Here is a 57,671-nt window from a genome sequence, read left to right as displayed (position 1 = left end):
CCGACCTCTCGATCAAGATGATCGCCGAGGAGATCGAGCGCCTCGCCTCCTCCTTGCGCGATACCACGATGGGTGCGCGCATGGTGCCGATCGGATCGCTGTTCGGCCGTTTCCGCCGCCTCGTGCATGATCTGTCGCGGGATCTGTCCAAGCCGGTGGAATTCGTCACCACGGGTGAGGACACCGAACTCGACAAGACCATGATCGAGTGCCTGGCCGATCCCCTGGTGCACCTCATCCGCAACGCGATCGACCACGGCATCGAAGACACCGCCACGCGCGCTGCCAATGGCAAGACCGAGCAGGGCCGCATCGAGCTCGCCGCGGTCCATTCCGGCGCGCAGGTGCTCGTCACCGTGAAGGACAATGGCGGCGGCCTCAACACCGCGCGCATTCGCGCGAAAGCGGAAGAGCAGGGGCTGATCGCGGCCGGAGCCGTGCTCACCGATCATGAAATCCATCAGTTCCTGTTCCATCCCGGCTTCTCAACCGCGCAGACCATCTCGGCGCTGTCAGGCCGCGGCGTCGGCATGGACGTGGTCAAGCGAACCATCGAGAACATGCGGGGCACGATCGACCTGTCGACCAGGCCGAGCCAGGGCACCACGGTGACGCTGCGCCTGCCGCTGACGCTGGCGATCATCGAAGGCCTGCTGATCCGCGTCGGCGAAGGCCGTTACATCATTCCGCTGTCGGCGGTCGAGGAATGCATCGAGCTGACCGCCGAGGACGAGCGCTCCCGCGGCCGCAATTTCCTCAACGTGCGCGGCAATCTCGTGCCCTTCCTCCGGCTGCGCGAGATCATGACCGCATCGGGCACGCCCGACCGGCACCAGAAGACGATCATCATCTCGACCGGCGAGACTCACGTCGGTCTCGTAGCCGACCAGATCATCGGCAACCACCAGACCGTGATCAAGTCGCTCTCAAAGCTGCATTCGGACGTCACGATGTTCTCCGGCGCGACCATCCTTGGCGATGGCACGGCGGCATTGATCCTCGACGTCGCGCAGCTCGTCGCGTTGGCGCAGTCGAAGGTCGAGAAGCAGCATATCAGCGAGGCGGCGTGATGAACGAGGGTTTGGCTGGCGAACGGCAGGCTGACGCGATGCAGGTCGTGATGATCGGCCTTGGCGAGGAGAAGTTCGCGCTCGACGCCGGCCTCGTGCGCGAGATCATCGATCCCGTCCCCGTGACCAAGGTGGCAGGCGCGCGCGCCTTCGTTCCCAGCGTGATCAACGTGCGCGGCAATGTCATTCCGCTCGCCGACCTGCGCATCCGCTTCGGCATGCCGCAGCTCGATGATTCCGCCGATACGCGCATCGTGGTCATCGAGCTCGAGCTCGACGGCGAGCCGGTCCTGGTCGGCGTCACCGCCGACAAGGTCTACGAGGTCACGGAGATTTCCCAGACCGACGTGCAGCAGACGCCGCGCGTCGGCATGCACTGGAAGCCGGAGTTCATTCGCTTCATCGCGAAATGGCGTGAAGAGTTCGTCATCGTTCCGAACATGGAACGCATTTTAAATTGAGATGAGGTCTCGGGCGAGACCTGGGTGGGGGCTGGAAATGAGATTTACGGTCAAGGCAAAGCTTGCCAGCGCGTTCGGCGTGATCATCGTCCTGTCCGGGATCGCGGGCGGCGTGGCTTACATGAAGCTCGGCGACATGATGGCGACCGCCGACAGCATGGTTCTGCGCGCAAACCGCATGGAAAAGGCGACGCAGATCGAAAAGGACATCCTGCTTCAGCTGCGCGCCGAGAAGAACTCGGTGCTCGGCACGGAGGCTCAGGCCGACCAGTTTGCCGCCGAGGCCGCCAGGCTTCGCGAGGAGGCGACGAAGACCAGGGATGAAGTCTACGCGCTGGCGAGCGAGGGAGGCAGGAAGCTGCTCGACAGCTTCGCAGCCGTTTACGCCAAGATGAATGCCTACCAGGAAGAGACGATCCGGCTGGCGAAGACCGACAAGACGAAGGCCATGGAGCGCTCGATGGGTGACGGCCGCAAGGTCGTCGCGGACGCGATGGAATCCATGGGCGCCTATGTCGCCAATACGAAGAAGCAGATGGCCGAGCAGGCCGTCCAGTCCAAGGCAGAGGGGCACCAGGCCCAGTTCCTGCTGATGACGCTGATCGGCATCTCGCTGGCGGTTGCGATCGGGGCTGCGCTCTGGATTTCCATCTCGATCAGCCGTGCGCTCGGAAGGGCCGTTGGCCTTGCAGGTGCGGTCGCGGAGGGCGATCTCAGCCAGACCATTCCCTCGGCGAGCAACGACGAGATCGGAGATCTCGTCAGGTCGCTGAATGGGATGGTCGAAAAGCTCCGGCAGATCGTCGCCGAGGCGATCACGGCGGCGCAGAACGTCTCCGCCGGAAGCCAGGAGTTGTCCGCGAGCGCCGAGCAGCTCTCGCAAGGCGCGACCGAGCAGGCTTCGTCCGCCGAGGAAGCCTCCTCCTCGATGGAGGAAATGGCCTCGAACGTGAAACAGAATGCCGACAACGCCAACCAGACCGAGAAGATCGCGGGGCAGTCGGCCAAGGACGCCGAAGCCAGCGGTGTCGCGGTGGGCCGTGCCGTCGAGGCGATGCAGACAATCGCCGAGAAGATCACGATCGTGCAGGAGATCGCACGCCAGACCGACCTGCTCGCGCTCAACGCCGCGGTGGAAGCCGCGCGCGCAGGTGAGCACGGCAAGGGCTTTGCGGTGGTCGCCTCCGAGGTGCGCAAGCTTGCCGAGCGCAGCCAGGCCGCCGCGGCCGACATCGGGACGCTGTCCACGGAGAGCGTAAAGGTCGCTCAGGAAGCCGGCCAGATGCTGTCCAAGCTCGTGCCCGACATCAAGAAGACCGCCGAGCTGGTGCAGGAGATCACCGCGGCCTGCCGCGAGCAGGACGTCGGATCGGCTCAGATCAACCAGGCGATTCAGCAGCTCGACAAGGTCGGCCAGCAGAACGCCAGTGCCTCCGAGCAGGTGTCGTCGACCTCGGAAGAGCTCGCCTCGCAAGCCGAGCAGCTGCAGTCCACCATCTCGTTCTTCCGGATCGAGGAGGCTGCGCGCAGAGAGAAGGCGGCAGCCGAGCCGATCGACCGCGCCGTCGGTCAGCTCCGGGCCAAGGCTGCGCACATGGCGGCCGCCGATCGCGGCATGAAGAAGCCGGTGCCTGCCCGCAAGCCGGCACGCGCGATGAAAGTCGCCGGTGGCGGTGGCTTCGCCTTCGACATGAATGACGGCGAAGACGATCGCGACGCCGAGTTCCAACGCTGATCAACCGGTCCGGCCTTGTGCCGGACCGTGCCCATTTCCAATCTGGAATCCTGGACTGCATCATGGCCGCAACCTCGCAATATCTGACGCTCGGGCTCGCCGGCGAGACGTTCGGTATCAGCATCCGCAACGTCCGGGAGATTCTCGACATGCGGCCGATCTCGCGGCTTCCGCACGCGCCGAACTTTCTGCTCGGCATGATCGACGTGCGCGGCAGCGGCTATCCGATCGTCGATCTCAGGAACAAGCTCGGCCTGCCCAGCGTGGCCGCCACCGAAGCGACCCGCATCATCATCCTCGACGTGCCGATGAAGGGCCGCCTGGTCGGCGTCGGCTTCGTCGCCGACTGCGTGTTCGAGGTCACCGACATCGACGAGCAGGCGATCGAGCCCGTGCCCGAGGTCGGCGGGAAATGGCAATCGGACTATGCCGCCGGCATCGGCCGCAAGGGCGAGAAGTTCGTCGTGATCTTCGATCTCGCCAAGCTGATGGCCAATGACGAAGTTCCGGAAGGCCGCGACACGGCAACAGATGCGCCTCGCGCCGCCTGAGTTTGCAAGAGTGAAGCGTGGTCACGCGTAAGCACCCCAATCCGAACCAACGAGACTGAAAATGAGATTCACCGTCAAAGCCAAGCTCGCCAGCGCGTTTGGCGTCGTCATTCTTCTGTTCATGGTAGCAGGCGCCGTGAGCTACATGAAGTTGTCCGACATGGCCGCGACCGCAGATTCCATGGTGCTTCGCGCCAAGCGGATGGAGAAAGCAGCCGAGGTCGAAAAGATCATCTGGCAGCAGGTCAGGGCGGAAAAGAACGCAATTCTGGGAACGGCAGGCGAGGCCGAGGAATTCGCGGCGAACGCGGCCAAGCTCCGCGATGAGGCCATGAAGATCAGGGACGAGGTCCATGCCCTCGCCAGCGAAGGCGGCAGGAAGCTGCTCGACAACTTCGCCAGCGCCTACGCCAGAATGAACGTCTATCAGGAAGAGACGATCAGGCTGGCAAAGACCGATAAGACCAAGGCAACCGAGCGCTCGATGGGTGACGGGCGCAAGGTGGTTGCAGATGCGACGGAGGCGATGGGAGCCTATGTCGCCAATACGAAGAGGCAGATGGCCGAGCAGGCCGTGCAGTCCAACGAAGACAGCCGTCGCGCCCAGTTGATTCTGATCGTCCTCGTCATCGTCTCGCTCATCGTTGCCGCGATTGGCGCAGTCTGGATCTCGCTCAATATCGGCCGGTCCCTCGCCAAGGCCGTCGGGCTGGCGGATGCCGTCGCGATCGGCGATCTCAGCCACAAGATCGATACGTCCAGCAACGACGAGATCGGCGATCTCGTGAAATCCCTGAACGCGATGACCGCCAATCTGAACGCCACCGCGGCCGTCGCCAACGAGATCGCGCAGGGCAACCTCACGATCGAAGCCAAGCCGCTGTCGGACAAGGACACGCTGGGCCTTGCGCTCGAGCGCATGGTGGAGAAGCTTCGCCAGATCGTGTCTGAAGCCCTGACCGCGGCGCAGAACGTCTCCGCCGGCAGCCAGGAGCTCTCGGCGAGCGCCGAGCAGCTGTCGCAGGGCGCGACCGAGCAGGCCTCGTCCGCCGAGGAAGCCTCCTCCTCGATGGAGGAGATGGCCTCCAACGTGAAGCAGAACGCCGACAACGCCAACCAGACCGAGAAGATCGCCGCGCAGTCGGCCAAGGACGCCGAGGCCAGCGGTGCCGCGGTCGGCCGCGCCGTCAATGCGATGCAGACCATTGCCGAGAAGATCACGATCGTGCAGGAGATCGCGCGCCAGACCGATCTGCTCGCGCTCAACGCCGCGGTCGAGGCCGCGCGCGCAGGCGAGCACGGCAAGGGCTTTGCGGTGGTCGCCTCCGAGGTGCGCAAGCTCGCCGAGCGCAGCCAGGCCGCCGCGGCCGAGATCGGCACGCTCTCGACCGACACCGTCAAGGTGGCCCAGGAGGCCGGCGCGATGCTGTCCAAGCTCGTCCCGGACATCAAGAGGACCGCCGAGCTGGTCGAGGAGATCACCGCGGCCTGCCGCGAGCAGGACGTCGGCTCGGCCCAGATCAACCAGGCGATCCAGCAGCTCGACAAGGTCGGCCAGCAGAACGCCAGCGCGTCCGAGCAGGTGTCCTCGACCTCTGAGGAGCTCGCTTCGCAGGCCGAACAGCTTCAGTCCACCATCGCCTATTTCCGCATCGAGCAGGGCGCGAAGAGCCAGGCGCCGGCGCCGATTGATCGGGCGGTGAGCCAGTTGCGCGCCAAGGCGGCCACCATGGCGGCTGCCGAGCGTCCGGCGAAAAAGATCGTGCAGGCCCGGCCGGCGCGCGCCGTGAAGGTTGCCGGTGGCGGCGGCTTTGCGTTCGACATGCATGACGGCGAGGACGATCGGGACGCCGATTTCCAGCGCTAGGATTTCTGCGGGCCGGTCTGCCCTGGGACGGTGGACCGGTCTTCTTTCAGCGGTTGTTTAAACGCGTAGGATTCGAGATGGCCCGTACGGCCCGACATTCAGTGCAGGTCGCCGTCGCGGACCGGGGACGGCGGCCATGATGCCCGCCGTACAGGATACCGCCGTGCATCTGTCGGACCGCCACTTCCGGACCATCGCCGAATTGATCGAGGGACAGGTCGGCATCAAGCTGCCGCAGGGCAAGCGGCTGATGCTGGAGGGGCGGCTGCACAAGCGCGTGCGCGCGCTCAACTTCTCCGGTCTCAACGAATATGTCGAGAACCTGTTCGAGGCGGATCATTTCGATACCGAGCTCACCCATCTCATCGACGTGGTGACGACCAACAAGACCGACTTCTTCCGCGAGCCGCAGCACTTCACCTTCATGCGCGACGTCGCGATTCCCGGCCTGCTCAAGTCGCATGGACGCAAGAACGCGAACCTGAAGATCTGGAGCTCGGCGAGCTCCACCGGCATGGAGGCCTACACCACCGCGATGGTGCTGGACGACATGACGCGGAGCGGCTCGCGCTTCCAGTACCGCATTCTCGGGACCGACATCTCGACCGCGGTGCTGCGTCTCGCCAAGACGGCGATCTACACGCGCGACGTGCTCGGCCCGGTGCCGGAGCAATTCGTGAAACGATATTTTTCGACGTCGCGGGACAAGTCGCGCGGTGAGGTGCGGGTCGTACCCGAGCTGCGGCGCGCGACACACTTCATGAGGATGAACCTCATGGACAAGTCCTATCCGGTCGATCGCGACGTCGACATCATCTTCTGCCGCAACGTCCTGATCTATTTCGAGCGCGAAACCCAGCGCAAGGTGGTCGAGCAATTGTGCAGCCATTTGCGTCCGGGCGGCTATTTGCTGGTCGGACATTCGGAATCGATGATTCACAGTGCCGTGCCCGGGCTGAAGCAGGTTCAGCCAACCATTTTCCAGGTCTAGCCGGAGCGCAACCAAGATGCCGAGGGAGAAGGTTCGCGTCCTGATCGTGGACGATTCGGCGTCGGTGCGCCAAATCCTGCAGACGATCCTCAACGAAGACCCCGATATCGAGGTGATGGGGGCGGCCTCCGATCCGTTCGTGGCGGCGAAGCGTCTCCAGAACGAGATCCCCGACGTCATGATCCTCGACCTGGAAATGCCGCGCATGGACGGCATGACGTTCCTGCGCAAGATCATGGCGCAGCGCCCGATCCCGGTGATCATCTGCTCTTCGCTCACTGAAGAAGGCTCGAACGTGATGTTCGAGGCGTTCGAGGCGGGCGCGGTCGACATCGTGCCCAAGCCGAAGATCGACACACGCCAGGCGCTGCTCGAATGCTCGACGCGGCTGCGCGAGGCGGTGAAGTCGGCTGCGCGCGCGCGGGTGCGCCCGCGTGCCGAACGCCGGGCCATCGAGAAGAAGCTGACCGCCGACGCGATCATCCCGCCGCCGGTGCAGGGCAGGGTTCGGCCGACGACGGAGCGCATCGTCTGCATCGGTGCGTCGACCGGCGGGACCGAGGCGCTCAACGACGTCCTCGAGATGCTGCCGCCCCACTGTCCGCCGCTTCTCATCGTCCAGCACATGCCGGCAGGCTTCACCGCGGCCTTTGCCAAGCGCCTCGACGGCGTCTGCCAGATCAGGGTCAAGGAAGCCGAGGACGGTGAGCCGGTGCTGCCGGGCTGCGCCTATATCGCGCCCGGTGCCCGGCACATGCTGCTCCAGCGCATCGGTCTGCGCTACCAGATCGCGATCAAGGACGGCCCGCCGGTGTCGCGGCATCGCCCCTCAGTCGACGTGTTGTTCCGCTCGGCGGCCCAGCATGCCGGCGCCAATGCGCTCGGCGTCATCATGACCGGCATGGGCGACGACGGCGCGCGCGGGATGCTGGAGATGCGCAAGCTCGGCGCCTCGACGCGGGCGCAGGACGAGGAGAGCTGCGTGGTGTTCGGCATGCCCAAGGAAGCCATCGCCCATGGCGGCGTCGAGAAGGTCGTTTCGCTGCATCACATCCCGCGGGAGATCATGCTCTGGTATCAGGCCGGGCACGCCGCGGTGGCGGGTTGATGGCCATGTCGCCCGTTCCGGCCAACACGCTCACCGAGGCAACCACCGCGATCGAGGACGTCTCCTCGCGCATCGAGGACGTCTTTGCGCGCGTCGGTCAGGAACTCGGACGCGGCCACCTCATCTTCAAGGAGCTGAACCAGGGCTTAGCTACGCTCTCGGGCGAGCTCTCCGGCGCCGAGATCGAGGGTGCCGCAACGGCGCTGCAGGAGATCGCCGCGCGGCTGAGCGAGCTGGCGCAGGCGCTGCCGGCGGAGAGCGCCCTGCTGGAGACGATCGGCAAGAGCACGGCCGAGGCGTCCTCGCTGCTCAAGCCGCTGTTCAAGCACATCCAGATGATCACCATCATCGCGCGCAGCGCCCGGATCGAGGCGGCCTCGCTCGACGGCGACCGCGAGGGCTTTCTCGCCTTCACCCAGGAGGCCTATGATCTCGGCAGGGCCGTGCAGGGTTCGATTGAAGGCTGCGCGCGCGACCAGCAGCGCCTGTCCGAGGCGGTTGCCACCGCCTCCGGCCGGCAAAAGGAGTTCGAGAGCCGGTACCGGGCCCAACTGATGTCGGAGAGCGCCGAGCTCGGCGCGGCCTATTCCGGGTTACGCGACCAGCGCAGCAAGAGCAGCCACCTGGCCGACCGCGCCAGCTCCAGCACCAGGAAGATCGCCGAGGCGGTCGGCAGCGCGATCATCTCGCTGCAGGCGGGCGACAGCACGCGTCAGCGTCTCGAGCACGTGTCCCACGGTCTCGGCCTTGCGTCGGGACCGGCGCAGAGCCTCGTTCCCGCGCCTGTTACGAGCGATGACGGCGTGGGTGCGATTTGCCGGTTGCAGGCGGCCCAGCTCAGGGATGCCCAGCGCGAGTTCGGCGGCGACGTCGGCCAGATCGTCGGCGCGCTGACTGCGATCCTGCACGATGCGGGCAGCGTCGTCGGCCACGGCCGCACGCTGTTCGGCGGCGAGGAGGGCGGCTCGTCGTCGTTCCTGACGCGCATCAAGCAGACGCTGGCGCACGCATCGACCCTGATCGCCACCTGCGAAAGCGCGGGCCGCTCGGTCGACGAGGCGCTCGCGATCGTCGAGGACACGCTGACGAAATTTCGCCAGGCGATCGCCGGGCTTGCCGAGGCGACCGTCGACATCACGCTGATCGGAATGAATGCCGGCCTCAAGGCGAGCCATCTCGGCAGCCGCGGCAGTGCCTTCGTCGTCATCGCCAACGAGCTCAAGGCCACCGCCGACCAGGTCTCCGCGGGGGCCGGGCGCCTCCGGCCCGTGCTCGACGGGATCGAGAGCTCGGCCAATGAGCTGAAGGAGCTCCGCGTGCAGGGTGACCCCACCCAGCTTGCCAAGCTCGAGCCGCAGATCCTTCAGGCGCTACGCGAGGTCGAGGCCGGCAACGAACGGCTCGGCAAGCTGATGAGCCGGCTCGTCGACGAAGGCGCGGAATTCGAGAGGCTGATGAATTCGGCTCAGGGCCTGATGACCAGGCTCGGCGAAAGCTCCGCAGCCTTGCCTGCGGTCGCCACGCGGCTCGAGACTGCGAGCACGGGCGCGCAGCGGCTACAGCCGGAGCTGCAGGATCAGGCGATCCTCGACGATCTCTTCGCGCGCTACACGATGGAGCGTGAGCGGGACGTTCATCGTGAATTCCTGCAAGCGCTCGGACTGGCATCGACTGCCGCGACGCGCCGCCTCGAGGCGGTCGAGACCGCGGATGACGGCATAGAATTGTTCTGACGGCGTCGCCGCGTGCTGCGGTGGCAATTTGACGGGTTGGCTTTGCAGGGCGTTAACCGTCGCGGAATACTCGCCGTGTCGGTCATTGTCGCGCCCCAGAGTTGGTTGCAAATACCAGTGAATTCTACGGCGGATGTTTCCATGATGAGAGACGGCAAATATGCGGCCTGGTTCAGAACCCCGCGCGGCCAGGGTACGGGCATCGTGCATCTGGCGGACGGACGGATTTCCGGCAGCGACAGCTTCTTCACCTATGGCGGCTCCTATCAGTTCGGTGACGACCAGCGCTTCACGGCCGTCCTGACCACGCGGCGGTATGCCGAGGGGCCGCCGACCGTGTTCGGTCTGGACGAGGTCGAGGTCCGTCTCGCGGGCGTGTGCACCGGTGCGATGGCGACCTGCTCCGGAACGGCCAGGGAAGCGCCCGACGTGATGTTCGAGGTGACGCTGATCTACAGCCAGGAAGATGCGCCGGCGACGGAGGCTCGAGGCGCCGTCGTGAAGCTCAATGACAAATTGCCCAAGGGCCTCGACAGCCGTTCGCGGCCGCGCCAATTTCCTGCGCCTTCCAGGCCTTCCGTATCTTAGTCTTGCGTTGACGCTATCGCCGCGAAGCGGGCTGCGACCGCGGCGCGGCAACGGTGCATTTAGGCGCAGAGATCTAGGATGAGGCGGCAATCAAGGACGGACGAGAACATGCCTCAGATCTGGATGACATACGACGAACTGGCGACACTCAGCGGCTGTACGCCGGCAGAAGCCAGACTACGGGCCATCCATCTGTCGCTCGACCGTCGCAAGAGCCGCGACGGCGCAACGCGCGTCAAGCTTGACCTCGCGCTGACGGCCAGGTTCTTCGCGTCCGTTCGCGAGGCGGATTTCGATCTCGACGGCGCCATCGCCGCGCTCCAGAGCACGCACAGGCAGATGGCCGAACTCCTGGCCCCGACCGGGTTCCGCGAGCGCGGGGCAGCGTAGCCCGCTTCGCGCGATACCCTCGGACCGGCGGCGACAGCGACCCCGGTGGTATCTCCGATAGCCTTTGGCGAATCAGGCATAGACTCGTCTCCGGAATTTCAAGCCGGGGCCGGGGTTTCAACCGCAGCGGGCCACAGAGCCTGTAGGAGAATGCCATGAGGAAAGCCAGGTATCGGGTCGGCGTGACACTGTTGGGAACGGTGATGCTCGGCGGGCTGCTGATCGTCACAACCGCGCCGTCACGTGCGGAGGTCGTCAAGCTGCAGGCCGACCTCAAGGGCAGCAATGAAGTGCCTCCGAACGGCTCCTCCGGTTCAGGCAAGGCCGAGGCTGCGTTCGACACCCAGACCAAAGTCCTGACCTATGCGATTACGTTTGCCAATCTGACTGGTCCGGCGATGGGGGCTCATTTTCATGGTCCCAGTGAAGCGGGCAAGAACGCCGGCATCGCTTTGCCCTTCAAGACGGTCCAGAGTCCCATCCAAGGCAGCGCCACGCTCACGGATGCCCAGGCGGCGGACCTGTTGGCCGGCAAATGGTACGCGAACATTCATACGGCCGCGAACCCAGGCGGCGAATTGCGCGGGCAGATGATGAAGTAGGAGAGATGTCGCCCTAAAGCGCGATGCGATTAGGATGGATCGTCATCACGCTTTAGGTTGTTGCTTAAGCATGATCTTTTCGAAAACCGCTGCGCACTTTTCCGGATCATGCTTTGCGCTGAAGAAGTTGTCAGCGCCGTGGGCCTCAGGCTGGCGGCCGAGGTAAGAAGGCCAGGATCGTCTGGGCGAGGATGACGCCGACGGTGCCTCCTGCCGCCTTCTGCAGCACATCAAGGAAACCCGGATCACGATCGGGGGTCAACGTTTGCAGGACTTCCAGCCCCATTGCGACTGCGATGACGAGCGAGCAGGCCAAAGCGAGCCGGCCGGGCAACAGGAAGGCCAGCAGGAAGCCCAAGAGGCCATAGGCGCTGAAGCGCTCGATGACGACGATCCAGTAGGCCTCGTGATGCCCCATCAGCGCCGGCCGCCCCGCCAGCCTTGCCAAGGTGGCATAGGCGATGAGGGCAAGACAGATTCCCGCGGCTGCAATGAGGTGATTTCGACGCATGGCCCACCATAGCCGTTTGAGGGCCATTCCGCTTCGAAAGACGAGAACATCGTTAAAGCGCCTCGTCGTTCTTCCGGCGGCGCGGGCTGCCCAAAACCTGGCCGCCATCGCCGGCCCGGAGGCAGTCCGGCGAAGATGGTCAGGCGACGAGGACGTCGCCGGCCGGCGCTGCGGATGCGGAGTGGCGGCGTGAATCGACCAGCTCGCTGAATTTCGCAAAGGGCAGCGGTGCGGCGACGAGATAGCCCTGTCCTTCCTCGACGCCGGAGGCGATCAGGGCGCGGCGCTGCTCCTCCGTCTCGATTCCTTCCGCTACGACCGTCATGCGGAAGTCCCTGGCCAGCGCGACCAACATCTCGACGATCGTCGTGGTCGATGCATCCACGGTGATGGTGTCGACGAAGAACTTGTCGATCTTGATCGTGTTGGCGCCGAGTCCCTTCAGCCGCGACAGGCCGCTGTGACCAACGCCGACGTCGTCGATCGCGACGCGGAAGCCATGGTCGCGCAGCTCGGCCACGACGGCGGCGGCGTGCGCGAGATCGTCGAGCTCGTCGCGTTCGGTGACCTCGACCACGATCTGGCGTGCGGAGACACGAGCCGTCAGGACCGTGCGACGCAGCGTCTCGACGAAGCCGGCGCTCAGCAGGTGCTTGGGCACGACATTCAAGGACATCTTGAAGGTCTTGTCCGCCTTCAACACGCCCTGCAGGTCGGCGAGCGCTGATCTCAGGATCTGCCAGGTCATCACCTGGATGCGCCCGCTGGATTCGGCCAGCGGAATGAAGTTCATCGGCGGCACCACCGAGCCGTCCCGACGAACCCAGCGCGCCAGAATCTCGCAGCCCGTGATCCGGCCGGTCCTGAGGTCGAAGATGGGTTGGTAGTATGGCCTGAATTCGGCGGCCGCGAGGCCGCGATCGAGATCGGCGACCGGCCCTTCCATCCGGCGGCTGCGTGCCAGCAGGATGCCGAAGAGTGCACCAAGTCCAAGGGCCACCGCGAGCGCCGGCCAATAAGCCTCGCTGTTCCAGCTCGAAAGCACGGCATGCTCGAGCCGGATCGTGGCGTGAAGCGGCAAGCGCGTGGAATGCCTGTCGAAGCTGATCGGCCCTGGCAGGGACCTGTCGGCATCGAGCCGGAATTCGCCGAGCTTCTCGCCATTGCTCAAGGCGAGGATCACCTCGCTGTGCGCCCGCAACTCGGCGGGCATGAGATCGAACAGGCCGGCGTTGATGCCGACGATGGCGACCAGCGCGGAGCTGCGATTGACGTCCCTGAGCACGCCCAACGCGTCGCCGCCGAACTGCTCCACGCGGAACAGCGAGAGCTTCTTGTCGTGCGAGGGCAGCATGTCGCGGCGATCCGCCCATCCCTTGTCGAACTCGAGCGTCTCGGAATAGGCCGAGCAGATCACCGATCCGTCCGGGTTGACGAGACGGACGTCCTTGATCGCCGAGCGTTGGTAGACGTGGAGCCGGATGGCTTGCAGCGCTGCCGGCTTGCAGCTGGCAAGATCGCGCTTGGCAAGCTCGTCCAGGCTGGCCGCGGCAAAATCGACCGCAAGTTCGGAGCGGCGCAGAACGACCTCGGTCAGCTCGTTCAGTTGGTGCGCCTGCTGGTGGCGAATGACGCCGTCCGCCGCAAAATGGCCCGCCAGCCCGAACGCCATCATGCTCGCAACAACGAGCGCCGCAAATGGAAGGTTCGATCGCTGGAGTCTCATCCGGTCCGGGAGGAATTCAGGAGAGGCTGGGGACTGATCTTGCGAATGATCCTAGCCAGAGGGGGCTAAGATAGGGTTTAACGGCCAGACCGGCGCCCGAAGGCCCGATCCCAGCGGTTGCCTGACGAATGGTCTTGCGACCTCAAGCATGGAAAGTTGTGTAGTATGACCAGAACGGTAAGCCTATTCCTCCTCGCGTTGGCCCTCGGGAGCTCCGCGGCCTCGGCCCAGGGAACCAAGGATAGGCCGTCAGGCACTCAGCCCACCTCTGCGACCCGCAGCGGCACAGGCAGCAATTCCGGCTCGGACACCATGGGTGGGGCTTTCAAGGGAACGGGAACGCCGAGCTACGGAACCAGCCCAGGGATGGGCTCCCAGAAGAAGACGAACAACTAGGCTAAACGGGCCGGACGAAGTCCGCTCCAGGACGCTCGATCGAGGCTCACTGTCCGGGCCGGTGGCGAAGGGGAATCGCCTCCGGATAAGGCAGGCTGGACCCTTGGATGTGGGGCGTGGAGGGACGGCGGATGGCCCGCAACCGAAGCACCACGAAGGCGATGTTGATCGCCAGCCAAACCAAAACCGCGGAAATGGCAAAGTGGAGCACTGCCAGACCTCGCTGTGGGACTGGAATTAACACGCGAACGTGAGTTTGGTTCCGTCCCGGCGAGACAAAGCCATACCGGCTCTGAAGAACGTCTGCTCTGAAAGAATGTCTGCTTCGAAGAATGGCTGCTTCGAAAGCGTGGTGCGGCGCTGGCCGAGGGATCCGCCGAACGTCTTCAAGACCCCGCAAAGTTCGTCGGCTCGTTCGGTCAGGCGTTGACGAGCAGACTCGTTTGGGTGGGCTGACGCCTGCATCTGCGAAGGCGTGACCGCTGAGCCATTTGGAGTGACCTGCTGGCCTCGTCAGCGAGGTCGATCGTCATTCACCGCAGCGCGGGAGGTCGTCCTGCGAGGCTCAAGGCGAGCACCGTCGCATTTCCGAGCCTAGCTCTTTTTGCCCGCCTTCGGCTTCAGCGAAAGACCAAGCCGCAATGCCATGCGCTTGATCGCATCAGGCGAGCGTCCGAGAACCTTCGCCGCCTCTTCCAGCGAAGCCGAAGACTTGGCCAGCTCCATGAGCCGGCGGTCTTCTTTGAACGACCAGGGCTTGCGCGCCATAACCGAAATGATCCTCTTGTCGACACAACGACAAAGCCGCCAAGCGACCCATGTTCGCTCGACGGCTTTGCTTGGGTGGGGCCGGGCTTGGGGAAACCCGGTGCGAAGATGGATATGCGATCGGTGAGACTTCGCAACAAACAACGCGGATTAAGCTAACCGCTCAACCTTACCGCGATGAAATCGACGCGCGACGCTCCGTATAACCACGGTATTTCGCTGGTGAATCCGATGCGCGCCTTTCGACGGCCGTTCTCAGCCGCGCCGGTCAACGTTTGAAACGCCAGATGAACGAGGGTTCATGGTGTCGGCCTGCCGAGTTCTGGTAAAAAGAACTCGAGCCTCTTTCTCTGCGCTCTGTGCCCTCGCCGTGCCGACCAATCTTCATGCATCACGTTGCACAAACTTCATGTTCGTCTGACTAAATTTTCAGCGGTCACGATCTTGAAGTTGACGCAACGAAAAGACGAAAATGAGCGCGGGAGGAACGTTCCGGCAAACGTGGGAACATTCCAATGTTAGCTGCCTTGGTTTTGATATCGATTTTCGCAGCGGGCTTTGGCTGCGGCTATGGCGTACGGGCGTGGCGCTCGCGGAAGCGATCGGCACGATATCGTCTTTATGCACCTTATACTCCCGCCTCGATGGAAGCCGGTCGGCCCCAGCGGCCATCGTGACCGCAAAGCGCGCGCCGCCCAACGGAATGCCGGTCGTGGCGACGTCGAATAACCATGTGTGGTTAGGTTAATCTGTCGCCGCCCTTGAGCGCTCTGGAAAGGCAACCTAAGACGGATCAGTTCATGGTGAGCTTGGGCCTTCGATTTTGGAGGCCGCGCGGGTAGGCGTAAATGACGTGGCTGATTGCGTTGCTGGGCGCGACGACTTGCGCCCTCATTTTGATTGCGTTTGTTTCTAGCTATGGCCGGCATCTGGAAGATCTTCCTGGTCCTTGGATCATGAACGAGGGTCATTCGAATGATTGATCAACGGCACAACGCGCCGCGCAGGTATTTTGTTGACGCGCAGGGGCATCGTGTTCTGATAGGCCTTTCGCTGGACGAGACGGCGGAATTCGAGGCGCTGGATCTTGCACCGAAGGAGACGGTCCAAATCGTGGCCGAAACCCGCGCGGGCAAGGGAGCGGCCGCGGTTGACGACGTTCGGTGGCTCGAGCTCTATTCCAAGCACGAAGGAGCCTGGCGGGTGTGGATCGCACAAAGCCAGGCGGGGCGGATGCAGGATTTAGGCTTTGTTAACTATGCCTGACCGATGGTAGCGGCTTAGATCTCGAAAATGGGGATGGCCCACATGTTTCAGCTGTTCCTGAGAGCACGCGCGCACAACCTTCTCGGCTCCCGCCGTGAGGACAAGGGCTTCAAAGCCCGCTCCGCCGAGCGTGATGCGGAGACCGACCGCGCGAGGGTCGATGCTGTCATGGTCGCCATCGACACAGCGCTACGAGATGCGGAGAGGGAGCAGGTCGGGCTCAGTCGGCGTGTCGATGACGCGCTTGCGCGTGCTTCCGTCACCTTCGGAAACGGCACCGACGAGTATCTCGAGCGCGAGGCGCTCGACAACCATCACCAAGATCTCTTCGCGGCGGACATCTCCAACGGCCAGCGGCGGCTCAAGGAGTTGGCAAGCACCATTGCCCATTTGAAGTTCGTCAAGACCGCAATGCTCACGCGTTTTCCGGATTTCAAGCCGCCGCAGCTCAACAGCTAGTATTGGGGATCTCGCTACGCGCTCTGCGGCCATCCTTCGAGACGCACAGGCAGACCGCGTGACAATTCGGCGTCGCTTTGCCGTTTGGCGCTTCGATCCTTTTTGCTATGGTTCCGGCAAGCATTCACGGTTCGAGGGAGCAACAAGGTGCCGATCAGAAACATGCGAAGGTTGGTTGGATTGGCGTGCGTGTTGGCCCTGGCTGCGCCGGCAACGGCGTCGGCCATTACCGCCGAGGTGGCGCGGGCATGCGACGCGGCGGTGGCCAAGGCTTTTCCGCCCAAGCAAGTCGGCAACCCCGCGGCCGGAAGTCTCAAGGGAACGGCCAAGGACAAGCGCGAATACTTCCAAAAATGCGTCGCCAACAACGGCAAGGTCGACGACGCGCCGGCGGAGGCGTCCAAGGACAGCAAGCCGTCAAGATAGAAAATCGAAGCTCGGCTAACGCCGCGGCGGCGGGCAGGGAGAATAGAACGCGCCGTTCGCCGCATTGATGCGTTCGACGCATTGGTTGGGATCGGTGACGGTCCCGGCCACGGTGAAATCGTAGCCCATGCCCTTGACGACGACGACGTAGCGGCCCGGCGAAAGCGTGAAGCCGTCCTGCTCCGGTTGCAGCAGCAGCATCCTCGGCTGATCCTCGACCGGCCCTACCTTGTAGGGGAAGGACATGCTGCGAATGACCCAGGAATCGCCCGCGTTGACCATGGCGGCCTTGCCGGAGGCATCGATGCCCATCGACCGGGACACCTTTGCGACGACTCGAACTTCGGTCACGCTTGCCTCGATGCTTCCGTCCGGTCTGAACACGATGAAGCTGACATCGCCGCTTGTCAGGGTCGTTGCACTCGGCGTGTTGATGGCCGCCGAGATCGCAACGCGGCGGTCCGGAATCTTTCCGGGGACGGGTTTCAATTCCTGCAGTTGCCCCTCGTTCAGCGCGTAGACGCCGAAGGTCGTGGGCAAAGGCATGGAGGGGTGTGCAGGTGGTGCCGGCTCCTTTGCGCTGTCGGGCGCTCGTTCAACAGTCACGCTCTCCGGCTGGGGCGAGGCTGCGGTCGGCCGGGGCTCGGCGTTGCTCGGCGCGCGCTCGGATGGCAGCGCCAATTGTGACAGTGCGGACACGTGCGTCCTCAAACGCGGCCAATAGATCACCGCGGTGCTGGCGCCGGCCATGAGCAGGAGAATGCCGGTCAGTCGAACCAGAAAGGTGAAGGCGCCGCTCCGTTTGAGTTGATCCGGCGATCGCGGCGAAGCCGCGGGACGGCGCAGTGCTTCCGCGTCCTTTGCAGTAGGCGGCGAAGCCGAAACGGGTGACGACATCGGAATGGGCGGGGGAGTGGGGGTAGGGACCGGAGCGGCGGTTGCCGCGACAATTTTGTGCGGCTCGGACGCGGCGCTACGCTCGAAGGTGCGCTCGACCTCCTTGATGGCACGTTCGAGGACTTGCTGAAGCTCGCGAGATTCCCGCGCGTCGGCGTGGGTGAATTGCTCCAGAAGCTTGACGCGCGCCAGCTCATAGACGATCTCCCGTATCTGCTGGGGATCGTCGGACACGGCGCGGATTCGGCTCGACAGGAGACGGATAAACCCGGCTTTGATCTGTTGCGTCGAGGGAGCGTTGGCCGCAGTTTCACCGGAGTCGGTCATCAAGGCCGATCAAGTAGCCCGGATAGGGCTATTTCGCTAGGTTTTTCCGCGTGAGACCTCGCGATCGAGGAGCTCTCCCGCTGATGACCGGGTCTGCAGACGTCCCCTCTCGGTCCTTTGAAGGTGCTTGCTTTTAGGGGGAAACCTGTGACATTTCGCCAAGCCCCTCTTTCCGGTGTTCGACCATGCGCGGCGTTCTGACAGTCCTCTCGGTTTTGACCTTCCTGGCTTCGCCTGCCGTTGCGCAAGGGATCAAGGATCAGGCCAACACCACGAGTTCCAGCATCATCACGACGCCGACGAAGAAGGCGCAAACCACCCAAGCGGCGTCCCGGCCGACCGCGGTCCGGCATGTGACGGGGCTTCCGGCCGGAAAGTCGGCCCAAGGCGTCTGGCGCGATGGCAAGCTGGTTGCCGTCCCCCGCTAAGGTTCACCCAACGAACCGTGAAGGAACGGTGATCGCCTCCCTGACGTTCATGCTCGGGAGATATCGTATGAAACGACCAGTTCTGATCGCCATTGCGTTGCTTGTGCCCGCCGCTGCCTGGGCCCAGGGCGTCAACGATCCATCGACGCCCAACCGCAACGTGATCATTGTCAATCCGTCGCAGCCCGCGCCCCCCAACGCCACGCGTAATATACCAAGCCGGATCGAGCCCCCCGTGACGACCGGCGGCGGACGCGCGCGCCCTTACTACGGGAGCAGAACCCGGGGCAGCGGGTCGAGCCGTCGCTAGGCGTGCAGAGGCCCCGCAAATGTCGAGGGCAGCTATTGCGGGTTGACTTCGACCTCCAGGGTCGACGTCCCCGGCTCGCGCCGGTTCGTGCCAGAGATCAGCAGCGTGAACTTGTCGGTGCCGCGTATTCCGTTGTCCGCCGAATAGCGGAAGCCGGACCCGACCACCGCCAATTGTCCCCGTGTGGGTCCGCTCACGACCGATACGTTGAAGATCTGCATGTAGGACCAACGCAGTCCCTGGATACAAGCCGTCCCAGGCGCGATCGACATCGTCCATTTCACCGTGTCGTGCGACAACGCGAACGGCGTCCGTTCCTTGATGCAGAGTGGGCTCGCCTGCGCCGCGAGGCAGGACATGGCGACGGCAACACCTGACAGCAATACCGGCCTTGCACGCATTCTCGGCAACTCCACGAGGGGATGTCGAAAGCTAGCTGCAATGATCTAACGAGGCCTTAGGGCAGATCTGCGGCCCTCGAGTCGATCCTATGACGCCGATCTCGGGTCCACCAAATCATCCGTCTGACTTTCTCGGCACCATGCCATCCTGCGCCTGTTTTGCCCGACGCGTCAATTCGAGTTTCGGAAAAGGCGTAAGTCGTTGATTCCGCTGATGCCGGCTACTGTGCATGGGGTTGTTTTTCGATTTTTTGAGGAAGGGCTCCCGACGGCGCCAAGCCAGCTGTCCGATTATTGCCCGTTCGGTGCCATCCCGCCGCCGGCAGGGAAATTGCTGGCCTTGAGTGTCATTCCGCTGACGCGGAAGCGCACATTTCCGGCCAGGTACAGATAGTCCGAGGTGGTGCTGCCAACCGTGCGGACCTCAACGTAAGTCAACGTGATCGAGCCTACGCTCGGGGTGACCTGGGTGATATCGACGTAACGGGCGCCGGGAAAGAGCTTCTGGTCGAGGCCGTAGAAGATCTTCTCCCGCTCGGACCACAGGACGAAGTGACCGCCGGCCTTCTGATCGACCGCCTCATATTGCGTATGGATGACTTGCGGGTATTCGATCTGGCCGGCCGTCGCCGATTGCGTTGCGAAGCAGATGACCAGAGCCAAGGGGGCAATGCTGCGAACCACGTGCTGAAATCCTCGGAGCTAAAGTGGAAACTCTGCCCGCGAATTGGCTTTCTTGCAATCCGCAAAGGTATAGTCTGAACCTGAGATGAGGCTGGTGCGGCTAACGATGGTCCTCATGCCCTGGACTTGGAGTGACCCGCGTGCGCACCGCCCGAAGTAACCATTCGCTCGCCTGCGGAAGGCGGTTTGGGGCGCTGGCTCGTGCGGTCATGACCGTTGCCGGCGCGCTCGGCCTTGGCCTCGCAAGTCCGTCTTTGTGTCTCGCTCAGACCGAGCCGGAGCCCTCGCTCAACGACTATCTTCCACCAAGCGAGCCGGAAGTGACGCGCGACGAATGGCGGCAGCGGATCGAGGACGCACGGCGCCGAGCCAAGGAAGTCTCGCGCGAGCGGCGGGAGCATCCCGAGCTCTACAAGCCAATTCCGGAAGATCCGGACCTTGTCGCGACCGAACGCCTTCTCCGCGACGACAGCCTGCAGCGGGGCGACATCGTCACGACCAAGAAGGGCATGTTCGTCTATCAGGGGCGATCCGACCAACCGCGCCGCGAACAGGACTTTGTGCCGGTCAATCCGAAATCGGTGCGCTGAAGTTCAGTACCGCCGCAGGATCTCGTTGAATTTTGGATCGGTCACTTTCGTGGTGTCGAGCAGCAGCGCCTTGCCTTGCGGAGTTGCCTGCACGTAGGCCGCAATCAGCAACGGCTCGTAACGCGAGCGGTTGGCGAGCGCGGAGCGGATGTCGGATTGCGCCAGCAGCTTGATCTCCTCGTCCGTCGCAGCCGCGCTCGAGGTCACGGTCCGGACGCGAGCGAAGGCGACGTCGATCGGCACCGATCCGGTCAAGTAGGACATCTTCACCGCGGGCGTGGCCGCTTCGCCGGCCTGGGCCTGCAGCGTGCCGAGCGTGAGCCACAGTGCAGGCCTGATCGGTGAGACCTTCAAGGCCGCGACCACGGCGGCCTGGGCCGCCTTGTTTTCACTGGCCCGTCCGCCGGCATCGGACGAAGGGCGGTGAAGAACGTCAGCGGCCATTGCGGCCGCGTAATTCGCGAGCAGGTCCCCATCCAGCGAAACCGATGCCAAGACACCGCCGGCCGCCAGCTTGGCCTTCTCGGGCGGAATCTCGCCCGAGAACAGGTCGCTCGCGCGAAAGTTCGGTCGGATGAGATCGCCGTAGAATTCCATGCCGGCATGTAGCGCCAGCACGATGGCGCTGCAGATGCCGATGACGCGAAGCAGGAACATGCGGTTCATTGGAAATCGACGAGGCCTGTGAGGGCGAAGCGAGCACGGGATTGAAACGAGAGCAGGGCCCTTAAATCGCCATCAGACTATCACCTTGGATCGTCAGCAGCGTCAAGTTTCCGGTCGCATAGGCGCCGGTGTCGATGTTGATGCGGTTCGGACGAATATCGGGCACGCTGACCGGCGTATGGCCGTGGACGATATATTTGCCGAAGCGCTCCTCGGACGCGAGGAATTCCTCGCGGATCCAGAGCAGATCCTCATCTCTCTGGCGCTCGAGCGGGACGCCAGGCTTGACGCCGGCATGCACGAAGAAGAAGTCGCCGCAGGTAAAGGACGAGGGCAATTGCTGGAGGAAGGCGAGGTGCTCGGGCGGCAGCGCGCGCTTCAGTCCTTCGATCAGCTCGATCTGTTGCTCCGCGGACGGATTCATCGTCGGCGTGATGCCGTAGGAGACCAGCGTCAGGAGGCCACCATAGTGGCGCCACTCCTGCAGGCGGGCGGGGTCCTTGAGGACCTCGAGCAGGAAGATCTCGTGGTTGCCCTTCAGACAGACCGTCTCGTGCGATTTCGAGCGCTCGATCAAAAGATCAAGCACGGCGCGCGAGTCCGGGCCGCGGTCGACATAGTCGCCGAGAAAGACCTGGATGGCCCGCTCGGGAGCGGAGCGGGCCAGATCGACGTCGATGACGGTTAACAGCGATTGAAGCAGATCGGCGCGGCCGTGCACGTCGCCGATGGCATAGACGCGGACGCCGTCGGGAAGCCGAGGCTTGGTCTTCTTTCGAAAGCGTGAGGAAAGGCCCATCAGGTCGGTCGAATCGCTTCCAGCGTCACGAGCGGAACGTCTTGTCCGCTCTTAGCAGAACAAGTCACACATCGGTATTCTTAATTGTTTCCGACCAACGCGCCCGCATTTTGATTAAAGGATCGCGCGGCCTTTGAGCCGTATTTCAAGACGTCTCGCGTAGCGTCTTCCCAACAAGAACGGGGAGCGCGACATGCGCAAAGTTGTAAAGTTCCTGGCGGCCGTGGCCGCCATCGTCGTTGCTGCAGGGGTGCAGCAGCGTGCTGAAGCCGCGTTCGTCGGTGCGCCCTTGGGGCTGCGCGGCGCCATCCAGTACATCAAGTTCGATCAGCCGACGCTGGCGCCGATGGCGTTCACGCTGTTTTGCCTGAAGTACAAGGACGAGTGCAAGCCGCGGCCGCAGCACATCGTGTTCAGGGGCGGACGCCTGAAGCTTACGGCGGAGCGGCTGGTGCAAATGCAAGAGGTCAACCAGCAGGTCAATACCGCCATCCGCCCCGAGGCCAATCTGGAAGGGCTGCGCGGCGAGAAGTGGCTGCTGCATCCGACCAGCGGCGACTGCAACGATTACGCTGTGACAAAACGCCACGAGCTGATTGCCAAGGGCTTTCCGGCGCGCTCGGTGCTGCTCAGCGAGGTCGTGACCACCTGGGGCGAGCATCATCTCGTGGTCGTGGTGCGCACCTTCGCCGGCGATCTCGTGCTGGACAATCTCTCCGGCCACATCATGCCCTGGTCGAAGAAGCCCTATCGCTGGGTTCGCATTCAGTCGCCCAAGAACCCGAATTACTGGGCCTCCCTCGGCGATCGCGCGGTCTGATCACCCGCGCTCTATCGTGATCCGGATTGGCTGACGCTCTGCGACAGCCCCAGTCCGACGATCACTGTAAGACACAGAATTGCTGCCGGGCGCAGCAGCCCGGGCCCGGCGAAGCTCTGAACCAGCGCAAACAAGACACAGGCCGCGGCGGCCGCTGGGAAGAACGAGTCGCGTCCGCGCTGCAAGGCGCCGAAGAACAGGCGCGCCAGCGCGATCGAGCTCACCGCCAGCGCGGCAACCAGGCCAATCCATCCCATGCCGGCAAAGACGGCTGCGGCCGTCGACGGCGCCGTCAAAGCGGCTCCGGCATCGCTCTGATAGATCCGGCCCACCGCAGCAAAGGTCCCGGCGCCTGCGCCGAACCAGCGCGTATCGGACAACATGCGCTCCAGCGCGGCCCGCGTTTCAGCCCCCATATCCGGGACGAGCCGCAGCAGGACCGGTCCGGAGCCCTTCTCGAACAGGAAGGACAGGACGATCGCCGCTCCGATCAGGGCGGCGGCCGACAAGGCGCTCGCTGCCAATGGCGATAGGTCGAGCCTGCGAATGACGAGGATCAGCAGGATCAGCACAATGCCAAAGCCTGCTGCGATCGCGCTGTTCGTGCCTGACAGGCCGAACACCGCAAGCGCGCTTGCCAGCGCGCCCACGAGCCCGCCAAGGCCGATCGCCACCGAGCGAAGGACCGAGTGATGCGTCTCGGCCCGTTCGGCAGCAAGCTGCATCACCGCCAGGTTGAGCATGAGGCCGAAGCCGGCCAAAGTGGTCGTGAAGTCCGAGGGCGCGGCTCCAGCAAGTGCCGGCGAGAGCCGATGCAGGTCCAACATCAAGGCGGAGATCGCGGTTACTCCGCCCAGCACAAAGAGAACCAGCTCGGCACGGCTGCGGTTGCGGACCACCAGGATGGTGACGCCGAGCAACGAGATCGCTGCAAGCGCCAGCAGCAGCGCGCTTACGGTCAAGCCGATGTCGGCCGTGATCGGTCCGAACGGCAGGCCGCCTATGGCATCGCGCGTGCTGGCCCAGATCGGATGGGCAAAGCTCAGTGGAAGCGGGGCGAGTTGAGCCGCGATGAACAGCGGAATCGCGATCGGGATCCAGCGGCCCCAGGAGGTCGCGCGGACATAGTGGTCGTAATCGGCTTTTCGCGCGCTCGCGGTGGCTGCCAGCAGGCTTAGCGCGGCGGCCATCGTCCCGAGCTGTGCACCGAACTTGGCGCCGGCGATTTCGAGAGTGGAAGCGGAGACGATGGAAACGATGAGGGCAAAATAAGCGAGGGACAAACGGCGCGCTCGAAGGGAATCCTGAAACGGTCAGGTCACCATACAAGCGAGCGGGTGGTTTTCAAACAGAGGCCTGCGTCGGTCCAACGCTTAAACCTTGAACCCAGATCCTTGAACCCAGATCCTTGAACTTTGGGCCATTTGCGCGCGGGCTCGTCGCAGCGTTGATCGGCGCGATCAGCGGGTGGCCTTGATCGGACGGCCGAAGACGCGGGCGGCGCGTGCGGCGGCAAGGCCAAAGCGCGCGGCCGAGCCGAAGAGATAGCCGCCCTGGAGGGCGATGGCCGCGAGTGCCACGCCTTTCAGGCTATCGAGCACGGTGAGATCGAGCATCAAGCCGACCGGGATGGCCGCGAGCACCATGACGAAGGTCAACGGAAGCAGCACCAGGACGCGAAAGCGTTGGCCCAGCACTGCACCTACCAAAAAGCTGAAAATCAAAAGCGCGGTCATCCGAAACACTCTCCGTGCTTCGGACCCTAGGTTCCCCTCCCTAAAAAGACCCTTAAGCTGTATGGCTAAATTTGGCCTATTGGCTGCAATTTGCCAGCAGCGAATGATAGGCCTCCCGCAAGCCGTTCAGGGCCACCACGCCCTTGATCTCGCTGTCGCTTTCCCTGACCACCACTGACAGCGAGGCCGTTGTCTGCCACTTGCCGGCGGCAAAGGCCGAGACCTCGTCGGGCAGCAGCACCGCGGCGCCTGCGGCCGCCATGCTGGCGTCAAAGGTCAGGGTGCCGCCGCCGCTCGCGGCGATGGTGACCTTGGGATGGCTCCGCGGCGGAAAGGGCCGGATCAAGGCCACCAGCACGTCCATCTTGCCCTTTGGCGCACAGCGAACGATGAGGCCGGCAAAGTCCGGATCGGATTGGGTGGTATCCGCGGTCTTCGTGATAGCCGCGAAGCTTTCGCCGTCCTTGCCTCCCTGGGTGCGGCTGAACTTCCAGACGGAGGAGGGGGTGGGGGCGGCCACCTCAACGGCGGGTGCGCCCTGGCACGAGGACCGCGCGCTGCCAGCGCATGAGGTAGCAGAGCCCCATGGGCGATCAGCGGCGCCAACGAGGGAGCCTGCCAACAGCGGGACAAGAAGGAGGCCAGACAATCGGAGTTCCTATCCTTAGCGGCCCAGACTTAGCAGAGCGGAGAGAGGTCAAGAAGCCTCGCGCTCGACACACGGAGCCCTTGAGTTGGGCGGTTTGCTCGCCGACCGGGCACACGAAATACAACAAATGGTCACAAAGGGTTAAACCAAGCCCCAAAGAGTGACCCGCACGCAACAGTAGCCGACCGATCGCTCCGTTAACCACCGGGAACCCTTGTCGCACCACCCCCTAGGCCGTACCAATCAGGGCTAATTGGGGTCTCCTGGGGCGCGATTCATGCATTCCTTTGCCAAGTCTTATTTATTCAAGCCAGCGTTTCTGATGGCCGCTTTGGCGCTCGGAGCGTGCTCGACCAATCCCGGCTCGGGTCCGCTGACGGACGACGTTAACAACAAGATTCAGACTGAAAACGCTCCGGCCTACGAGCTGGTGCCGCTCAATCCGGCGACTGTGAAGATCCTGCACACCCACGAGCCCAAGGGGCTCGCCGGCGTGTTCACCGATCGCCGTCCGCCCGCCAGCATCGTATTCGGCATCGGCGACGTCGTCAGCGTCACCATCTTCGAAGCTGCGGCAGGCGGTCTGTTCATCCCGGCGGAAGCCGGCGTCCGTCCCGGTAACTATGTGACGATCCCGGATCAGTCGGTCGACAATGATGGCTTCATCACCGTGCCCTATGCCGGCCAGATCAAGGCTGCGGGCCGCACGGCCGTGGAAATCCAGCGCTCGATCATCGAGAAGATCGGCAACCGCGCCATCGAGCCGCAGGCGGTGGTTTCGATGTCCTCGCAGCGCACCCAGCTCATCAGTGTGCTCGGCGAAGTCAATTCGCCGGCGCGTTATCCCGCGAGCGCGGCAGGCGCGAAGGACAAGGTGCTCGACGCGATCACCCGGGCCGGCGGCATCAAGGGCCAGGGCTTCGAGACCTGGGTCATGCTGGAGCGTGGCGGCAAGCGGGCCACCGTGCCGTTCGAAAATCTCGTGATGGCGCCCGAGAACAACGTCTATGTTCGCCCCGACGACAGCATCTACGTCTATCGCGAGCAGCAGAAGTTCCTGGCGTTCGGCGCCAGCGGCCAGAGCGGCGAGTTCAACTTCGATGCATGGCGCATCAACCTCGGCGAAGCCGTGGGCAAGGCGGGCGGTCTTCTCGATGGCCAGGCCGATCCGGCTGCCGTGTACATGTATCGCCGCGAGCCGCGCGATGTCGCTGCCCAGCTCGGCATCGACGTCAGCAAGTACACCTCCGAGACCATCCCGGTCATCTTCAACGTGAACTTCCGCGATCCCGGCGGCTTCTTCCTCGCCACCAAGGTCATGATGAAGAATGGCGACGTGATCTATGTCTCGAACTCGCGCAACGTCGAAGTTGCCAAGTTCCTGAACTACATGCGGGTGATCATGGCGACCGGCGGCGATGCCGTGAACCTCTCCAACGATGCCCTGATCTTCCGCAACAACATCAAGCTGGCGCCGTAAGACGCCAACTTGGTCCACCGAAACCGATGGCACCGGGGCTTGGTCCCGGTGCCATTTTCGTTGTCCGATCGAAGCGGTTCTGCTGTGGCTACGAGTTCGGGAATTGGATCAAGGCGCCACTGAGCACGGCGCGCCGGTCATCGGTCACCCCGCGATGTTGCAAGGGGCTTCATGCGCTTTCGAACACTTTGCCGTCTTCTGGCTCTCGTCCCCGTCGCCCTCGGGTTTGCACCGCTCGGGCAGGCTCTCGGCGCTGCTGCAGAGCTAGGCGTTCGCCATCGGATCGACGTGGTGGTCTCCACTGAGCCTGATGCTCCGATCCTCTCGCGCCTCAAGGGAGCCAAGGGCGAGCTGTCATTGACGGTCCGGCTGTCGGCGAACTCCAAGGAGAGCAAGTTCTTCGGGATGCTGCGCCCGTCTTTCCCCGATATCGCCATTCCCGATGGTCCGGGCAAGCCGCTGGTCCAACAGACCAAGCTGTGGGAGGAGGATGTCTGCCATCAGCGCCGCGGCCTGCCCAAAGTCACGGTGACGCAGCTCGGCGGGCATTTCGGCGAGGGGGAGGGGCGGATCGAGATTTCGGCCATCAACCGGCACATCGGCGTCCTGGTCCCGCCTGACGAATTAACCCCTGGAATAAAACTCGATCCGGGCAGTGATAGCTTTGGAGTATTCTTGGCATTCCGGGCGCAGACCCGGAACAGCCGCCTCAACGTGGATCTGAAAATCTATCCGATCGATTGCTTCCTCTAAGCTCAAGCAGCTCGCAAGAACGACGATGCGCCTTTGGCCTCCCAATATGAGCTGGTTCAGGATTCGTTGGTCATGGAGCCTGCCCGCGACCTTCATCCTGTTCTTTGTGGTGGCCGGTGCGCCGTTTCCGTTCGGCTCGACCAATGATCTTTCGATCGCGTTCTGGTGCCTGTGTCTCGGGGTGGCGGTGATCTTCGCGCCGACGCGCGATCTGCGCCGGCCGCATCTGTGGCTGCTCGCCGGCATTGGCGTAATCGTTGTGGCCTACGCGTTCGTGCTGCACGAGCAGCTCTCCGACCATCCCTGGATTGCGCCATTCCAGCCGATCTGGAAGCAGGCCTCGGATCTCCTGGGCGTGCCGATCGCTCCTTCTGCTTCCATCGTGAAAAACGAGGCGTTCTTTGCGCTCGGCGCGCCGCTCGCCAACATCCTCGCGGTCGTCCTCGGCATGACCGTCGGCGCCGATCGCGACCGCGCACGCCGCATGCTGTGGGTGATCGCGATCTCCGGTGCGGCATACGCCCTCTACGGCGTGCTCTCGTTCCTGATCGAGCCCACCATGATCCTGTGGCGGGACAAGACGGCTTATCTCGGCAGCGTCACCGGCACGTTCATCAACCGCAACACGGCGGCCGCCTATTTCGGCTCCTGCGCGGTGATCTGGATGCTGCTGATCCTGGAGGATGGCCGCCGCCGGCTTCCTGAGCGGCACATTGAGTGGCGACGTCTGTCGCTCGATGTGCGCGCGATCCCCCCAAAAGAAATCCTGCCGCAGCTCGGCTGTCTGCTGATCTGCCTGATGGCGATGTTCATGACGACCTCGCGTGCCGGCGTCGGCCTGTCGCTGCTCGCGATGATCGTCTCGTTCACGCTCTTCCTCCGGAAGGATCTGCCGCCGCGCACCGGCATCTGGATCTCTCTGGGCTCTGGCCTCGCCGTCGCGCTCGGCCTCTTGCAGCTGCTCGGCGGCCGCGTCTCCAGCCGCTTCGACAGCCAGGGCCTGGTCGACGAAGGCCGCATCGAGGCCTGGAGATCGACGCTGCGGATCATCGGCGACAATCCCTGGTTCGGCACCGGCATGGGCACCTTCCAATGGGCCTTCCCGCCGTACCGCAGCCCCAACATCTCGATTCGCGGAGTTTGGGACGCCGCGCATTCGACGCCGCTGGAGCTTGCCTCCGAGGTGGGCATTCCCATGGCGCTGCTGGTGGCGCTCGCCTGGGCCATCATGCTGCTGGTCCTGGCCAGGGGCGTGTTTGGGCGGCGACGCGATGCCATCATCCCGCTGGCGGCGGTGGCGACCGCGACGCTGTCGCTGCTGCATTCGTGCCTCGACTTCACGCTGCAGGTCCCCGGTTACAGCATTCCATTCTTTGCGCTTTTCGGCGCGGGCCTGGCGCAGTCGTTCCGCACCAAGGAGGGCCGCCCGATGGCGGAGGCGGGTGCCACCAGGCGGCGAGGCGAGGGCCGTCCGACAACCGCTGACGCAGCCGCGAGCCGGATGCCTCAGCTTCATAAAAGTGTCTAGATTTGAAGCAGTTGCGTCGTTTACGAAGTCTTTAGAATAAGTGGACAGCTGTTTTCTCTTCGGTTAGGTTCCTGCACTGCACAGCCATTTGCCCGGGCCGAGGAAGCACATCGGGGCAGCTGATTTTTTGGAGGTTGATTTATGAGCGTTATCAAGATTGCGCTTCGCATGGCTGCCGCCGCGGCCCTCGCCGCGACGATCTCGTCGGCCGCCAGCGCCGCCGTCTACCCGCCGCAGCGCCAACTGCCGGCCACCGTCATTTCCGACTTCAAGGCTTCGCCCAATAGCCTGCTGCAGCAATATCCGACCGGCGGCCCGCAGCTGATCTCGCGCGTGCGCGACCTCGGCGCCTCCGATCCGACCACGCTTCCCGGCCTGATCGCGCTGTTGAAGGATCCCGCGACCACCAAGGACCAGATGCGCGCGATCGTCGGCGGCCTCGCTCAGGTCGCCCGCATGGCCGCACAGTCCGACCAGGCTTTCGCCAATGAGATCCAGGCCGCGATCGCCAACACCGGCAACGCCGACGTGATCGCCGCCTACCAGGCCGCGACCGGCGACGTCCAGATCGCCGCGACCGGCGGCGGCGCGGGCGGCGGTGGCACCGGTGCAGGTGGCCCGACCGGCACCAGTGGTTTTGCCACCGGCGGCAATGGCGGCGGCGGCACCACCTTCGGCAACAACACCACGGCCAACAACGGCACCGGCACGGGTAGCGGCGGCGTCGGCGGCACCACGAACAGCGTCAGCCCGCGCTGACCGGAACCGGCCCTCTCGGCCGATCCATGACACTTCACGGCAGCGGCGCCCGCGGGCGCCGCTTTGCTTTTGCGCCGTTAAGCTTCCTGCAAAATGTCGCGTAAGACGCGCTGTGCACTGCATCGACCGCGTTCAATTGCAGGCAGGATTGTGCTAGTGGTTCGCCCAGCGCGGGCTTTGGCATCAGATTTGCCCCGGACGCAGCTGGGCTGTTGGCGAACATTAATCCCAAGAACACACATCGATCCATTTTCAGGAATTGCTAGATGTTGCAGGTGAACAAGCCGACCTCGGAGATCAACCGTGATTTCGCCGAGGCCGACGGCTCCCCGTCGCAGACCCTGACCTCCTATCTCGACATTGTCAGGCGCCAGTTCCCGACCATCATCGCGATCGTCTCGGCCTGCGTGATCCTGGCGCTGCTCTATCTCTTCACCGCCGCGCCGCTGTTCACCTCCACGGCGTCGATGGTGATCGACACCCGCAAGGTGCAGCTGTTCCAGCAGCAGTCGGTGCTCGGCGATATCGCGATCGATTCCGCGACGGTGGAAACCCAGGTCGAGATCCTGAAATCCGAGAACATCAGCCTCGCCGTGATCCGTGATCTGCACCTCACCGAAGACCCTGAGTTCAGCGGCAGCGGCGGCGGCCTGCTCGGCGCCATCATGGGCTCGGTCACTGGCCTGTTCTCCTCCAGCCGTGCCCCGTCCGAATTCGAGCTGACGCGTAAAGCGCTTGGTGTCTTCGCGAGCAACCGCACCGTCAAGCGTCTCGGCCTCACCTATGTGATGGAGATCGGCTTCACCTCGCGCGATCCGCAGAAGGCCGCGCGCATCGCCAACGCCATTGCGGATGCCTACATCGTCGATCAGCTCGAGGCGAAGTATCAGGCCACGCGCCGCGCCAGCGTCTGGCTGCAGGACCGCATCAAGGAGCTTCGCACCCAGGCCTCCGCTGCGCAGAAGGCGGTGGTGGATTTCAAGATCGCCAACAACATCGTCGACAGCGGCGGCCGGCTGATGAACGAGCAGCAGCTCGCTGAGGTCAACAGCCAGCTGGTGATGGCGCATGCGGGGACCGCCGAAGCCAAGGCGCGGATGGACCGCATCAACGACATCCTCAAGCAGGAGATTCCGGATGCCAGCGTCGCGGACGCGCTGAAGAACGACACCATCGTCAAGCTGCGCGGCCAATATGTCGACATGGCCTCGAAGGAATCGATCTGGTCGGCCAAGTATGGCGCGGATCACCTCGCAGCGGTCAATCTCCGCCGGCAGATGGCCGAGATCAAGAAGAACATCATCGACGAGCTCAAGCGCATCCAGGAATCCTACAAGAGCGACTACGACATCGCCCAGACCCGCGAGGAGGCGATCAAGTCCAGCCTAGCCAACGCCGTCTCGGAATCGCAGCTCACCAACCAGGCGCAGATCCAGCTCCGCGAGCTCGAAAGCACCGCGCAGAGCTACCAGGCGATGTATGACAATTTCCTCCAGCGCTACATGGAGAGCGTGCAGCAGCAATCGTTCCCGATCACCGAGGCACGTGTCATTAGTGCGGCGACCACGCCGCTTATCAAGAGCGCGCCGAAGTCGCTGGTCATCCTCGGGGCCGCACTGTTAGGTGGTTTGATGCTGAGCTTTGGCGCCGCCATGGCGCGCGAGCTCTCTGACAAAGTGTTTCGCACCACCTCGCAGGTTGAGGAGCAACTGGGCGCTAATTGCGTCGCAATTCTGCCGGCGCTCGGCTCTCCGGCGGTTGGAGCGCTTTCCGGCAAGCTCGCCCGCAAGAAGAGCAACCCAGAACCGGATCTGCTGCGTTATGTCGTCGACAATCCGCTGTCGCGTTTCGCCGAGGCAGTGCGCTCGCTCAAAGTGGCAGTCGACCTCAATTCCATCGTACGCGAAAACCGAGTACTGGCGGTGACCTCGACCTTGCCCAACGAGGGGAAGAGCACGCTCTCGACCAACCTCGCTCAGCTCATTGCTCATGGCGGCGCGCGGGTGATCCTGGTTGACGCCGACCTGCGCAACCCCTCCTTGTCCCGAGCGCTGCTACCTGAGGCGAAAGTCGGCCTTGTCGACGTCGTGGCGCACAAGGCCCAATTGGAAGACGTCATTAGTATCGATCCGCAAACTGGGCTTGCGCTCCTGTCTGCGGGCACCACCTCCAAGCTACTGCATACCAATGAAGTGTTAGCGTCCAAGCCTATGCGCGATCTCGTCACTCTGTTGCGATCAAAATATGATTACGTCGTTATCGACATGCCACCCATGGCGCCCGTAGTGGACGTGCGCGTCACCTCACCATTCATCGATTCCTTCGTTTTTGTGGTGGAGTGGGGCAAGACCAAGATCGATGTCGTGCGTCACAATCTACGAGGGGCGCCCGAGATCCAAGACAAGCTTCTCGGCGTGGTGCTGAATAAGGCCGACACGAAGCTGCTAGCCCGCTACGAGTCCTACCACGGGCGCTATTACTATCAGAAGTATTATGCTCGCTATGGTTATGTGGAATGACCTTGAAGGATGAACGAGGAACGAAGGCCGTCGCTTCGCAAGGCTAAATGCTTCGCTCGAACTCTTCAGCTGACGTTCGGTCTTATTTGCGTGCTGTGGTCATCCGTAGCGATCCAGTCGTTCTGGGTTGTTGCGCCAGCACGCGAGATGACGGTGCGAATCTTGGCCAACGAGCGCTTCAAGAGAAGCGTGCTGGTCAGTGTCAGTGCCGAACTTGAGGCATGGCAAAGTTTGGCTGTCCACAATGCTTCGCTTGAACGTGCTAAGGCGTTAATGGGTCTGAGCCCCTTTGATATCGATAGCACTCGTCAGACCGAACACGAGTTCGACGCGTCGAGAGCGGGAGTCCGAGCGGCTCTGGGGCTGAATCCGATGGACTCGTATTTGTGGCTGCGTCTGTATTTCAGCGGGATGCTTCATAGTGGAGTCGACAACGTCAATATCCGCCTCTTGCGTCAATCCTATGGGACGGGTCCGCTAGAGAGCTGGATTGCCTTGGGTCGCAATCGAATGGCCTTGGCAGCCTTTCCGATGCTGGATGATAAAATGCAAGATTGCGTACTTTCGGAATTCGCTCACCTCGTCGACAGCGGCTTTATTGATGCTGCGGCGGCGAGTGTGACAGGTGCGGGATGGGCTTATCGGGCGCAACTGATGGATAGTCTTCGGAGAGTCGATCTCATCGAACGCGAAGCCCTTGCCAGACGATTGGCACGCGATGGCATACCGATAACTGTACCTGACATAGGTATCGATGAAAGGCCGTGGCGCCAATGAAACACGTTCTTGGTCTTGGTTTAGTTCTTTTGCTTTCGAGTAACTGCGCGGCGTATGCCCAGTTCAACAGAGCCGCGAGCAATTTCACGCTGCAAGGCCCTGCGGAGCAGGGAGGCAGCGTCGTGAAAGATGCAACGGGGAAGAATTGCTTAGATGTGGAGGCTGCAGCCCGTCCCCAGACGGTTAATCGAGAAATGCTCGATCACGTTGTTAGCCTTAAGAACAATTGCTCGCGGACGATTAAGGTCAAACTCTGCTACTACAATTCGGATAGGTGCAAGCAATTCGACGTCCAGGCCTACAAGCGGGTCGACACAATTTTAGGGACCATGCGAGGAGTGAGCTTGTTTCGCTACACTCTTAATCAGAAGTAAGTCTGGACAATCAATCTCCCGTTCGGGCCGGGTTGGTGACGATGTTTTGGCCGGGGGAGACCGCAAGAAGTGACTAGGCTCGTATATTCGTTGCTAACCACCGCGTTGGTTCAAGCAGCGAATTTAGGGTTTGGTGTCGCGGCCGCACGTCTGCTTGGACCCAATGACAGGGGAATATTCGCGTACCAAGTCACCCTATCGACTGTCGTCGCCACACTGTTTTCGTTTGGAATAGGTGAGGCAATTGCCTATGTAGCCTCTGCAAATAGAGCGGGGTTTCGGCATTCTACGTACATTGTAGCTTCAGTGCTTTATGGAGCGGCAGGCGCGTTGGCTTGGCTGTTTGTCTATCCAATGATAGCAACGATCTCCAATCATGATCAGTATCTTGCCTATGCTGTATTCATGGCATATCCAGTCCTCAACTACTTAACCCTTTGCTTAGTTGCTTGGTTTGCTGGCCGCGGACTGACGCGGGCCTGGAATATCCAGCGAGTTCTAGTTCAAATATCACAGCCGCTTACGTTGGTCTGTCTCCTCGTGATCGAAGGCGCATCGATTTCGGCCTTCGCATTCTCAGTCATCTTTGCTCATATTATTGCCGTTGCAGTGGGCGTTTGCCAGATTTCGGTTTCCTCGTTTCTCGCGAAACCTCGCTGGCTTGATATGAAAGAGGTGTTCCAGGTTGGAATGCAAAGCTTCGGAAGCCGACTGTCCGATCTCATCAGAGATAACGCCGACCGCCTCATAGTCGGAACGCTCCTTGCACCGGAAATTCTTGCTCAATACGTCGTAGCAGTCTCTGTCGCTCAGATTTTCAACGCCTATTCGCAAACAGTCATTCAACTCTACTTTCCACGAATTGGCGCTTTGGTGAACTCTGGCCATCACGCTCTCATCGAGCGTCAGGCGGCGTTTCTCGTGCTGGGAGGAGGGATTGCTGCTATCGCGGTTAGCTTTTTGGCGAGTGATTGGCTTGTCGTCGCGATCTTTGGTGGCAAATTCGCTATGGCGGGAGAGCTAGCCCCGGTACTAGTCGTTGGGATGGTCTTTGCCTCGATGAAAGCATTGATCTCGGCTCATGCACTTGCGATCCGTCAACCTTGGATCACGAGCAAAATTGATGTTTATGCAGTGCCGGTTACGATTGCGACGATATTTTTGGCAGTCCATCTTGTAGGTGCATGGGGAGCTGCCTGTGCATTTGTCTTCTCACAAGCGGGCGTCGCCTATGTTATGTTTCTAGCCTACCGGCAATTTCGAACAGCAAGGTAAGCCGAGTCGAAGGGCACACCCCGGCTGATGGCGATAGAAAGGATCGACGAATGAGCATTTTCAGCAAGATTTTGGGTGCCGAGCCAAACCGAAAATCTCGCTTGCGAGACGAGCAAGGTGAGTTGCTGCCCCTTTCGGACCTCCCTCTTATTCCTGTTAGGCTGAAGGAACGTCTGGCAAGGTTGTTCGACGTTTACCCGGAAAAGCCGTGGTGGCCAGAACAAGCAAAACGAAAAATTGCTGATATCCTACGCCCGAATTGGATGGTGGTTGAATTCGGATCGGGAATGTCAACTCTTTGGCTTGCTCCACGCGTTCGGCGAGTGGTAACAGTCGAGGCGAACAACGATTGGGCTAGTAAAATCTCGAATCAGCTTCAAGCGCGGGGACTGAACAACGTCGAGATGGAGATTTTTAGCGTTGCATCCTATAATCCCAATGATCTTGAGCTTGATGAGGCGCCAGACTTCGTCATCGTTGATGCTGAGCGACGACGTGATTGCATTGTTTGGGCATTTCGCTATCTGAAGCCGGGTGGCTACCTTTACCTCGACAATGCTGACCGGCCCGGAAACGATTCGGGGTCAGATGCGTATCAAGCGCGTTCGGAACTGCTTCGGTTAGCCTCAGAGCGAAACGCTCAGGTTGAATTCTTTCGAGGAATTCCCCCCGGACTCTTGAACCCGGCGCAAGGCGCGCTTGTACGGATTCCAAGCTAGCTCGCCTATCAAGATTAGCCACTTGGCATCAGCGCGACCTTTCCTTCAAAGTGTTGCAGGCTTCGATCAGCGAAGTGACGTACTGACTCCACTGGCTGTCACGATTCGCCTGCGCAATGTGTTCAAAATCGATCTGATTGAAGTGAAAGCGCTCGTTCGTACTTACCAGAGCGCTCGCCAGTTCGGAGATGTTTCCTACTGGCACCATCTGTCCACTCTTGTTATCTATTCCCATATCAGGGGCGCCCGTGTTCGGAGTGTAGACGATATAGTTTCCGTAGCTCCTCGCTTCATTGTAAACTAAGCCAAAGCCCTCAATGATTGATGGCATAACGAAGACATGCGAACGAGCATATTCCTTCTGCAACTCGGCTCGACTCAAATGCTTCTTCATGATCACGTCCGAGGGGATCAGATCGGCAATGCTTGGATCAAGGTGACCACATACGCAAGTTAGCGTCGCCTTGTGCAATTTTGCTTCGCGCCACGCGCGGAATAGGTGATGAAGCCCCTTTCGAATGACGCCCTGACCAACGAACAGAAAGCGGCAGTTCTCGCCCATTTTTTCTGACAGACTGAACGCATTGGCTTTCAGTTGAGAGAAATATGGAACAATGGCACTTGGCTTCGCGAACCCAGCGTACTCTAGACTACGTTGAGAGAAGCTGCTCGCGGTTATCACGCCGTCGGCGAGCTCAACCTCCTCGTCCGCATGATTCCATCGCCACCAGGTCGTAACTTCGCGATCCGACTTTAGCGCCTTTGCTGACTCTGGAAATAGAATTGCGTCTTCACGAAGCAGATCAGAGATGATCTTGTAATGCGGGTGGTACAAAAACAGAAGGCGGCGGGAACTCGATCCGGCGGCTGCTCGAAATGCGGATCTCGCGTATCCTGAATACAATAGGAGATCTGTAGGCTGTCGCTTCCAAGTCGAGGCGGTTTTCCAAGCTAAGATTCGGTCAGCCAGAAAGTGAGTGTCAATTATTTTGCTCAGCTTGCGTCCGCCGATAAATTGAACTGCGGCCGCGAGTAGGCTTTCTTCGACTAGATCCGGGTGTATTTCCGAACTGCAATGATCAGCAAGGTGAGGGAAAGTCCGTTGACGCCAGTTCGATCCCTTACTGAAGTAAATATCTGTAACGAGCTTAACTAGGAGTCCCTGAGACGATAAGGCCCGAGGGATCACATAGGAATCTCGGTCGCGCAGAAAATTAACAATATATCCACGGCTTAAAGTAGAGTTGTTGTCCGTCACTGTTTCTTCTCGACTGAGATGTTCAGGGAGTGCGAAGCGGAGGATCCGAGTCGAACCTGATTGAAGTTGCTAGATAGTTGAATACCGTTACTTCGCTGTCCCTGCTCGCATATTCAATTGGTGCGTCCCATCGCACCTTTGCATTTGCGGAGTTTATCGTGATGGAGATCGGGCCCGATTGTAGTTTGACACGATAAAAATGCAGGCCACTTCCAGCACTGAAGGATCGGCGTTCGGCGCCCATCATTACCTCGATCTCAAATGGCCGACTCGCCTCAGCAACAATATGAAGATCGTCTCGTAGTTCTGAGGAGCCCCTCGGGCAGAGGCTTAATACATATCCACATTTGCTGGACGACTGTGGGCGATAGAATACGTGGATTTTATCTTGCGTTATCCGTGGGGGCTCACCGTCCTTGAACCATTTGATGTAGTACCCGCTCAGGCTTAAGTATGCGTCGTGAGCCGTGAGTAAGCCCCAATGGTTATTCCAAAGCGGAACTGTGAGTTGTCCCTCGAAGGGCCGTACGTAGCTGGCCTCACCCCAGTCATTCCAGGTGACTATCTCAACCCAATCTGATCCGGATTCGATGGCCGCTTTCCATTGCTCTGCCATCCCGAGGAAACCATCCGCTTCGAATACCCTGAAGTTCTGCTTAAGACCTCGGTAATAGGGGGTAACTGGGGCCATGTATAGTTTGGATCGTGCCTGGGACAGTTCGGCTCCGAGCCGGCTCGACTGAGCGAGCGATGGATATTTTCCCGCGGCACCGAAATAGAATAATCCATCGCTGAAGGTTAGATCTGCCAAAATTGCATCTAGCGTTGCGCGATCGGGCGTCTCAACAAGGATTCCCGGAATGTTCGTTCCGCCAGCAGGGCGGTGCGAGTTCGGTACGAAAAAGACGGCAAGTCCCTGGTCCCGCAGGCCCCTCAAAATGTCCTGGTACCACGCCAAGGTACCACCGTAAGTCGATAGAACTGGCCGGCCTGCGTGTCTGAGGTAAGCTGGATCGCTCGAAAATCGAGTAACCATATCGACTACTTCAGATGCGGAGAGGCCGGTAGAAGCATCGGCGGAAAAAAAGAGTTTGAACGTGCTTTGTTGTGCAGCACGGAACAGGCGAGAGGAAATGTCCTGGTAATACGGCTCTTTTAGCCAAGCGCCGACGTTGACCGCAAACCCGTCGATGCCAGCACGAGTAGCCACGTCCATCTCGTGTCTCAATGCATCGATGGAGGCTTCGTGGCCGGCGAATGGGCAGCAGGCCATATAGTGCGCGAAGACCAACTTCGGGGCGCGTTCCATGGCGTAGCTTGGGACCGCCGCAAGAATCCAGGAAAGCTGGAGCAACAGAAGCATCTCGAAGTAGATCGCGCCGCGCCAGCGCCTTGGTGTCGGCCGAGGTGGAGCGGGCAATCTAGACGGGATGGCGAGAGCTGTCTGAAGCGTGCCTGGCCAAGGCGGTTCGCGATTTCGAGCGCGATGACTGGCGTCCGACGACCGCTGAGACAATGGCGGGCAAAGTGAGGAACAGTGTGAATTTTGTGACGGAGACCAGCACGCCATCGCGCATCCATTGGAGATGAAGCGGTATCAAGACCGTGTAAGCAAATGCGGCATTCGGACCAATATTCAGCAGCAGGGTCCTTAGAATGAACGATGAAAGCATTACATAGATCAGGCAGGTGGCTACCACTCCAACCAATCCAAAGCTCAACCAACCTTGCCCATACCATCCTGTTGAGAGGGTGACCATATTTGCAAAGCGGTTGATCTCGATGGTCTTTATCGGATCACCAAATGGCTTGCTGGGCCAGAGCGCGCGGGGGATTGGTTCGGTCAATAGTCGGACGTGTTCAGTGAAGTAGGTGTATGAGTCCGTTAGCCTGGGCACAATGCTAATCGCCGCTGTCTGTACCTCGAATGTAGACATATCGAGGGTGTCGAGAGGCGACACTCTCTTCCACTCATCCGTTGGCCTGGTCGTGCTGCTTGTGTCGAAGACCATCTCTCGTATCGCGGCACGATTCTGCCCCAGGACAACGAAGGCAACGATCAACATGACTGCAAATGGCAGCAGCAGCAGGAACTTCCTGATGTTAAATCCTGATCGCAATACGAATAGGATCGACCCGGTTATCACCGCGTATACGAAGACAAATCTGGAAGATCCCAGTGTCAACCAGAAAGAACCAAGAACGCAGACGGCGATCGTCCAAATTCTAGAAAATTTGGACGCCATCCAGAGATACAGCGCGCAAAATACGTAAGCTGAGGATAGCTCAAACCACCAGCCGCTGCCTTGGCTAAAGCCAAAATTCCCCGTCCGCGCGTCTTGGACGAGTTGAAAGCCTTCATCTGATCCAAGATAGCCGCGTACGCGTTGAACAAAAGCAATGAACGAGACAGTTAGCGTGAGAAGAATCAGGATGCGTGCGGTTGATGGAACGCGCGCGCCATTGATCGCGGGAGCAAGGCGCCGTTGTATCGATGCATTGCTAAAGCTAAAGAAAAAAGTGTAGCCGAGATAGCTCGTGAGCAACCCTACGATAGAGATGAGGATCGAATTTGTCGCCTCTTCTTCATTCGGATAGAACTTCATATACTCGAAGGCGTGATTGTGGTCGAAAAAATACCACAGCGCCGGTTTCATGAGATGAAAAAGGAAGTGATAGGCTAGCAAGATCGTGACGGGTTGTAAGACGCTGAGCTGGCGCCTAGCCTGACAGTGAAGCAGGCACGCCATCCATATGGCGAATTCAAAGAATAGCAAGACGGCGATCATTTTGCTGCATCTCGAATATTCATGATGGTTCGACAGCCGTCGACAATGCTCTTCGCCGCAGCGTTAGGTGTGAAGGGCGCAATTCTCGCGAGGCAGGCGCGAGCAGTACGGGCGACGTCGGAGAATGCGGTGGGCGCGAGCTTCATCTTCTCCGCAAGCTCATCCACGTCGCCCCACGTGAATGCGAAACCAGTTTTGCCTTCGTCTACAAGCTCAGGGACGCACCCACAACGATAGCTGACGATTGTGGGGCAGCCATAACTTAGAGCTTCGTTGATGACGAGGCCCCAAGGCTCGCTATGACTCGGGAGAACGAAGCAGCTTGCCTTTGAATATTCGTCAAAGAGTTCGGCGTCGAACTTCGGCCCTGCGAATGAAACACTCTCCTCAATCCCGAGATCAACTGCCAGCTCCCTGAGCTCCTTCTCGGACGGGCCCTTACCTACAAGGATCAGTTGCGCTCCAGGCGCTGTCGCGAGCACTTGCTTGAAGGCAAGCAGCAGGTGGTCTAGTGACTTTTCCCGCGAGAGGCGTCCAACATACAAGTACCGAGGAGGCTGATTGGGTCGCGCCTTTTCAAGTCGCTGCTCGAGGGCCTTGTCTACCGAGTATTCCTTAGGCAGAGCCGCGGCCTGGCATCGAACGAAGCTCCTGTTGCTCGGGACTCCGTAATAACTCACATATTCCATCGCGCGCACACCGTAACAAAAAATTCCGTCCGCCCAGTTGAAGATAATGCGCTTTGCTATCCCCTTCCAAAAAGTTTGGGGTTGATCGTAGAGCGTGGAATCGCAGAACAGCGCGAAAGGTCGTCGCTTGAAACTCAGAATGAGAGCCTGAAGCCATACGACAGGTCTCTCGTATCCCGCGAGAACCACGATGTCTGCAGGATCCCTCCAAGTGAGCAGACCTGCTCTCCATAGTAACTTGAGAGCGGGAATCTCTGAGGACGCGCCTTTGAACAACAGCTTAAAGGGATATTGATGCCAGCTTTGATCGATCGGAGACAGTCCTGCGCGGTTCGCGTCTGTCTCTGCGATCTGGTAGAAATTGATTGGGAGGTTTTCGGCCTGGGCCTGACGGTAGATCGAAGAGAACACCACCGCCTTGTAGCGAGACCACATGATGTTGTGCCAGATCGCAATCTTCATGAAATGAAATCTCTGCGACTACGAAATTGAAGGAAGTGCCGAAAGTGCCTCTCGCGCCTTCGTTCTTTCCGCAATATGCATATCAGTCATTTGACAGGCTATGGAAGCGCGAGGTGCCATGCGCTCCCGGTTCAGCCCAAGATTGCGGACCGAAGCGAGGGCTGCGTCCACAAAAGGCTCGCCTTGTGGTATGATGATCCCGTTGCTTCCGACTTGTGACGCAACACAGCCCCGCTCGTATGCGATCACGACGTTGCCGGCCGCCAGAGCTTCGTAGAGCACCGTAGGCTGAGCCTCGTTGGCATAGATGGTCGGAAACACGAACACGTCGATCGACTCGTAAAATCGGTTCTTCTCATCACCATAGAGCGGACCGACATATTGCAATTGACCGCCGAGCTCTTTCTGCGCGGCCTCAAGAGCGCGTCTGTCGTCGCGCTCGCGCACCGGACCGGCTAGCGTTCCATGTATGTTTAAGCCTTCGTCGCGTGCCGCGCGCAACAGATCGAGGAAGAGATAGAGCCCTTTTTCGCGATTAAGGTTGCTCAGGAGTCCTATTCTGAGAGATCCGCTATGCGAGAGAGGGGTTAGGCTGGCTTGAGGAGAAACGAACGCGGCGTTCGAAATCACCAGGGAGCGTTCCGGTTTCCAGTAGGTCTGGCCGAAGCGCGTCCGCATGTGATCGCAAAGGAAGATGTGCACGACCTCAGGGCCGCCCGCTCGAAGGGTTGCCACCATCAACGGGCGCCGCTCATTGATGTATCCGAAATTGTGGTGATGAAGATAGGTTGGATAGCCGAACAACCGCGCGACCGCCAAAAGATACGCCGTGTAGACAAGTCCAAAATCGCTTTGGCATGGCATGTAACAGGCGCGGTTTCCGCGCCAAGCGTTCAGCGCCAAATGCAGCGACGCGCGCAAAACGATTGCGGTCCTTGACAGGTGGTAAGCCGGGCCCCGCTTCGACACCCTCGGGGAAATATTCAGAACCTTGACGTCGTGATCTTCGGCGAAAAGCTTGACGTATTCCGACGTGATGTAGGCGAGCCCGTCTGTTGGCGGTGGAATTTGTCCGATCGCCACGATGAAACGTCGATTAGGGTTCATAAGACGATAGTTGCCCGAAATGCGAACTAGTATGCGGAGGTATCAAGCACGCCGAAGGCGGTTCGCATGATGATCTTGATGTCCAGCCCCACGCTCCAATTATTGATGTACCACAGATCATACTCCACGCGCTTCTGCATCAGCTCGAGCGTGCGGGTTTCTCCGCGATAACCATTAACCTGGGCCCAGCCGGTGATGCCGGGCTTGACGTGGTGGCGGAAGGCGTAGTTGCCGATGATCTGCTCATATTCGGTGTTGTGGGCGGCCGCGTGCGGGCGGGGGCCGACCAGCGACATGTCGCCCTTGAGCACGTTGAGAAGCTGCGGCAGCTCGTCGATCGAGGTCTTGCGCAGCCATTTGCCGATTGGCGTGACGCGCGGGTCGTTCTTCTGCGCCTGGACGATGGTCGGGCCGTCCTCCAGCACGCGCATGGTGCGGAACTTGAAGATCTTGAACGCGCGCCCGCCAAAGCCGTGGCGGGTCTGACGGAAGAACACCGGGCCCTTCGAGGTCAGCTTGATCAGGATCGCGGTCACCAGCATCACGGGCGCGAACACCAGAAGCGCAAAGCTCGCCCCGACGAGATCCAGCGCCCGCTTCAGCACACGTTCGCGAAAGGTCAGCGGAGCGCGGCGCAGCTCGGCGGTGAAGGTGTTGCCGGTGCCGACCAGCGGATAGCGCAGGAAGCGCGCCGTGTTGGCGTCCGGCACCAGATGCACCGGGACGGGGAGGATCTTCAGCGCGTCCAGAATGCTGTCGATCGCGTGCTGCCGGCTCCAGTTCATCAGCAGGAAGACGTGCTCGATCCGGTTCTCGCGCGCATAAGTGATCAGCTCCTCGAAGCGCGGCGCCTGCGAGGAGAGCAGCAGCGGCGAGGCGAGCTCCTTGGCGGGGATTTCCATGACCCGCATCAGGCGGTAGCCGTGCTGGCCGAGGTCGTCGACCGCGTTGGACGAGGTGGCAAGGCCGAACTCGGCGATCATGATCGCGCGGCCGTTGGCGAAGGCGCCGGTGCGCAGGCCATGCGCGGTCCAGCGTGCGGCCGCGGTCTTCCAGGTGAGCAGGACGGCGAGGCCGACGAGATAAAACGAGATGGTGGTGCCGCGCGAGAACTCGTCGCTGACCTTCATCGTGAAGGCGATCGCGAGCAACGCGCCGAACAGGCCGGTCCACGTCGTCAGCGTCATCCGGAACGTGCGGGCTAAGTCGGTGATGGCTTTCAGGCGATAGCCGTGCTGCACGATGGTCAGAAGGATGAAATTGATTGCGACCAGGACGCTCGCCGCCGCATAGACGTCCGCCTTGCCGAGCGTGCCCGCGGTCGCGATGTGATAGCCGACCGCGCACCCGATCCCGCTGACCACGATCAGCGCCGCATCGACCACGGCCATCAACCGCTCGACGACGACAGGTCGCAGCCAGCTCGGCGCAAAGCCTGTGGCGGCTGTCGCGGATGGCTCGACCACGCGGATTTCCGTCGCAGAATCAGGGACGGGCACCGGTCGAGTGGAAAGAATTGTCATCCTGCCAAGCCCATTGACGCAAAATTCATTATCCGAACGCGCCGTGCTATCGGTCAAAATCGCTGTTAAAACAAGGCGAAGGGAAAATTAACCTTACCCCAGAAGCTGCATTGTAGCCCATCTCGCCTCGACTGATATGTTAAATTTCACAACCCGTTAGGAAGCTCTCGTTGCCCCGAACCCAGTCCCGGCGGCGGACCCGGCCGAAAGGGAGGCGTTACCTTGCCATTGGCCTCGCTGCGGCGGCATTGGTGGGGACCGCGCTTCTGCTTCTTCGTCCCGATGCGGCCCCCGTACGAACTCCGACGGCCTCCGCAGCCGTCACGGTCAAGCTCCTCCTCGACGGACCATATCGCGCGCGGTTTGCCGGCGAACTCTCTGCATCGAGACAGGGGTACTTCTCCTCCCGCATTCAAATGGCGGCCCAGCCCGAAGATCCTGAGTTCGTCCAGACGATTGCACGCCAACATGCCATCGGCGTGACGAGCGGCCAGAAGTTCCTGCTGGCGAGCTGGCGCGGCGCGCCCGTGACTGCGTTTGCTGCAAGCTTCCTCGATACCTCCGTCGCGATTTTCACGCTCGAAAGCTCGGGATTGCTGCGTCCGGCCGACCTGGTCGGAAAGCAGGTCGGGTATCGCAGGGCGAGCGAGGGAGAGGTCGTCTTTGATGCCATGATGGCGCAGCTCGGGCTGCCCCGCAGCCAGATCACCAAGGTGCCGGACCGCGACAGCTTCGAAGCCCTGCGGGGCGGGCAGGTGGATGCGATCATCGCTGCCATCGACGAGCAGCCGGATCCCTCCAGTCCGGCCTTCCTGAAGCTGAATGTCATCAAGCCGCAGGACTACGGCATCCATGTCCCGGGCCTGGTCTACTTCGCGAGCAATGATCTCATCCATGACCAGCCGTCCGTAATCGCCGACGTTCTTCAGGGCATCATTCGGGGGTGGCAGTTTGCCTATGCGGACTATGCACGGAGTGTGCCCGTTCTGGCCGGCGCCGGACCGGCCAGGCTGAATTCAGAGCGACTGAAATTCGAACTGCAGCAGCAGCGCCCGCTGGTGCTGCCGACCGGCGGCCGGATCGGCGATTACGACGAAAGCCGCTGGCGGACGCTTCGGGACATTCTCCTCTTCGCCAAGCTTGGCGAAGAGGACGTGCCGCTGGCCCAGACCGTCAACTACCAGTTCCTTCGAGATGTGTACCGGCGTTCACCGGACCTTGCTGCCCCGGGCGCCTGGAGTGAGGAAAAATAGGACCAAGAAGCCACAGTAGCGCGCCATATCGCTACAAAGTCCCTCCCCAAGCTGCGGCGTCGGTTGCCTTTTTGGCCCTAGCCTTGGTAATCTAGGCTTTACTATTTAGGCTGGTTCGCGGTGGTTCTCGGGTTGCGGCCTCCTGGTAGGGCGCGGGGAATGGACCAAATCCGCAGGGGCGAGGAGCTTTTTTGGGATGTTTAAGACCTTGATGCGAGCAGGCCTTTTGGCCGCTACCGTTTCCCTCTGTGCAGCGAGCGGAGCAAGCGCGGCGATGCAAATGCCTGCGCCGGCGGTCCTGCTCACGGGTGCAAGCCAGGCGACGCCTGTCACGTTCTGGGCGCAGCCCTACCCATATAGGTATGTGCCGTCGCGCCACTGCCCCCTGGTGCGGGTCGAGACGCCCTATGGCTGGTATATGGACCGCGTTTGCGCGCCCGTCGGCCCTGTCCTGCGTCGGGCATATTGAGATTCGGCTGACCTAAGCGGCCAGCGCCGCTTTTTAGAAGAGATTCATAAGGCAGCCGCACAGCTCATGCGGCTGCCTTGCTCATTTTTGTTTCGCCGTGTGCTGCTCTTTTGTGCGCGCAGCACGGGTTCACCATGAATATCTTTGTCGAGCCGGGACAGGCTGTTGCATGGTGAAGATTGTGTTACCAGTTTGGCGGGGCTGCATCGGCAGCGTGATTGCGTAATGCGGCGGTAGCCGGATCTCACGGAAGTGACGATCCCGCCGATCGAACGCCGGTAGAGGATACGATGACAGGGGTTTCAACCTACGATCTCACGGGCAAACGTGTCTTTGTCGCGGGTCATCGCGGCATGGTCGGATCGGCTGTCGTCCGGAGGCTTGCCTCAGAGAATTGCACCGTGCTGGTTGCCGATCGGCGTGAGCTTGATCTCACCAAGGAAGAGCCCACGCTGAAATGGCTCGAGGCCAATCGTCCTGAGGTCGTGGTTCACGCGGCGGCAAAGGTCGGTGGTATCGCAGCCAACAATAATTTCCCGGTCGACTTTCTCTGCGACAACCTTGCAGTGGAGCTGAACGTCATTCGCGCGAGCCACGCGATCGGCGTGCAACGCCTGTTGTTCCTCGGCTCGTCCTGCATCTATCCCAAGCACGCCAAGCAGCCGATCGCCGAAAGCGAATTACTGACTGGCCCGCTTGAGCCGACCAACGAGTGGTACGCAATCGCCAAGATCGCCGGCCTCAAGATGTGCCAAGCCTTTCGTCGGCAATATGGCGATGATTTCATTTCCGTGATGCCGACCAATCTCTATGGCCGTGGCGACAATTATCATCCGGATCATAGCCATGTTCCGGCGGCACTGATCCGACGCTTCCACGAAGCCAAGATCGCCAATGCGTCCAGCGTCTCTGTATGGGGTACCGGCACGCCGCTTCGCGAGTTTCTCAACGTCGACGATTTCGCCGATGCCTGCGTCTTCCTTCTGAAGAACTATTCCAGCGATCTGCCGATCAACGTCGGTAGTGGCGACGAATTGTCGATCGCCGAATTTGCAACGGCAGTCGCGGAGGTCGTGGGCTATCAAGGCGAGCTCGCGTTCGATACGTCGAAGCCTGACGGGACGCCACGCAAGCTGCTCGATAGCTCGAGAATTCGAGGGCTTGGTTGGCGACCGAACGTTGCTCTGCGGGCTGGTCTCGCGGCCGCCTACGCAGATTTTTTGAAGGGCTACGGACGTCATCTGGAAGTCAGCGCAACGCGCTGAGAAGACGACCTGGATTGCAAGAAGATTTTTTATTCTGAACTTTGATTTGGGCGGGGCTTATGCGTGTTCTCTTGGTCGGCATCAACTATGCCCCCGATCTGATCGGCGTGGCGAAATACAACGCCGAGCTCTGCGAAAGTCTGGCCGCCGAGGGGCATGAAGTTAAGGTCATTACGGCGCCGCCGTATTATCCGGCCTGGAAGATTCCCCCGGCGTTCAAGTCGTCTTACTTCAGATCGAGAGATATTCACGGCGTTCGCGTGACACGTACGCCGATTTATGTGCCCGGACATCCCTCGGGTGCAAAACGGCTGGTCCATCACGCTTCATTCGCGCTTACGAGCGGTGCGCCAGTCCTCTTTGAGGCGTTATCCTGGCGGCCCGACGTTATGATCGCTGTCGCGCCATCGCTGATGTCGGCTGCCTTCGTCTCATTCGTCGCTCGTCGCGTCGGTGCCAAATCATGGCTTCATGTGCAGGATTTCGAGGTGGACGCGGCATTCGATCTTGGTCTGCTGCGCAATCCATATCTGCGAAAATGGATGCTTCGAGCCGAAGCGGCGATCCTCAAATCGTTCGACCACGTTTCAACTATCTCTCAAGCGATGGTGGAACGGTTGATAATCAAGGGTCTCAGTCCCGACAAGACAGCCGAGGTGAGAAACTGGATTGACACCAACGCGATCTGCCCCGGTTCGCGAATGACCAAATACCGTCAGGAGTTGAAGCTGGGCGAGGGCGATATCGTTGCACTCTACTCAGGAACGATGTCGAACAAGCAGGGCCTTGAACTCGTGATCGAGGCCGCGATTGGGCTGGAGCAAAGCCATCCGCACATCCACTTCATCCTTGCAGGCGAGGGGCCTCATAAAACGAGGCTCGAGCAGCTCGCCGCCGGACATCGCAATATCCATTTCTTTGGGCTTCAGCCCAACGAAAGCTTCAATCAATTGATGGCCACGGCCGATTTTCATCTGATTCCGCAGAAGGCTGAGGCTGCCGATCTGGTGTTGCCCTCGAAACTTGGCGCAATCTTCGCGTCCGCTCGGCCGGTCATTGCGATGGCTGAAGAAGGCACCGGGCTCGCTGCGGAGGTCACGGATGCCGGCCTTGTGATTCCGCCCGGAGATTCGGCCGCTCTCGAGCTTGCTATTTGCCAACTCAGCGACGCGCCGGCCCTCCGTGAACACTATGGGCAAGAAGGAAGAAGGCGCGCCCTAGATCGTTGGGACCGAGGCGCAATTGTGCACCGGTGGTTGGAGGCCATGGCAGGGCAGGGCAATGCGACAGCGCAAAAGGATGCGCACATCGAAGGCGCTGCTGGCGAGTTTGCGCTTCCGGTGGAGGACGCCGTTCGGTCGTCTTGAGGCACGCAATCTCCATTGGGTAGCCTAATGCATCCAAAAAAATGAGCGCCGTAATCGGCGCTCATTTGCTTGGCTCGCTCGCCTTGTTGGCCGATCGACAGGGACTACTCGTGGCGCGGATAATATCTGAAGCCGTGCTGCTTGATGAGTTCGTCGCGCTTTGCGGATTCGAGATCTTCCTTCATCATCTCTCGAACCAGGCTTTCGAACGACGTCTTGGGCTCCCAGCCGAGCTTCTGCTTTGCCTTTGACGGATCCCCAAGAAGCGTCGCGACTTCGGTAGGGCGGAAATAGCGCGGATCGACCGAAACGACACACTTTCCGGTCTTGGCGTCATATCCCTTTTCTTCGACGCCGCTTCCTTCCCAGCGAACGGTCATGCCCACTTCGTTCGCAGCGACATTCACGAAATCTCGGACAGAATGTTGCACGCCGGTCGCGATCACGAAATCCTCTGGCTTGTCCTGCTGCAGCATCAGCCATTGCATTTCGACATAGTCGCGCGCGTGCCCCCAATCGCGCAGGGCGTCCAGATTGCCGAGATAAAGGCGATCCTGCAAGCCGAGATGAATGCGCGCTAAGGCCCGGGTGATCTTTCGAGTGACGAAGGTTTCGCCACGAACCGGAGACTCGTGGTTAAAGAGAATGCCGTTGCAGGCATACATGTCGTAGGCTTCACGGTAATTGACCGTGATCCAGTAGGCGTAAAGCTTGGCGACGGCGTACGGCGAGCGGGGATAGAACGGCGTGGTTTCCTTTTGGGGGATCTCCTGGACCAAGCCGTAGAGCTCAGACGTCGAGGCCTGATAGAAGCGGGCCCTCTTCTCCAGGCCTGTAATGCGCATGGCTTCAAGGATGCGCAATGCGCCAAGGGCGTCGGAGTTCGCAGTATATTCCGGCTCCTCGAACGAAACGGCAACGTGACTCTGCGCTGCGAGATTGTAGATCTCGTCCGGTTGCACTTGGCCGACGATCCGGATCAGGCTCGAGGAATCCGTCAGATCGCCATAGTGGAGCCGGAAGGGCGGATCGGGCTCGTGCGGATCGAGATAGAGATGATCAATGCGATCAGTGTTGAACAGCGAGGTCCGGCGCTTGATGCCGTGAACCTCGTATCCCTTCTGCAGCAGCAATTCGGCCAAATAGGCGCCGTCCTGGCCGGTGACCCCGGTAATAAGTGCTCGTTTCTTTGTCATATCAGTCCCAAAATTGAAATTTGTGCTTACACGAAATTGAATTCGTTAGGGAGGGTGAAACCCAACGAAAATCAAGCTTAGATTAACAGGGTCTGGCTCCAGCGAATGCGCCAAGCATCCTCCGACCAGACGCGCATACGAGGTGTAATGACCTTCAGTGCGTCCGTACCGTGTTTGGCAGTAGCCGGACTAGCGAGACCAGCTAGAAGGTGGTGACGTGTCGTGTCCACTCTTGTGGCTCGGTGCCAGACTCCGCGCGCATGATGACGTACCGATCCAAAGCGTCGACCAGCGGCGTGACCACTGGGCTCAGATTGTCGAGTACGAGGACCGCTTTTCCCTCGCGCACCAGCAATACAAGGTGGTGCTCTCCGGTTGCTCGGATAACGACCTCTGCGAGGAGGAGGGCCGAGCTGGGCCAGCCGGATCGCAGCAGCAGATGGCGCTTGGTGACGGCATAGTCGCCGCAATTGCCTTCGTCAGGGAATATCTGCCATTCCGCGTCACGTCGGCTTGCGGGCGGATCCTTTGGCGCTATGCCGAAATTCACCGTCGAGTTGATCTGGGCGAGTTCTCGCCAACGCTGAATTGAGGAGCGGAAGTCTCGGATCCTGCGATCATCATGGCGCTGGCAATCATCAGGATACTGAATGCAGAATTGAGAGAATGACAGCGGTGGTGTCACCGCTTGAGATTCGTAGTTTGAATAGGCGGGCTGGCCGCAAACGCAATACATGATGGCCAGCATGCGCATCGCATGTCTGATCATTGAAGTTCGCCGGATCATTCCTGATTGCTAGTCGAATTATATTGCGACGCAGTGGAAGCGCTATGACAATTGTGAGGCAATTCATGCCCAATCGTGGAGCAGTGCGCGTGCTCGATCCCAACCGGCCGAAGACCGTCATGCGCAGCCTGCCCTCGTCGACTCTCGGCAGTATCCAGCGCCCTGGAGACATGGAAGCCGTCATCTTCGTCTATGAGAGCGTCGGGCGACTTCCCTGTTATCGCAGCCGCGGCTGCCCAGCGGTAAGTCGCTCACACCAGCTGCGAAAACAGACCGACCAGCTCCGACTGGCGGTGCGCTCCCGTCTTCGAGAAGATCGACTTGAGGTGATTGCGGGCGGTTTCGCGCGAGATGCCGAGGTGCTCGGAAGCGCTGGCAATCGATGCGCCGGTTGCAAGCAGCGCGGCCAGTCGCGATTCCGCCGGCGTGAGGTCGAAGGCCTGGCCGATGAGGGCAGGGTCCGGCGCGGCGCGCGGGATGAGATTGGACAGGATCAGCATGGCGCGAGCGCCGAGGAAGACGGAGCGCGCCGCGCCGTCCACTGGCAGGATCCGCAAGACGACCGGTGGCTTTGTCGTCCGGCGGACGAGGATCGGAGAGGCGGGCATGGCGGCGGCATCCGGCGTCGATCGGATCATGCTGATCAGCTGATCGAGCCTTGTCATCGCCTGCTTGTCGTGAACAACGAGGCGCCGCTCCCTGATGCGGATCTCGTTGTCGAATCCAGTTTCGGCTGCTGCGTTGGTGCGCAGGACCATTCCTTCCCGATTGAGGATCAATGCGGGCTGTCGGACCCGGTCGAGGACATCGGTCATCGAGGTGAGCGCGACCCTTCCCATCACCGTCGCAAGCGTGGCGGTCTCGGTCAGGCGCGGCGCCAATTGGGCAAGCAGTTGCTTGTCGGGTGCCTCGAATGCGCCTTCGTGGCCGGTTCGCTGGATCGTCAATGCCCATGCTGCGCTGTCGGCCCAGAAGCCGATGCCGGCGAACCACCGGTATCCGAACGGGAACAGCACTTCGTTGTACATGGCATCGGCGCGAATCTGCTCCGGGGTCATCATATCGAGGTCGGTCACGACCTCGCCCGCCATCATGCGCGGAAAAGCCTTGGCGCGCGGGTCTCTTAAGTGCCAGTTGTTCCTGAAGTAGAGATCGGTAGCCTCGGCGATCGATGCTGTGCGTGGGACGTCGGGGGTCCTGATGTCACTCTGAAGCAGTATGGCCGCCGACGCGCCCACCGCCCTGCAGATGTCATCCATGATGTCGCGCCATGCTTCAGGATTCACGGCGGCCTCGCCAAGTCGATTGAGGACCCTCGACAGTCCCGCACCGTCGATTTTGTCGGCTTTCAAGCGCGGTCCCCTTCGCCCAGCCCCGCGCATTTCGTTGCAGCCCGACATGCATCCTTGCTGCATGCCGTGCAGAAAGTCCCCGACATCTGAGGCCCTCCGACGCGTTTCCCTGACCGGCGATGCTTCGTGAGGAGGCGGCTCGAAGCAAGCCCCCTTGCCTGTTTTTCCTGAAAAATCGGACTCGACGAAAGTCTAGCGGCTGGCTGCTTGGAGGCGGTGGCCAGGACCGGAATGACCCATTCGGGTCATGCGTCCAGATGTGCCGGCGCTATTCCATGGAAGAGGAATATTTGCCGCACCAGGAATTGAGATGACATTGCTTTGCTTGAGTCAGTCGGATCTCGGCGACGGCTTTCGGCTCCCGATATCGAGCTGCAGCAGGGATATCTGGGCGCGTCAGAATGTCGCAGTTCGGGTCGCAAGGCGCGGCGCGAATTGTTCAGCCGCGCTATCAACGGTCGCAATCTATTTTCTCGGCAGCTTAAGCGATCTGGTCAAGGCCAGCCGGGGAGGCAAGGCGATTGCTTCATTCCATCCCGTATTGTGCTGCAGTTCGGCACAGCTTCGATCCCATGGCCTGCCGAAATCGGGCGCAATCGCAAAGCCGGGACGCAAGCTTTCCCGGCTGCGCTGTTCAATTCACGCCGCGCTTAAGGTTAGCAGCTGTGCTGTCTTGACGCAGTCACGCAACAATGGAAACAATTTGCAATTATCAGAAGTCCTTCGTCGCTCCGTGACAGGACTTCGCCGTTCGCCGTCGGGCAACGACGCCTCGTCGAATCGATACCCAATACAACCATAACAAGACCATTTCATTTCCAACTCGCGCCGTTGGGCTGACGGCGAACTTTGAGCATCAGAATGTAACAGGGGGGCTCGCCATGAGCGACCAGACGATTTTGCGCGCCAGTTTTGTCTCGGAGTCCGCGGCCTTTCGCAACACCTTTGGTTGGTACAACAGCTCAACAGGGCTCGGCGGAATCCTGTTTGCAAATGCGGATTCGCAAGGGGCAGGCGCTCTCACCCCCGGTGTCTCCCATGTCGACTTCGCGGTGAGCACCGCCGATCTCGGCAAGATCCAGTTCTTCCTCATTCCGGATGGTGCGGCGCAGGGCCGCAACGATGCCGACGATCTCACCGGCGCCATCAAGGTCATCAAGCTCTCGGACGGCACCTGGGCGGTCGCCGATGTCGATGCCAACGGCAACGTCATCTACGTTGCCGGCAAGCCCGATCTGCTCACGGGCGCCGGCGCCAATGCGTTGTTTACCGAGACCTCCAAGAACGCGGGCGGCGTCGATTATGCCTCGTCGGTCACGGGCAGCCAGCAGACGGCAGCCAAGCTCGCCGGCGACACTGCCGACGGCGCGACCGGCACCATCGCCTGGGAGGATACCGCCGCGACACGCAGGTCCAACGGCAGCTACACCGCGCCGGGCGATGCCGACTATAATGACGCCGTCTTCCAGGTTTCGATCGTGCAGAAGCCGGTTGCGAATGCCGACGCCGTCACGATCGGCGAGGACGCCGGCGCCACTGCGATCAACGTGCTCGCCAATGACACCAACCCCGCGGGCGGGACGCTGCGCGTCACCTCCGTCAATACGCAGGGAATTCTGGGGACGGTCAGCATCGCTGCCGACGGCCACAACATCGCCTATACGCCGGGTTCTGCGTTCCAGTCGCTGCGCGCCGGCCAGTCCGCGACCGAGACCTTCACCTACACGGTGACCAACAGCGCCGGCCTGACATCGACGGCGACGGCGACCGTCACGATCCAGGGCGCCAACGATACCGCAATCATCGGCACACCCTCGGCTGCCGATGTCACGGAAGATTCCCGCAATCCGACCCTGAAGCTCACTGGGACGATCGCGATCTCCGACGTCGATCAGGGCGAATCGGCGTTCAAGACCACCGTGGTATCCGCCTTGGGCAATTTCGGCACCCTGTCCCTGAAGGCCGACGGCAGCTACACCTATTCGATCGCCAACAGTGCCGTTCAATATCTCGGCGCCGGCGAGACCAGGGTCGAGACGTTTACGGTCAGCGCGCTGGACGGCACGGCCAAGCAGGTCTCCTTCACGGTTCACGGCACCAACGACGCCGCCGTGATCGGTGCGCCCGCCTTCACCACCGTCACCGAAGACGCCAGCGCGCCGACGCTGTCGGTGTCAGGCACGATCTCGATCTCGGATGCCGACCAGAACCAGTCCACGTTCCAGGCCGGCGTGATCACGGGGCAGGGCAATCTGGGCGCACTGACGCTGAATGCCAACGGCACCTACAGCTATTCGGTCGCCAACAGCGCCGTGCAATATCTCGGTGCGGGGGACACCAAGGTCGAAACCTTCACCGTCAAGTCGTTCGACGGCACGGCCAAGCAGGTCTCTTTCGTCATCAAGGGCGTCAATGACGCAGCGGTGATCGGCACACCCACGGTTCACGACGTCTACGACAATCCGTCGGCACTCGTGCTCACCGCGTCCGGCAGCATCGGCATCACGGATGTTGATCAGGGCGAGGCGGCGTTCAAGCCGGCCGTTGGCTCCGCTGCCGGCAATCTCGGTTTCCTGCTGCTGTCGGGCGACGGCAGCTATGTCTACGTCGTGGCCGAAAGCGCTGCGCACAATCTGGCGGCCGGCGCCGTCAAGGTCGACACCTTCACCGTGACCGCTGTCGATGGCACCACCAAGCAGGTCAGCTTCACCGTTCATGGCCCGGCCGGCGGCAATCACGCGGCGACGATCGGCGATCCCACCATTGCCGACGTGACGGAAGACCTTGCGGCGAACAACGCCGGGAATCTGACCGCCGTCGGCAGCATCTCGGTCAGCGACCCGGATGCGGGCCAGTCGTCATTCCAGGCCGGCGTGCTCACAGGGCCGGGCAATCTCGGCACGCTGAACCTCTCGGCCAACGGCAGCTACACCTACGCTGTCGCCAACAACGCCGTGCAATATCTCGGAGCCGGCGAGACCAAGATCGATACGTTCAGGGTCACCTCTCAGGATGGCACCTCCAAGGACGTCACGTTCACGATCCACGGCGAGAACGACGGCGCGACCATTGGCAATGTCGGGGATCACGATGTCGCCGAGGACGGCCAACTGACAGCGTCCGGGCAGCTGTCCATCGTCGATGCCGACCAGAACCAGGCCGCGTTCCAGGCCGGCGCGATCACGGCACCAGGCAACCTCGGCACGGTGACGCTGCTGGCCGACGGCCATTACACCTACTCGGTCGACAACGCCGCTATTCAGTATCTCGGCGCCAATGACACCAAGACGGAGACTTTCACCGTTACGTCCGTCGACGGCACGACCAAGAACATCAGTTTCGATATCCATGGCGCGCAGGACGCACCGAATCTGAGCGTCCAGGACTCGTCGGGCGCCGCCGACGGAAACATCACGCTTCACATAGCGGCCGACAAGGTCGATCTGAGCAGCACCTTGTCGGTGAAGATCGAGGGGGTGCCGTCGAGCTTTACGGTACAGAACGGCGCAGCGATCGGGGACGGCGCCTGGCTCGTGACGGGCGCCTCAATCCAGAACGTCGTTCTGATCCCGAACCATGCCGTCGGCAGCGCGGATCCGTTCACCCTGCAAGTCACCGCCATCTCCGACGACGGCGTTCATCAGGCGGTGAGCTCGGCCGAGCTCTCGCTGACCGTGACGTCCGGTGCCAACGAAATCAACGCGCTGGATATCGACGGCTATATCGGCGGCGCAACCGTATTTGCTGACGCCAACAACAACGGAATACTCGACGCAGGCGAGGCGCACACGACGACGCGGGCTGACGGCAGCTTTACGTTGGCGGGCGGCTCCGGTCCGCTCGTGAGTATCGGCGGCGTCGATATCTCGACGGGGTTGCAGGTCGCCGGCGTGCTGAGGGCGCCGGAGGGCTCCACCGTCATCACTCCGCTGACGACGCTGATCGCCGCGCTGGTCGATAGCACGGCAAACGATGAGCACCCGCTGACGGCGGATCAGGCCATGAGCGCCGTGGCGGCGGCTTTCAACCTCGATCTCACCGGAGGTGTCGACCTGAGGTCGTTCGACCCGGTGCCCGATGCGGTAAACAACGACGCCACCGCGACCGCGGTGCTCGCGGCAGCCATCCAGGTCCAAAGCACCGTCGCTCAGGTGTCGGCCGTCGGCGTGGAGACGGGCGCGGTCATTACAGCCATTGCAAGCGCTATTACGGCGTCTCTGGGCGGCCCCGGCGCGCCCGTCTTCGATCTGGCATCTTTGGATACGGTTCAGAGCGTCGTCACATCCTCCGGCGTCGATGCGGCGGCCGCCGCGACGGTTATCGAGGTCGTTGCTGCCGCGAACGACAGCATTCAGGCGGCCACGAACGTCACTGAATTGGCGCAGGCCGGCCAAGTCGCTCAAGGCGCTGCTGCCGACCAACTCGCCGCGACCGATTTTTCGGATCAACAATCGATTGATCAGCTCACAGACCGCTTTGTCGATAATCTCGACACTGAGGTTGCGAATGCCGTGCTGACCCCGGTCGGTAGCGCCTTGTTGGGCTCGCTCGGCGATGACGTGCTTTCGGGCGGAGGCGGCAACGATCTGATCGATGGCCAGGACGGCAACGATCGCATCAGCGGTGGCGACGGAAACGACATCCTCTTCGGCGGTGCCGGCAAGGACTATCTCGTCGGCGGCTCCGGCGACGATATCCTCGACGGTGGCCCGGGCTTTGACCGCGCCCTCTATACCGATGCAACCGGCGGCGTCACCATCGATCTGGCGGCCGGAACGGCGTCCGGCGCCGGCGTGGGGACGGACACCCTCGTCAACATCGAAGCTGCCATCGGCAGCGACTTTGCCGATACATTCAACGGGGCTGGCTTCACCGGCGATGCACATGTCCCGGGTAGCCCTGTCGGCTACAACGAGTTCGAAGGCAGAGGCGGCGACGACACCATCATCAGCAACACCAACAGCCAGGGGGCCGAGCTGACGCGCGTCTCCTATGTCAGCGCCACCGGCGCGGTGACGGTGGATCTCGCCGCCGGTTATGCCCAAGGTGATGCATCGGTAGGCCACGACACCCTCGTCGGGTCCGGCTTCAACGGCGTCTGGGGCTCCGCGCATAACGACACGATTCTGGGCAGCAACAATCCGATGTTCACCGCAGAGGTGTATTCGGGCTTTGCGGGCAACGACTACATCGACGGCCGCGGTGGCTACGACCGTGTGGACTACAACGTCGATCCGAACACCACGACTGGAATTACGGTCAATCTCGCCGCCGGATCTGTGACCGGCGATTCGACCATAGGCACCGATACGTTGCGCGGGATCGAGGCGATCCGCGGCACCAACTTCGCCGATACCTACAATGCCACCGGTTTCGGCTCGGGCAGCGTCAACGCCGGCTCGAACGGGACGTTCAACGAGTTCACCGGCAATGGCGGCGACGACACCATCACCGGCAACGGCTTCACGCGGCTCGGTTTCAACAACGCGACGGCCGGAGTCCAGGTCGACTTCGTCACCGGCACCGCCACCGGCGATTCATCCGTCGGCACCGATCATTTCACCGGCGTCAACGCCGTCCAGGCCTCGATGTTCGACGACACGCTGCTGGGCGGGGCGACCAACGACACCTTCACCGGCCTCGCCGGCAACGACTATATCGACGGCCGCGGCGGCTTCGACGTCTCGTCCTACAACAACATCTTCTTCATCACGGGAAGCATCACCGTCAATATGGCGGCCGGCATCGTCGCCGGAGACGCCTCGAACGGCACGGATTCGCTTCGTTCGATCGAGGGCATTCAGGGCACCAACTTCGACGATACCTACGATGCGACCGGTTACGGGGTGACCGGCGCGAATGTCGGCAACAACGGGACCTTCAACCAGTTCGAAGGGCTGAGCGGTGACGACGTCATCACCGGTAACGGCAACACGCGCCTGATTTTCGCCAACGCGACCGGCGGGGTGACCATCAATCTCGCGGGCGGCACCGCCACCGGCGACGGCTCGACCGGTCACGACACGTTCACCGGCGTCAACAGCGCCCTGGGCAGCAACTTTGCCGACATCTTCGACGCAACGGGATTCTCTGGTCCGAGCGGGACCTCGTTCCAGGGGCAGGGCGGCAACGACCAGATCACCGGCAACGGCGCGACGCAGATTCAGTACAACAACGCCACTGCCGGCGTGACCGTCAACCTCACTGCGGGCACCGCCGACGGCGACGGCTCGGTCGGCCACGACACCATCACGGGCGGCGTGTTCAATGTCCTGGGGTCCAATTTCAACGACACCATCATCGGCAGCGCCAGCAACGACAGTCTCTCCGGCAACGTCGGCAACGACATCCTCGATGGTCGTGCCGGCAACGACTTCCTCAGTGGCGGCGCCGGCGTGGACACCTTTGTCTATGCGAGCGGCGGCGGCTTCGACTTCATCCAGGACTTCGTCCATGGCCAGGACAAGCTCGATCTGACCGGGGTCTACGGCATCTTCAGCCTCTCTGACCTGCAAGCGCATGCGGTGCAGAGCGGCCCCAACACGGTCATTACCTTCAGCTCGGGGGACGGCCTCACGCTTCAGAACGTCAATCTGAGCAGCTTGACGGCGAGCGATTTCCTGTTCGGCGCGCCGGCCGCGCCGGTCGTCGGCGACGGAAACGCGAACGACCTCGTCGGCACCGCCAATGCCGAATCCATCAGCGGTCTCGGTGGCAACGACCGCCTCCAGGGCCTCGGCGGCAGCGACCTTCTGGATGGCGGTGCGGGCTTCGATCGCGCCATCTATACCGATGCGACCGGCGGCATCGCCGTCAACCTCGCGGCCGGGACGGCCTCGGGAGCTGGCGTCGGGACAGACACGCTGATCGGCATCGAGGGTGTGGCCGGCAGCAATTATGCCGATACGTTCAATGCGGCCGGGTTTACCGGCTCGACCGGTCTGCCCGGCGTGGCCACCGGCCAGAGCGAGTTTGAAGGGCGCGGCGGCGACGACAGCGTCGTCGGCGATCTCAA

The 57,671-nt window shown here is 61.3% G+C and carries 49 protein-coding genes (1 of these 49 running past the window's edge); 29 read left to right on the top strand and 20 right to left on the bottom strand.

Annotated features, from left to right (window positions below):
* The 11 genes from AABA86_RS21085 to AABA86_RS21035 all read left to right on the top strand — a co-directional run.
* Nucleotides 1-1,070, top strand: the 3' portion of a protein-coding gene (locus tag AABA86_RS21085) for a chemotaxis protein CheA (protein WP_338308253.1). 1,006 nt of this gene lie to the left of the window's left edge; the window shows 1,070 of its 2,076 coding nt (coding positions 1,007-2,076); its start codon lies off the left edge, out of view; its stop codon occupies nucleotides 1,068-1,070.
* Nucleotides 1,070-1,531 carry a chemotaxis protein CheW gene (locus tag AABA86_RS21080; RefSeq protein ID WP_212251171.1) on the top strand — a complete coding sequence of 154 codons (462 nt, stop codon included), beginning with the start codon at nucleotides 1,070-1,072 and terminating at the stop codon, nucleotides 1,529-1,531. Before AABA86_RS21085 ends, AABA86_RS21080 begins: the two co-directional genes overlap by 1 nt.
* 37 nt (nucleotides 1,532-1,568) lie before the next feature.
* Complete coding sequence (locus tag AABA86_RS21075) at nucleotides 1,569-3,266, top strand: methyl-accepting chemotaxis protein (RefSeq protein ID WP_212251173.1); 1,698 nt, start codon at nucleotides 1,569-1,571, stop codon at nucleotides 3,264-3,266.
* A gap of 62 nt (nucleotides 3,267-3,328) precedes the next feature.
* The gene (locus AABA86_RS21070) at nucleotides 3,329-3,817 is read left to right on the top strand and encodes a chemotaxis protein CheW (protein WP_338308252.1); all 489 of its coding nucleotides are present in this window, start codon (nucleotides 3,329-3,331) and stop codon (nucleotides 3,815-3,817) included.
* Between the two features lie 61 nt (nucleotides 3,818-3,878).
* On the top strand, nucleotides 3,879-5,684 hold the full coding sequence (locus tag AABA86_RS21065; RefSeq protein ID WP_338308250.1) for a methyl-accepting chemotaxis protein: 1,806 nt from the start codon (nucleotides 3,879-3,881) through the stop codon (nucleotides 5,682-5,684).
* A 136-nt stretch (nucleotides 5,685-5,820) separates the two neighbouring features.
* The gene (locus AABA86_RS21060) at nucleotides 5,821-6,675 is read left to right on the top strand and encodes a CheR family methyltransferase (protein WP_338308249.1); all 855 of its coding nucleotides are present in this window, start codon (nucleotides 5,821-5,823) and stop codon (nucleotides 6,673-6,675) included.
* 16 nt (nucleotides 6,676-6,691) lie between these two features.
* Nucleotides 6,692-7,783 (top strand): protein-glutamate methylesterase/protein-glutamine glutaminase, encoded by a 1,092-nt coding sequence (locus tag AABA86_RS21055; RefSeq protein ID WP_212251179.1) that lies wholly within the window; start codon nucleotides 6,692-6,694, stop codon nucleotides 7,781-7,783.
* 5 nt (nucleotides 7,784-7,788) lie between these two features.
* Nucleotides 7,789-9,516, top strand: a complete 1,728-nt coding sequence (locus AABA86_RS21050) for a chemotaxis protein (RefSeq protein ID WP_338308387.1) — start codon at nucleotides 7,789-7,791, stop codon at nucleotides 9,514-9,516.
* A gap of 141 nt (nucleotides 9,517-9,657) precedes the next feature.
* On the top strand, nucleotides 9,658-10,104 hold the full coding sequence (locus AABA86_RS21045; protein WP_212251183.1) for a hypothetical protein: 447 nt from the start codon (nucleotides 9,658-9,660) through the stop codon (nucleotides 10,102-10,104).
* Between the two features lie 108 nt (nucleotides 10,105-10,212).
* Complete coding sequence (locus tag AABA86_RS21040) at nucleotides 10,213-10,494, top strand: hypothetical protein (protein ID WP_212251185.1); 282 nt, start codon at nucleotides 10,213-10,215, stop codon at nucleotides 10,492-10,494.
* A gap of 155 nt (nucleotides 10,495-10,649) precedes the next feature.
* The gene (locus AABA86_RS21035; protein ID WP_445083476.1) at nucleotides 10,650-11,096 is read left to right on the top strand and encodes a CHRD domain-containing protein; all 447 of its coding nucleotides are present in this window, start codon (nucleotides 10,650-10,652) and stop codon (nucleotides 11,094-11,096) included.
* A 145-nt stretch (nucleotides 11,097-11,241) separates the two neighbouring features.
* Here the strand turns inward: AABA86_RS21035 and AABA86_RS21030 are convergent, their stop codons facing one another.
* The 3 genes from AABA86_RS21030 to AABA86_RS21020 all read right to left on the bottom strand — a co-directional run bounded on the left by AABA86_RS21030 (nucleotide 11,242) and on the right by AABA86_RS21020 (nucleotide 14,497).
* Nucleotides 11,242-11,607 carry an antibiotic resistance protein VanZ gene (locus tag AABA86_RS21030; protein WP_018317055.1) on the bottom strand — a complete coding sequence of 122 codons (366 nt, stop codon included), beginning with the start codon at nucleotides 11,605-11,607 and terminating at the stop codon, nucleotides 11,242-11,244.
* 139 nt (nucleotides 11,608-11,746) lie between these two features.
* Complete coding sequence (locus AABA86_RS21025; protein ID WP_445083475.1) at nucleotides 11,747-13,333, bottom strand: EAL domain-containing protein; 1,587 nt, start codon at nucleotides 13,331-13,333, stop codon at nucleotides 11,747-11,749.
* Nucleotides 13,334-14,323: 990 nt separating this feature from the next.
* Nucleotides 14,324-14,497, bottom strand: a complete 174-nt coding sequence (locus AABA86_RS21020; protein WP_212251188.1) for a hypothetical protein — start codon at nucleotides 14,495-14,497, stop codon at nucleotides 14,324-14,326.
* A gap of 975 nt (nucleotides 14,498-15,472) precedes the next feature.
* On the opposite strand from AABA86_RS21020, the gene AABA86_RS21015 reads away from it, so the two are divergent.
* The 3 genes from AABA86_RS21015 to AABA86_RS21005 all read left to right on the top strand — a co-directional run bounded on the left by AABA86_RS21015 (nucleotide 15,473) and on the right by AABA86_RS21005 (nucleotide 16,648).
* Nucleotides 15,473-15,763: a hypothetical protein gene (locus AABA86_RS21015; protein ID WP_212251190.1), complete on the top strand. Its 291-nt coding sequence runs from the start codon at nucleotides 15,473-15,475 to the stop codon at nucleotides 15,761-15,763.
* A gap of 42 nt (nucleotides 15,764-15,805) precedes the next feature.
* The gene (locus tag AABA86_RS21010) at nucleotides 15,806-16,222 is read left to right on the top strand and encodes a hypothetical protein (RefSeq protein ID WP_212251192.1); all 417 of its coding nucleotides are present in this window, start codon (nucleotides 15,806-15,808) and stop codon (nucleotides 16,220-16,222) included.
* A 147-nt stretch (nucleotides 16,223-16,369) separates the two neighbouring features.
* Complete coding sequence (locus AABA86_RS21005) at nucleotides 16,370-16,648, top strand: hypothetical protein (RefSeq protein ID WP_338308244.1); 279 nt, start codon at nucleotides 16,370-16,372, stop codon at nucleotides 16,646-16,648.
* A 15-nt stretch (nucleotides 16,649-16,663) separates the two neighbouring features.
* Here the strand turns inward: AABA86_RS21005 and AABA86_RS21000 are convergent, their stop codons facing one another.
* Nucleotides 16,664-17,872, bottom strand: coding sequence for a hypothetical protein (locus tag AABA86_RS21000; RefSeq protein ID WP_338308242.1), 1,209 nt, complete (start codon nucleotides 17,870-17,872; stop codon nucleotides 16,664-16,666).
* 185 nt (nucleotides 17,873-18,057) lie between these two features.
* On the opposite strand from AABA86_RS21000, the gene AABA86_RS20995 reads away from it, so the two are divergent.
* Complete coding sequence (locus AABA86_RS20995; protein ID WP_194406424.1) at nucleotides 18,058-18,300, top strand: hypothetical protein; 243 nt, start codon at nucleotides 18,058-18,060, stop codon at nucleotides 18,298-18,300.
* Between the two features lie 342 nt (nucleotides 18,301-18,642).
* Here AABA86_RS20995 and AABA86_RS20990 read toward each other — a convergent pair whose 3' ends face one another.
* Both AABA86_RS20990 and AABA86_RS20985 read right to left on the bottom strand, forming a co-directional pair.
* Nucleotides 18,643-19,011 carry an Ig-like domain-containing protein gene (locus tag AABA86_RS20990; RefSeq protein ID WP_338308240.1) on the bottom strand — a complete coding sequence of 123 codons (369 nt, stop codon included), beginning with the start codon at nucleotides 19,009-19,011 and terminating at the stop codon, nucleotides 18,643-18,645.
* A gap of 291 nt (nucleotides 19,012-19,302) precedes the next feature.
* Entirely contained in the window at nucleotides 19,303-19,695 is a 393-nt protein-coding gene (locus tag AABA86_RS20985; protein ID WP_212251198.1) for a hypothetical protein, read from the bottom strand.
* Between the two features lie 209 nt (nucleotides 19,696-19,904).
* Here AABA86_RS20985 and AABA86_RS20980 point away from each other — a divergent pair, with 209 nt between their 5' ends.
* Entirely contained in the window at nucleotides 19,905-20,285 is a 381-nt protein-coding gene (locus AABA86_RS20980; RefSeq protein ID WP_338308238.1) for a hypothetical protein, read from the top strand.
* 3 nt (nucleotides 20,286-20,288) lie between these two features.
* Here AABA86_RS20980 and AABA86_RS20975 read toward each other — a convergent pair whose 3' ends face one another.
* Complete coding sequence (locus tag AABA86_RS20975) at nucleotides 20,289-20,951, bottom strand: hypothetical protein (RefSeq protein ID WP_212251200.1); 663 nt, start codon at nucleotides 20,949-20,951, stop codon at nucleotides 20,289-20,291.
* 61 nt (nucleotides 20,952-21,012) lie between these two features.
* Complete coding sequence (locus AABA86_RS20970) at nucleotides 21,013-21,750, bottom strand: metallophosphoesterase family protein (RefSeq protein WP_212251202.1); 738 nt, start codon at nucleotides 21,748-21,750, stop codon at nucleotides 21,013-21,015.
* 193 nt (nucleotides 21,751-21,943) lie between these two features.
* On the opposite strand from AABA86_RS20970, the gene AABA86_RS20965 reads away from it, so the two are divergent.
* Nucleotides 21,944-22,570, top strand: coding sequence for a transglutaminase-like cysteine peptidase (locus AABA86_RS20965; RefSeq protein ID WP_212251204.1), 627 nt, complete (start codon nucleotides 21,944-21,946; stop codon nucleotides 22,568-22,570).
* Nucleotides 22,571-22,581: 11 nt separating this feature from the next.
* Here AABA86_RS20965 and AABA86_RS20960 read toward each other — a convergent pair whose 3' ends face one another.
* The 3 genes from AABA86_RS20960 to AABA86_RS20950 form a co-directional block, all read right to left on the bottom strand.
* Nucleotides 22,582-23,853 carry a hypothetical protein gene (locus AABA86_RS20960; protein ID WP_338308236.1) on the bottom strand — a complete coding sequence of 424 codons (1,272 nt, stop codon included), beginning with the start codon at nucleotides 23,851-23,853 and terminating at the stop codon, nucleotides 22,582-22,584.
* Nucleotides 23,854-24,030: 177 nt separating this feature from the next.
* Nucleotides 24,031-24,306 (bottom strand): hypothetical protein, encoded by a 276-nt coding sequence (locus AABA86_RS20955; protein ID WP_212251208.1) that lies wholly within the window; start codon nucleotides 24,304-24,306, stop codon nucleotides 24,031-24,033.
* Nucleotides 24,307-24,382: 76 nt separating this feature from the next.
* Complete coding sequence (locus AABA86_RS20950; protein WP_338308234.1) at nucleotides 24,383-24,826, bottom strand: hypothetical protein; 444 nt, start codon at nucleotides 24,824-24,826, stop codon at nucleotides 24,383-24,385.
* A 406-nt stretch (nucleotides 24,827-25,232) separates the two neighbouring features.
* Here AABA86_RS20950 and AABA86_RS20945 point away from each other — a divergent pair, with 406 nt between their 5' ends.
* The 8 genes from AABA86_RS20945 (at nucleotide 25,233) to AABA86_RS20910 (ending at nucleotide 35,139) form a co-directional block, all read left to right on the top strand.
* The gene (locus AABA86_RS20945; protein ID WP_212251211.1) at nucleotides 25,233-26,435 is read left to right on the top strand and encodes a polysaccharide biosynthesis/export family protein; all 1,203 of its coding nucleotides are present in this window, start codon (nucleotides 25,233-25,235) and stop codon (nucleotides 26,433-26,435) included.
* A gap of 171 nt (nucleotides 26,436-26,606) precedes the next feature.
* Nucleotides 26,607-27,188 carry a hypothetical protein gene (locus AABA86_RS20940; RefSeq protein ID WP_338308232.1) on the top strand — a complete coding sequence of 194 codons (582 nt, stop codon included), beginning with the start codon at nucleotides 26,607-26,609 and terminating at the stop codon, nucleotides 27,186-27,188.
* Between the two features lie 25 nt (nucleotides 27,189-27,213).
* Nucleotides 27,214-28,716, top strand: a complete 1,503-nt coding sequence (locus AABA86_RS20935) for an O-antigen ligase family protein (protein ID WP_338308231.1) — start codon at nucleotides 27,214-27,216, stop codon at nucleotides 28,714-28,716.
* A gap of 141 nt (nucleotides 28,717-28,857) precedes the next feature.
* Nucleotides 28,858-29,475: a hypothetical protein gene (locus tag AABA86_RS20930; protein WP_338308229.1), complete on the top strand. Its 618-nt coding sequence runs from the start codon at nucleotides 28,858-28,860 to the stop codon at nucleotides 29,473-29,475.
* Nucleotides 29,476-29,741: 266 nt separating this feature from the next.
* Nucleotides 29,742-31,994 (top strand): polysaccharide biosynthesis tyrosine autokinase, encoded by a 2,253-nt coding sequence (locus AABA86_RS20925; protein ID WP_338308227.1) that lies wholly within the window; start codon nucleotides 29,742-29,744, stop codon nucleotides 31,992-31,994.
* A 9-nt stretch (nucleotides 31,995-32,003) separates the two neighbouring features.
* Complete coding sequence (locus AABA86_RS20920; RefSeq protein ID WP_338308226.1) at nucleotides 32,004-32,771, top strand: hypothetical protein; 768 nt, start codon at nucleotides 32,004-32,006, stop codon at nucleotides 32,769-32,771.
* A gap of 443 nt (nucleotides 32,772-33,214) precedes the next feature.
* The gene (locus tag AABA86_RS20915; RefSeq protein ID WP_338308225.1) at nucleotides 33,215-34,420 is read left to right on the top strand and encodes an oligosaccharide flippase family protein; all 1,206 of its coding nucleotides are present in this window, start codon (nucleotides 33,215-33,217) and stop codon (nucleotides 34,418-34,420) included.
* Between the two features lie 50 nt (nucleotides 34,421-34,470).
* Nucleotides 34,471-35,139: a hypothetical protein gene (locus AABA86_RS20910; protein WP_338308223.1), complete on the top strand. Its 669-nt coding sequence runs from the start codon at nucleotides 34,471-34,473 to the stop codon at nucleotides 35,137-35,139.
* A 28-nt stretch (nucleotides 35,140-35,167) separates the two neighbouring features.
* Here AABA86_RS20910 and AABA86_RS20905 read toward each other — a convergent pair whose 3' ends face one another.
* Genes AABA86_RS20905 through AABA86_RS20880 form a run of 6 tightly spaced genes read right to left on the bottom strand, consistent with a single transcriptional unit; the run spans nucleotide 35,168 to nucleotide 42,910 of the window.
* The gene (locus tag AABA86_RS20905) at nucleotides 35,168-36,397 is read right to left on the bottom strand and encodes a glycosyltransferase family 4 protein (RefSeq protein WP_338308222.1); all 1,230 of its coding nucleotides are present in this window, start codon (nucleotides 36,395-36,397) and stop codon (nucleotides 35,168-35,170) included.
* A gap of 22 nt (nucleotides 36,398-36,419) precedes the next feature.
* Complete coding sequence (locus AABA86_RS20900) at nucleotides 36,420-37,760, bottom strand: glycoside hydrolase family 71 protein (RefSeq protein WP_338308221.1); 1,341 nt, start codon at nucleotides 37,758-37,760, stop codon at nucleotides 36,420-36,422.
* A gap of 58 nt (nucleotides 37,761-37,818) precedes the next feature.
* A complete protein-coding gene (locus AABA86_RS20895; RefSeq protein ID WP_338308219.1) occupies nucleotides 37,819-39,186 on the bottom strand; it encodes an O-antigen polymerase in 1,368 nt (455 codons plus the stop codon).
* Nucleotides 39,183-40,337: a glycosyltransferase family 4 protein gene (locus AABA86_RS20890; RefSeq protein ID WP_338308217.1), complete on the bottom strand. Its 1,155-nt coding sequence runs from the start codon at nucleotides 40,335-40,337 to the stop codon at nucleotides 39,183-39,185. The genes AABA86_RS20895 and AABA86_RS20890 overlap by 4 nt, the downstream gene beginning before the upstream one ends.
* Before the next feature lie 18 nt (nucleotides 40,338-40,355).
* Nucleotides 40,356-41,420 (bottom strand): glycosyltransferase family 4 protein, encoded by a 1,065-nt coding sequence (locus tag AABA86_RS20885; protein ID WP_338308216.1) that lies wholly within the window; start codon nucleotides 41,418-41,420, stop codon nucleotides 40,356-40,358.
* A 50-nt stretch (nucleotides 41,421-41,470) separates the two neighbouring features.
* Nucleotides 41,471-42,910, bottom strand: coding sequence for an undecaprenyl-phosphate glucose phosphotransferase (locus AABA86_RS20880; RefSeq protein ID WP_338308214.1), 1,440 nt, complete (start codon nucleotides 42,908-42,910; stop codon nucleotides 41,471-41,473).
* Nucleotides 42,911-43,137: 227 nt separating this feature from the next.
* On the opposite strand from AABA86_RS20880, the gene AABA86_RS20875 reads away from it, so the two are divergent.
* The 3 genes from AABA86_RS20875 to AABA86_RS20865 all read left to right on the top strand — a co-directional run bounded on the left by AABA86_RS20875 (nucleotide 43,138) and on the right by AABA86_RS20865 (nucleotide 47,321).
* Nucleotides 43,138-44,220 carry an ABC transporter substrate-binding protein gene (locus tag AABA86_RS20875; RefSeq protein WP_338308213.1) on the top strand — a complete coding sequence of 361 codons (1,083 nt, stop codon included), beginning with the start codon at nucleotides 43,138-43,140 and terminating at the stop codon, nucleotides 44,218-44,220.
* A gap of 759 nt (nucleotides 44,221-44,979) precedes the next feature.
* Nucleotides 44,980-45,954, top strand: coding sequence for a GDP-L-fucose synthase family protein (locus tag AABA86_RS20870; RefSeq protein WP_338308385.1), 975 nt, complete (start codon nucleotides 44,980-44,982; stop codon nucleotides 45,952-45,954).
* 59 nt (nucleotides 45,955-46,013) lie between these two features.
* Nucleotides 46,014-47,321 (top strand): WcaI family glycosyltransferase, encoded by a 1,308-nt coding sequence (locus AABA86_RS20865; protein WP_338308212.1) that lies wholly within the window; start codon nucleotides 46,014-46,016, stop codon nucleotides 47,319-47,321.
* A 104-nt stretch (nucleotides 47,322-47,425) separates the two neighbouring features.
* On the opposite strand, the gene gmd is transcribed toward AABA86_RS20865, so the two are convergent.
* The 3 genes from gmd to AABA86_RS20850 all read right to left on the bottom strand — a co-directional run bounded on the left by gmd (nucleotide 47,426) and on the right by AABA86_RS20850 (nucleotide 50,656).
* Entirely contained in the window at nucleotides 47,426-48,517 is a 1,092-nt protein-coding gene (gene gmd / locus AABA86_RS20860) for a GDP-mannose 4,6-dehydratase (RefSeq protein ID WP_212251236.1), read from the bottom strand.
* A 202-nt stretch (nucleotides 48,518-48,719) separates the two neighbouring features.
* Nucleotides 48,720-49,265, bottom strand: coding sequence for a transglutaminase-like cysteine peptidase (locus AABA86_RS20855; RefSeq protein ID WP_338308210.1), 546 nt, complete (start codon nucleotides 49,263-49,265; stop codon nucleotides 48,720-48,722).
* Between the two features lie 290 nt (nucleotides 49,266-49,555).
* A complete protein-coding gene (locus tag AABA86_RS20850) occupies nucleotides 49,556-50,656 on the bottom strand; it encodes a helix-turn-helix transcriptional regulator (RefSeq protein WP_338308209.1) in 1,101 nt (366 codons plus the stop codon).
* A gap of 881 nt (nucleotides 50,657-51,537) precedes the next feature.
* Here AABA86_RS20850 and AABA86_RS20845 point away from each other — a divergent pair.
* Nucleotides 51,538-57,671, top strand: a 6,134-nt coding sequence (locus AABA86_RS20845) for a VCBS domain-containing protein (RefSeq protein ID WP_338308208.1), incomplete at its 3' end; no start/stop codon positions are given.

This window comes from Bradyrhizobium sp. TM233 (genome assembly GCF_036247965.1).
In the GTDB taxonomy this organism is placed as follows: Bacteria; Pseudomonadota; Alphaproteobacteria; order Rhizobiales; family Xanthobacteraceae; genus Bradyrhizobium; species Bradyrhizobium ottawaense.
The sequence above is the reverse complement of the archived record's forward strand: the minus strand, read 5'-3'. Positions and strand labels throughout refer to the sequence as shown.

Excerpts from the sequence above, each read along its gene's own strand:
- AABA86_RS21080 (WP_212251171.1), top strand. The coding sequence starts at position 1,070 with ATGAACGAGGGTTTGGCTGGCGAACGGCAGGCTGACGCGATGCAGGTC.
- AABA86_RS21075 (WP_212251173.1), top strand. The coding sequence starts at position 1,569 with ATGAGATTTACGGTCAAGGCAAAGCTTGCCAGCGCGTTCGGCGTGATC.
- AABA86_RS21070 (WP_338308252.1), top strand. The coding sequence starts at position 3,329 with ATGGCCGCAACCTCGCAATATCTGACGCTCGGGCTCGCCGGCGAGACG.
- AABA86_RS21065 (WP_338308250.1), top strand. The coding sequence starts at position 3,879 with ATGAGATTCACCGTCAAAGCCAAGCTCGCCAGCGCGTTTGGCGTCGTC.
- AABA86_RS21060 (WP_338308249.1), top strand. The coding sequence starts at position 5,821 with ATGATGCCCGCCGTACAGGATACCGCCGTGCATCTGTCGGACCGCCAC.
- AABA86_RS21055 (WP_212251179.1), top strand. The coding sequence starts at position 6,692 with ATGCCGAGGGAGAAGGTTCGCGTCCTGATCGTGGACGATTCGGCGTCG.
- AABA86_RS21050 (WP_338308387.1), top strand. The coding sequence starts at position 7,789 with ATGTCGCCCGTTCCGGCCAACACGCTCACCGAGGCAACCACCGCGATC.
- AABA86_RS21045 (WP_212251183.1), top strand. The coding sequence starts at position 9,658 with ATGATGAGAGACGGCAAATATGCGGCCTGGTTCAGAACCCCGCGCGGC.
- AABA86_RS21040 (WP_212251185.1), top strand. The coding sequence starts at position 10,213 with ATGCCTCAGATCTGGATGACATACGACGAACTGGCGACACTCAGCGGC.
- AABA86_RS21035 (WP_445083476.1), top strand. The coding sequence starts at position 10,650 with ATGAGGAAAGCCAGGTATCGGGTCGGCGTGACACTGTTGGGAACGGTG.
- AABA86_RS21030 (WP_018317055.1), bottom strand. The coding sequence starts at position 11,607 with ATGCGTCGAAATCACCTCATTGCAGCCGCGGGAATCTGTCTTGCCCTC.
- AABA86_RS21025 (WP_445083475.1), bottom strand. The coding sequence starts at position 13,333 with ATGAGACTCCAGCGATCGAACCTTCCATTTGCGGCGCTCGTTGTTGCG.
- AABA86_RS21020 (WP_212251188.1), bottom strand. The coding sequence starts at position 14,497 with ATGGCGCGCAAGCCCTGGTCGTTCAAAGAAGACCGCCGGCTCATGGAG.
- AABA86_RS21015 (WP_212251190.1), top strand. The coding sequence starts at position 15,473 with ATGATTGATCAACGGCACAACGCGCCGCGCAGGTATTTTGTTGACGCG.
- AABA86_RS21010 (WP_212251192.1), top strand. The coding sequence starts at position 15,806 with ATGTTTCAGCTGTTCCTGAGAGCACGCGCGCACAACCTTCTCGGCTCC.
- AABA86_RS21000 (WP_338308242.1), bottom strand. The coding sequence starts at position 17,872 with ATGACCGACTCCGGTGAAACTGCGGCCAACGCTCCCTCGACGCAACAG.
- AABA86_RS20995 (WP_194406424.1), top strand. The coding sequence starts at position 18,058 with ATGCGCGGCGTTCTGACAGTCCTCTCGGTTTTGACCTTCCTGGCTTCG.
- AABA86_RS20990 (WP_338308240.1), bottom strand. The coding sequence starts at position 19,011 with ATGCGTGCAAGGCCGGTATTGCTGTCAGGTGTTGCCGTCGCCATGTCC.
- AABA86_RS20980 (WP_338308238.1), top strand. The coding sequence starts at position 19,905 with ATGACCGTTGCCGGCGCGCTCGGCCTTGGCCTCGCAAGTCCGTCTTTG.
- AABA86_RS20975 (WP_212251200.1), bottom strand. The coding sequence starts at position 20,951 with ATGAACCGCATGTTCCTGCTTCGCGTCATCGGCATCTGCAGCGCCATC.
- AABA86_RS20970 (WP_212251202.1), bottom strand. The coding sequence starts at position 21,750 with ATGGGCCTTTCCTCACGCTTTCGAAAGAAGACCAAGCCTCGGCTTCCC.
- AABA86_RS20965 (WP_212251204.1), top strand. The coding sequence starts at position 21,944 with ATGCGCAAAGTTGTAAAGTTCCTGGCGGCCGTGGCCGCCATCGTCGTT.
- AABA86_RS20955 (WP_212251208.1), bottom strand. The coding sequence starts at position 24,306 with ATGACCGCGCTTTTGATTTTCAGCTTTTTGGTAGGTGCAGTGCTGGGC.
- AABA86_RS20945 (WP_212251211.1), top strand. The coding sequence starts at position 25,233 with ATGCATTCCTTTGCCAAGTCTTATTTATTCAAGCCAGCGTTTCTGATG.
- AABA86_RS20940 (WP_338308232.1), top strand. The coding sequence starts at position 26,607 with ATGCGCTTTCGAACACTTTGCCGTCTTCTGGCTCTCGTCCCCGTCGCC.
- AABA86_RS20935 (WP_338308231.1), top strand. The coding sequence starts at position 27,214 with ATGCGCCTTTGGCCTCCCAATATGAGCTGGTTCAGGATTCGTTGGTCA.
- AABA86_RS20930 (WP_338308229.1), top strand. The coding sequence starts at position 28,858 with ATGAGCGTTATCAAGATTGCGCTTCGCATGGCTGCCGCCGCGGCCCTC.
- AABA86_RS20925 (WP_338308227.1), top strand. The coding sequence starts at position 29,742 with ATGTTGCAGGTGAACAAGCCGACCTCGGAGATCAACCGTGATTTCGCC.
- AABA86_RS20920 (WP_338308226.1), top strand. The coding sequence starts at position 32,004 with ATGAACGAGGAACGAAGGCCGTCGCTTCGCAAGGCTAAATGCTTCGCT.
- AABA86_RS20910 (WP_338308223.1), top strand. The coding sequence starts at position 34,471 with ATGAGCATTTTCAGCAAGATTTTGGGTGCCGAGCCAAACCGAAAATCT.
- AABA86_RS20900 (WP_338308221.1), bottom strand. The coding sequence starts at position 37,760 with ATGCTTCTGTTGCTCCAGCTTTCCTGGATTCTTGCGGCGGTCCCAAGC.
- AABA86_RS20895 (WP_338308219.1), bottom strand. The coding sequence starts at position 39,186 with ATGATCGCCGTCTTGCTATTCTTTGAATTCGCCATATGGATGGCGTGC.
- AABA86_RS20890 (WP_338308217.1), bottom strand. The coding sequence starts at position 40,337 with ATGAAGATTGCGATCTGGCACAACATCATGTGGTCTCGCTACAAGGCG.
- AABA86_RS20870 (WP_338308385.1), top strand. The coding sequence starts at position 44,980 with ATGACAGGGGTTTCAACCTACGATCTCACGGGCAAACGTGTCTTTGTC.
- AABA86_RS20865 (WP_338308212.1), top strand. The coding sequence starts at position 46,014 with ATGCGTGTTCTCTTGGTCGGCATCAACTATGCCCCCGATCTGATCGGC.
- gmd (WP_212251236.1), bottom strand. The coding sequence starts at position 48,517 with ATGACAAAGAAACGAGCACTTATTACCGGGGTCACCGGCCAGGACGGC.
- AABA86_RS20855 (WP_338308210.1), bottom strand. The coding sequence starts at position 49,265 with ATGCTGGCCATCATGTATTGCGTTTGCGGCCAGCCCGCCTATTCAAAC.